The organism is Terriglobus tenax (assembly GCF_025685395.1).
GTDB classification, from domain to species: Bacteria; Acidobacteriota; Terriglobia; order Terriglobales; family Acidobacteriaceae; genus Terriglobus; species Terriglobus tenax.
In genome coordinates this window covers 1,319,303-1,376,973 of the sequence record NZ_JAGSYA010000004.1, presented here as the reverse complement: position 1 = coordinate 1,376,973, position 57,671 = coordinate 1,319,303, and the positions used below count along the sequence as shown (strand labels likewise).

The window sequence follows — 57,671 nt, the reverse complement described above, 5'->3', positions numbered from 1 at the left end:
CCAGCAGGCGCGCGGCTGTCCGCACGCCCGGTTCCGCCGGGCCGAAGAGAACCCAGGCGGTCATCAGCGAGGGCAGCGACATCATGGCGGAGATAACCGCAACGCGCACCGGGATATTCGGGTACAGCGCGGAAAAATACACCACCCCAACCAGGCCCAGCAGGCACACACCGAGCACGGCCATCCACATCTGCTGCATGCGGCCCAGAAAGCTGGTGACGGCGCGGTTCAGGCAGACAAGTTCGACGACAAACAACAGGTTGGACAGCACGATGCCGACGGCTACCGGCAGGTGCTCCCGCGAACCCTGCAGCGCCAGGGCGGTGCCCCCGGCAAAGTTGGACGCGACAAACCAATACGCCCCGCGCAGGCCCGGATTCGCCATCGAATTGATCAGCATGGTGAAGCCGAACAGGAACAACAGGCTCGACTGCACGAAAAACAGGGTATTGATATCCATGGCGGCATGTCCGCTGGGGAACGGACGGAACAGTAATAAGGATTTGTTGGGGTTAGTGTTGCAGGCGCCACTCCGCGGCGCAACAGAAATCCTCGGGGCCGGGACGGAAGCCGTTCCTGGAGGCGAGAGGCAGGTGCAGACGGCTTGCACTGCTAAACTTTAAGTACCTTATGCAATACCGTTCCGGAAGCCAGATTCGCGAGGATTTTCTTCGCTTTTTCGAGACCAAACAGCACCGCCGCGTTCATTCGTCGTCGCTGGTGCCTGCCAACGACCCGACCCTGCTGTTTACCAACGCGGGCATGAACCAGTTCAAGGACGTCTTCCTTGGCGCGGAAAAGCGCGACTACTCGCGCGCCACCACCAGCCAGAAGTGCGTCCGCGCGGGCGGCAAGCATAACGACCTGGAGAACGTTGGCTTTACCCGCCGCCACCACACCTTCTTTGAGATGCTGGGCAACTTCAGCTTTGGCGACTACTTCAAGAAGGACGCCATCGCCTACGCGTGGGAGCTTCTGACCAGCCCGGAGTGGTACGCCATCCCCAAGGACAAGCTGTATGTCACCATCTTCGCGGGCGAAGGCTCCGTCCCCCGCGATAACGAGGCGGAAGAGTTCTGGATCGCCACCGGCGTTCCCAAGGACCGCATCTTCGAGATGGGCGCCAAGGACAACTTCTGGCAAATGGGCGAGACCGGCCCCTGCGGCCCCTGCAGCGAGATCTTCTACGACCTCGGCCTCGAAGCCAGCGAATCCGGCGAGGACAAGCCCTTCCCTCAGGATGACCAGCGCTACGTCGAAATCTGGAACCTGGTTTTCATGCAGTTCGACCGCGCCAGCGACGGTACGCTGACTCCGCTGCCGAAGCCGTCCATCGACACCGGCATGGGCCTCGAACGCATCTCGGCTGTCCTACAGGGAAAGCTCTCCAACTACGAGACCGACCTCTTCACGCCGCTGATTGCAAAGGCCGCAGAATTAACGAATTTTCAATACACTTACGAGCCTCGCTTTTCTGCAAACGTTGCTCTTGATCCCGATCCTGCATTCGAAGATAGACAGCGCATTGAACAACGTCTTTCCAGTGCTTCCCTGCGCATCATCGCTGACCACTCGCGTGCTGCGACCTTCCTGATCAACGACGGCGTGCTGCCCGCGAATGAAGGCCGCGGCTATGTGCTGCGCAAGATCATGCGCCGCGGCATCCGCCACGGTCGCCTGCTCGGACAGGAACAACCCTTCATGCACCAGATGGTCTTCGCGGTGCGGGATGAGATGGGAGTCGCTTATCCCGAACTGCATGAAGCAGCGGATCGCATCGCGAAGGTCGTCTTGCAGGAAGAGCAGCAGTTCGCGCGAACCATCCAGATTGGAAGCCGGGAACTCGATCAGATCCTGCATAACGCAATGGCGAAGGCAGTCGCAGATGTTCGCTTTGATCAGGAGAACTTGCTCAAGTACCAAAAGGCTTATGAAGCTACTTACGGGAACAGCGGAAGCCTCGACGATGATTGGAAAACATACGATTCGAATCCTTCCGCTGTGATTCCGAAGCTCTACAAGCCAATCGGTGAATATCTCAAGGATTCAACTCATGTAGGCAAGCTGGATGGCAAGGACGCCTTTTTCCTCTACGAAACTTTCGGCATGCCCCTCGATTTCATGGAAGATGCCGCGAGGGATATGGGCCTGTTATTTGATACAGGTAGCTTCGAGCGCTCTAAAGAAGAAGAGCAAGCCCGCGCCCGCGCCTCCTGGAAAGGCGGCTCCCAGAAGACCGCATCGCCCGTCTATCGCGAACTGCCGAAGACCGACTTCCTCGGCTACCGCGATACCCGCGCAGACGGCGCAGAAGTGCTCGCCCTGATCAAAGACGGCGTCGGCGTTCCCGAACTCCTTCCCGGCGATGAAGGCGAGGTCGTGCTCGACAAGACCAGCTTCTACGCCGACTCCGGCGGACAGGTGGGCGATACCGGCTGGCTCTTCCCGACGGACCACACCTCCGCTCTGGCTGAGGTACGCGGATGCACCAAGCCGGTACAGGGCATCTTCGCGCACAAGGTGCTGGTGAAGCGGCCTATCGCCGTGGGCGACCGTCTCGATGCCGTGGTGGACGACGTGAACCGCGCTGCCATCGTCCGCAACCACACCGGAACGCACCTGCTGCAAGCCGCTCTTAGAGAAGTCCTGGGAACGCATGTGAAGCAGGCCGGCTCGCTGAACAACGCCCAGCGGCTGCGCTTTGACTTCTCCCACTTCTCGCAGGTGGCCGACGAAGAGTTGGAGCAGGTCGAGTCCATCGTCAACGAGCAGGTGCTGAAAAACACGAAGGTGCAGGTCTTCGAAGACGTGCCCATCGACGAGGCGATCAACGACCTGAAAGCGATGGCGCTGTTTGGGGAGAAGTACGGTGACCTGGTGCGCGTCATCAAGATCGGCGACTTCTCCACCGAGCTCTGCGGCGGCATTCACACCGGCGCCACCGGTGAGATTGGCCTGCTGAAGCTGGTGGGCGAAGGCTCTGTGTCGTCAGGTGTTCGGCGGGTTGAAGCTGTCTCCGGCACCGGATCGCTGGCCGAGTTCCGCAAAGACTTCGATGTGGCCAAGGTCGCCTTGCAGATCGTGGGCGCGTCGACCGCAGCGGACCCCGCCGTTGCGCTCCGCGACAAGATTGCCGCGCAGGAAGAGGAACTGAAGAAGCTGAAGCGCGAGCTGGACCAGGTGCGCATGAAGTCGGCTGCATCCGCCGTAACCGGCGACAATGCGGTCGACGTCAACGGCATCAAGCTGATCGCCCAGCGCGTTCCGGGTCTGGACCGGAACCAGATGCGCGAACTGGTGGACAACCTGCGCAACCAGATCGGCACCGGTGTCGTTGTTCTTGGCACTGCGACTGAAGATGGCAAGGTCGCGCTGATCGCCGGAGCGACCAAGGACATCGCCGGAAGCAAGGTGCACGCGGGCAAGCTGGTCGGCGCGCTGGCGGCGAAGGTCGGCGGCAAGGGCGGCGGACGTCCTGACCTGGCAGAGGCCGGCGGCACAGACGCCTCAGCGCTCGACGCGGCGATTGCTTCGTCTGCGGAGACGTTGAAGTCGTTGATGGCATAGGAGTTCAGGTGCCCTACCCACACGACGTCTGGGTGGGTGGGGCACCACGGATTTGTTGCAATCAAACCCGCCCTCGCTCAGCGAGGGTGGGGCATCCGGCTCAGTAAAAACCTCACCCCCATTTACCACACGAGTACGCTCTGGCATTTGCCCCGTTTTGAGGGTTAACTGCTCGGTAAACTGAAGGCGTTTCGGCAATTGGCCGATGCTGCCGCATGGGTGTCTCTGCTTCAATCCGCTCCGGAGTTGTGATCGCTCTTTGTGCTTCGTCACTGGCGCTGGCGGCGGTGCGGAAGAAACCGGTCATCGTGTCGCCGTGGCAGAAGGCGGAGCAGCTTCGTCAACAGCTTGAGGCCACGCCGGAGCAGCAGCGTTCACGTGCTGTGTATACCCGTGCGCTCGAAGCCTACCGTGCCATTTATCACGACAATCCCGGCGATATGCACGCACCGGCGGCCATCTTCACGGTGGGAGAGCTGCTGGCCGAGCAGGGCCGCAGCCTGAACGACGCCCGGTCGTCCGAGGCGGCGCTGGGGCAGTTTGAGTTCCTGCGCAAGCAGTATCCCGGCTCGTCGTTGCGCATTCCGGCGCTGCTGGCCGAAGGCATCATCGCGCAGAACGACCTGCAGGACACGAAGCTGGCCAAGCAGAAGTATGACGAGGTGGTGCACCGCTATCCGCGTTCCAGTGAGGCAAAGGACGCGCAGGCGGGTCTGGCCGCGCTGAAGAGCGGAGGCCGTACCGCCACAAAGCAGACGCTGGTGGCCAGTGCGGCACCGGCTCCGGTAGAGACTCCAGCGCCTGCACCCCGGCAGGCACAGGCGGAGTCGTCACGGCTGCCGGCCATGCCACTGACCTCTGGTGCAGCCTCAGGATCGCCTATCCGCCCGCTGCCTTCTACCGCGGCGGTGGATGCGGTCTCGCAGAAGCTGCAGCCGGTTTCCACAACTCCCATGCCCCGCAGGAAGGGCGCGCTGGCACAGGTCAGCGGCATTCGCCACTGGTCAACGCCGGACTACACGCGTGTGGCCATCGACCTGGGCGACGAGGTGCAGTATGAAGCTGCCCGCGTGCCGAGCCCCGAGCGCATCTTCTTTGACCTGCACGGCACACGGCTGGCGCAGGAGTTGGTGGGGAAGAACTTTACCGTCACCGACGATGGATTCCTGAAGAAGATCCGCATCGCGCAGTTTTCCAACGACGTCACCCGCGTGGTGCTCGACGTGAACAACGTCACCGAATACTCGGCGTTTCTGTTGCCGAACCCGTACCGTCTGATCATCGATATCCATGGCGCCAAGGGGAAGGCTCCGGCGGCGGAAACCGTTGCGGCGCAGCAGTCGCCTGTGGTCAGCAAGCCTGTGGCAGAGGAGCGGCAGGGTGTCTCCCGGCCGTCGAACGATCAGCCACTGATCGATGATGATCTGCCACCGCCCGCTCCGGAGAAGAGCGTTGCTCCCGTAGCCGCGGTGCCCAGCACCATTGCCACGCAGCAGAACAACACGCACGATGTTGCTTCGGTCAGCGCGCAGCCAGGCAAGGTAAAGGCCACCTCCGCGCCGACCTCGCAGCCGATTGCCGCCAATACCCGCTCAAAGGAGGTTGCCGCGGTCGATCTGCCCGCTCCTCCGACGGATAAGAAGACACGCAAAGGGAAGAAGATTGCTGTCGCGGACGAGTCGCTGGGGCACATGGCAACGCCGACCGCCGCCGGGGAGACCTCGCTGGTGCGTGCTCTCGGCCTGAAGATTGGCCGCATTGTGATTGACGCAGGCCACGGCGGACACGACTCCGGCACCATCGGCGTCGATGGGCTGATGGAAAAGGATGTCGTGCTCGACGTCGCCCTGCGGCTTGGCAAACTGCTGCATGAGCGGCTTGGCGCGGAGATCGTCTACACGCGTTCCGACGATACGTTTATTCCGCTGGAGACGCGCACGGCCATCGCCAACAAGGCGCAGGCGGACCTGTTCCTGTCCATCCATGCCAACAGCTCGCGCGATGAGACAGCGCGCGGCGTGGAGACCTACTACCTGAATTTCACCTCGCAGCCTGACGCCCTGGAAGTGGCCGCGCGCGAGAATGCCGTCTCCAACCAGTCGGTCTCGCAGTTGAGCGACCTGGTGAAGAAGATCACGCTGAAGGACAAGATCGAGGAGTCGCGCGAGTTCGCCTTCGATGTGGAGCAGTCGCTGTACGGAGGCCTGCAGAAGGGCAATGACGGTCTGAAGAACCGCGGCATCAAGAAGGCTCCGTTCGTCGTACTGATTGGTGCGAACATGCCGTCGATCCTGACTGAGATCTCGTTTGTGACCAATCCGAAGGATGCTGCACAGCTTCGCCAGGGCGACTACCGCGAGCGTATCGCCGAGTCCATCTACAAGGGTGTGGCCCGCTATACCAGTGGCCTCAGCGGCATGAAGCTGGCGCAGGGCAACAGCGCGGAATCAAAGCCGACCGGGAATTAGGCTTGTTTGTTGCCCGTTCTTAGCGCCTGCGCGGAGGGTGGGTATCGCGCAGGCGACCCTTCTTTTTACTGCCAATGCAGATTTGGCTTGAGAAGCAGATTTCTCCGCTCCGCTGCGAAATGACAAGACAAAAAAGCACAGCGTGCAGAGTGCAAAAAATAGGGTGCACTGCCGGGAGGGAAGGCAGTACACCCAATCAGCCTTGTCAGGGGCTGTGAGAAATCGTTAGAAGTTCCAGGACATGGTGCCGCGGATGACGCGCGGCTCGCCCGGCTTCACATACAGGTCGCTATAGGATCCGGCATAGTAACGCTTGTTGCCCAGGTTGTTGACGTTGAGCTGCCACTTGGCCGGTCCGCGCTGGTAGGTCACGGACGCGTCCGCGATGCCGTACTGGGGCAGGCGGAAACTGTTGGCTGTGTCGCCTGCCTGGTCAGTGTAGTGGCGTCCACCAATGCCGAAGCGCAGGCCGCGCACCGTGCCACGCGGAATCTCATACGTCGTCCAGAGGTTGAAGATGTGCTTCGGCGCGTTCAGCGTCGGCGTGCCTTCCGGAATCGTGACTCCGTAGACCAGCGCATCCTTGCTGTAGACGGCGTTCACATAGGAATAGGCCGAGGTAATGTTCCATCCCGCCATCGGATGCACGGTGGCTTCCAGCTCTACGCCGCGGCTGCGCTGCTCACCCGCAACCACCATGAAGTTCGGATGGGCAACGTCCGTGGTGGCCACGTTGGTGCGGTTCAACTGGAAGACGGCCAGTGTCGTCAGCAGGCGACCGTTGAAGTACGAGGACTTCAATCCGCCTTCCCACTGCTTGCCGCGCTCCGGGGGAATGTTGCCGGTCTGCGTGGCGCTGACGTAGGTCTGGCCGGACTGTGGCAGGAACGAGCGGCTGAAGCTGGCGTAGACCGTCGTGGACGGAATGAACTGCCAGGTCACGCCCAGGCGCGGCGTCTGGCCTACGCTGTTCTGGTTGGGCGAACCCTTGGTCTGGTTCTTGGCAAACTCCAGGCGTCCGCCGCCAGTGATGGTTACGTTGTGCGGCAAACGGATATGGTCCTGCAGGTAGATGCCCGCGTACTGCGTGACGGTCGCCGAGCTGGTGTACTGCACCAGCGGCTGGTACGGGTTCGCGTTGTAGACCGGGTTGTACAGGTCCAGCGGTTCGTCGCCGCCAATCCAGCCAACGGAGGTTCCCGGCTGGCGGAAGAAGTCAAAGCCCAGCAGGGCGCTGTGCTCCATGCCCAGCAGGCGGCCATGCGCTTCCATGTTGGTGTCTACCTCATGCGTCTGCCACGGACCGTCCCAGCTCAGCGCATAGCGGTACAGGGTGCGGTTGTCCGCGGCAAGATAGCTGGGGTAGTAGATGCGGTTCCAGTGCTGCTGATACCACGCGAAGCGCGCGTTCTGCCGCAGGGTAAAGTGTTCGCCCAGCGACTGGCGGAACTGGTAGCCGAACTGCTGGTTGGCCTGCGCAAGCTGGTTCGCATGCGAGTTCAGTTCGCCGATGTAGCGGCTGATGGGAATCAGGGTTCCGGTGGGCCCCGGAGTCACCGTTCCGATGGCCGGCAGCGGCATGCCCTGTACGCCGTTGTCGCGCTGCGCACGGCCGATCAGCGTCAGAGAGGTGGCAGGTGTGGGACGCCACGTCAGCGACGGAGCCAGGTAGTAACGATGGCGATAGGTGTGGTCCACGAAGGTGTTGGCCGAGTGATACAGGCCCGCCATGCGTCCGAAGAGCGTGCGCGAGGAGTTCAACGATCCGCCCACGTCCACCGCCGGGTCCAGGAACTTGAAGGTGCCGCCCGTCATCTGGATGTGCGCGAAGTTGTCCGGCACCGGCTTACGGGTGACGATGTTCACCAGGCCGCCCAGAACGCTTTGCCCATACAGGGCGGAGGAGGGTCCCTTCAGCACTTCCACGGATTCCAGGCCCCAGGTCTCTTCCATCATGCCGTTGCCGCCGCGCAGGCCGTCAATGTAGGTGTTGAATGAGGCATCAAAGCCCCGGATGCGGTAGTAATCCCAGCCGTCGTAGTAGCCGCCGGGCATCACGCCGGCTACGTTCTTCAGCGCGTCATCCAGCTTCACCACGTCCTGCGCGTCCATCAGCTGGCGGTTGACTGCCGTGATGGCCTGAGGAACCTCGTTGAGCGGAAGCTCAGTCTTGGTGCCGCTCAGGGTCTCGGTGGTGGCGTATTCATTGGCGGCGGAGACAGTCACGCTGCTGCCCACCTGCCCAATGCGCAGCGTCAGGTTTACCTCGGTTCCGGAGGTGGTGTTCTCCACGGAAACCAGCTGCTGGGTGCTGTTGAAGTTGGGCGCTTCCACCTGCAACAGGTAGTTGCCCGAGGGCACGGTCAGGGCGTAGGCGCCTGCTGCGTCCGTGCTCACCGTCGTGCGGAAGTCGCCGCAGCTCAGGGTGATCTGCGCCTGGGGAATGCGCGCGGCGGTCTGATCTGCCACGACGCCGGAGAGCCTCCGGGCCGGACCATGGGGAGCGTCGCTGCAGATCAGCGGTCCCGCACCGTCCGCCGGAGTTTCCAACGCTGGTCGCGTTGAGCCTGGGTTCTTCGCCCAGCTGCGGCCATGGGCCGTGGTGATCAAAAGTGCCAGAGAGGCAAAGCGCAAAACGCGCGCGGATGGGCTGCTCCAGAATCCGTGTGACTGCATGAGATACCTTTCCTTGCGCGCCGCCCTCTCACCGGCCGTGTTCCCGGTAAAAAGACAAACGCGATGATCTCTGCAATGGCGCACACGGTTGCCGTGCAGAAAAAGACCGTCCAGATATAGGACTTATCCAGTCCCTTTTATATAGGACTAGATTGGTCGCAGTCAAGTTGACGGACTGCATCTTCGGATTTCCGAAAAGGAAAGAAAGAGGGGGGCGGCCGGAGTGGCGCGCCCCTGGGAGGGATGCTTAGATGTGGGTCGCCACCAGAAGAAAGACTGCGGCCAGGAAGAGGACAGAGCCAAAGAGAAGGCCCGTAATGAAGCGCGCCGCAAAGCGCTCAGTCCCCGGTTTCGGGCGCGTTACGCCAACGCCCCAGATGAACGATTCACTGACCCACTCGCTGAACTTACCCATGACCAGCCTCCTGATCTACACACGTTAAGGATGGCAAGCCATGGGCTGCCGGATATGCAATTCTTGCGGTAATCCGGCGGAGCGTTCCAAGAGCAGGGGTAATCTAATCCACAGTATGCCGTTGGACGGACGCATCTCGGTCGTAGGGAAAGAAGGTTTGGTGCCGCTGTTGCCCGGTCCTGCCCGGAAGACCCCGCAGCCGTGGACCGGCCTTCTGCTGGAGCGGCACTCCGTGCGGTCGATGGAGATCCCGGAGCACGAGCACCGCGACCTGTGCCTGCACCTGCAGGTGACCGGCAACTCCGACTATGAGTGGTGGAACGAAGGGAAGAACCGCGTCGAGAAGAGCTCTCCCGGATCGCTGATCGTTCTGCCGGCAGGTACGCGCGATCGCCTGGTATGGACCGGCCCCTCGGACCGCTACCTCCTTTCCCTGAAGGCAGAAGAGCTAGCCAAACTGGCCGAGCAGACCACCGGATCGCCCGAGGTGGAGTTCACCCCGCGATGGGCCGCGCATGACATGGCACTGCGCAACCTGGTGATGGAGATGGGCCAGCAGGCAGAGAACGGCTGGCCCCTGGGAAGCCTCTACGCGGGCCTGCTCTCGCTGGACCTGCAGCACCACCTGCTGCGCACCTACGCAGGGCGGCCGTACAAGGCTCCGGAATTCAAAGGCGGCCTGACAAGGCCCCGTCTGCGTCATGCGCTGGAGTTCATGAACGAGCATCTCGGCGAGGATGTGAGCCTGGAAAAGATCGCGGACGAGCTCCAACTCAGCCCCTTTCACTTCGCCCGCGCTTTCCGCATCAGCGCCGGGAAGACGGCGCACCAGTATCTGCTGGACCGCCGCATGGAAGAAGCTCGCCACCTGTTGCGGAGCACCCGCGACGACATCGCGGAGATCGCCCTGCACTGTGGCTTTCAGTCCCCGGTGAACTTTACACGCACCTTCCGCGAGCGCGTCGGTGCGACTCCGTCGCAGTGGAGAGCCGCGGCGGGCTAGGACGGATCAACATAGATTCAAGAGAGCATTTTGCTTTGTCATTCCGCAGCCGCAGGCGGAGGAGTTTGCTTCTCTGCCGCGCGCAACGCGATACCCAACCTTCGCAAAACCGCGAAGAATGGGCAAGCAAGCCTATCGTCCTGTAGCCCGGTATCCCTGCCACAGATACTCCAGCGCCTCGGGCAGCGTCTGCTGTTTCACTCCACGGTCCGTGTGGCCTGCGTTCTGCGCGAAGACGAACTGGTAGTGGTAACCCTTCGCCTTCAACACGCGGGCCATGTTCTCGTTGGCCAGCACCCAGTCATGCATGTTGTCACGCATCACGTTGGGGTTCAGCAGATCACGGTCGCCGACCTCCATCCAGATGCGGAGGGGCTTGCGTGGAGATGCGGGAATCAGGTGCTCATGGAACTCCCATGCGCCATGTGGAGTCTTCGCGTCGCTGGGCCACTGCTGGTTGATGTAGGTGCCGGAGTAGGTAAGCACGCGGTGGTACCACTCCGGGTGATACCAGGCCATGATCAGCGCACACGACCCGCCGGAGCTTCCGCCCATGGTGGCACGGCCTTCGGGATCCTGCGTGAGTTTCACATGAAAACGCGACTCTACCTGCGGCAGAACTTCGTGTTCCACGAACTCGGCATAGCGAGCGGACATGGTGTCATACTCCAGACCGCGTTCGCTGCCCTGCGCGTCGCCTCCGCCGTTGGAGATGGAGATGACAATCATCGCTGGAACGCGATGTTCCGCGATCAGTGAGTCGAGCGTGGTGAACAGCACCGCATCCGGACCATCCGCTCCGATGATGAAGGGTGCGGATGTACCCGGAACATACTGTTTCGGTACATAGACCGTGACGCGGCGCGTGTATGGTGCAGGATGACTGGTGGTGACCACCAGCTTTGCAGGATCGTTCGGATCAGGCGTGCCGAAGGTGCCGGCTTCCCGCGCGATGCCGGGATAGAACCTGCTGTCGGCCGAGTCAAGAACGAACGCGGAGACATCGCCGTGTGGCACGTCTGTGCGGGGAAGCGTTTCCGGAGCGGGCGTATGCGTCGGCCCCAGGATGAAGTTGCCGTCCTCATTCGCAGGAGGCAGCTCAGCATCTGATAGTTCTTTCGCCGCAACGTAGCCCGGCGTATGCGGATCACGCGTAGGCGGAACCGGCCGGGCCGCTGCTGGTGGCGGAAGCGGCATTTGCGAAGAGACAAGAGACGACGCGAAGAGCAGAATGACAGCACACGGCAGGCGATAGAGAGACATAGGAATAACGCATTGGCCTCGCCGCGGAAGTATAGCCCGATTCAGCGCTACGGCGCGTGCTGGCGTGTACTCCTCATCGCTTCCCCGAAGTCGATGACCTCGTTATCGAGAGGGAGATCGTGCGTATGCTCTTCCTGGGTTCCCTTGCTGCTGGAGCGATAGCGAGCGATCAGGTAAGGAACGCCTTCTCCGCGAATCAGCCTGGGCGAGGTTGTGACCTCGAAGTGCAGATGCGGCTCGCGTGCGTCTCCGGAAGCGCCGACACGGGCCAGAAGCTGGCCGCGCCGCACGTGGTCACCGGCTTTTACGCGCAGGCTACCGGGCTGCAGGTGCATGTAATAGGCGAACTGGCCCCCACCAAGATCAAGGGTGATGGTGTTTCCCGCAACCGTCTCCAGCGTGATGGGGACCGCGGGATGAAATGCCTCTCCATGGCCGGGGATATTGTCCGGAAGGCCATCCTTCGAGGTGATCACACGGCCATCGGCAACGGCCAATACGGCGTTGCCGTACGAGTAGTAAGAATGCACATCCCGTGCATCGCCGCTAAACGATGCTCCATTCTGCATTTGTTTCCAATCGATGGCATAACGCCGCGAATCCACCGGGCTGCCGTCCATCACGAGAACGCCGCGCCGGTGATGATTGTCCTCGTCGTTGCTGGGGCCATCGGCGGCCAGCCAGTTCGCTCCTTCCAGCGGAGGCCCGAACAGGTGCAGGGTGGTATGGTGCGTTGCGATCCCGGCTCCTTCCAGCGCTGTATCGCCCATACGGATGCGGTGTACAACGCGCCGGGGGAAGTGCGCTTTACGGCCGGTGGCAATGGAGACAAAGACGATCGCACTTTGCCCGCCGCCAAGCGTCAGCTTGTTTTTGCCGGAGATATCGCCGATGGGCTGCACCATGGCGGCAAGCTGTTCAGCATCAAACGATGCAATCGGCGCGGCTTCCCCGGCATCCGCATCCAGCACCTCAAGACGGCTGAAGGTATGAGCGGACGATCCGTAGTTGGTCAGGTAAAGCTCATACATCAGATATGACTTCTCTCCGGAGGGGAACGCCGTGGGCTCAAAAGGTACGCGCATCTCAAGCTGCGTTGGCCACGCAAACGATTTGTCTGCAGGTTTCTTATCGCTGGAGCTGATCCTGGGCGGAGCATTGCGTACCGGACGTCCGCTTTGTGCCATCGCTGGATAGGCGTACAGGAGAACAATTGCTGGAAGCAGTAGAGAGCGCATGTTACTGCTACGCGGCAATCCGATGCGGAGTTCCGTTGTGCGGCATGAATGTTCGCCTGGAAGATGACCGGCATAGGTTGCGCTGGCTAAGATGGCTGTCGCCGGAAGTCGCACCCTATGCAAATCCCCGGCACGGAGGAATAACAGGATGAAACTGGATATCTGGAGAATTGCCGCAGCCCTCCTGCTGGCTGCGCCCTCTGTATTTGCTCAGAACCCCGCCACACCTGCCGCGAACAGTGCAACTGTGCTCGGCCCAACCGTCTTCCATTACGGCCAGCTCGCCGTGACGAAAAACGCAACCGGAGAGGTACGTTCTGTCGTGAAGCAGCCCACGGCCACGGTGGATGAACTGGAGATGCACATCACCACCCTGAACCCAGGGCAAACCTCGCATCCGGCGCACAAGCATGTGAACGAAGAGCTGATCCTGATCGACAGCGGCGAGTGCGAGACGCTCTCCAATGGCAAGTGGATTAAGGCGACGAAGGGCGACATCATCTTCAACGCATCGAACAGCCTGCACCAGATACGCAACGTGGGTACGACGCCAGCGCAGTATCACGTCATTAACTGGTCGCCGAATAAGAAGTAGCAGGAGCATCTGTTCGGCCAGCGAAACAGGCGGTGCGGAACAGAGCGTTGCCGCTTACTGCACCATCAGGCTGGCCAGTGTCACCATGCCTTCAAACAGATTTCCCAGCCGCAGATTTTCGTTGTCGGTGTGCTGGTTGTCATCGTAGTTGGCAATGGAGATGCCGATGGTCGGCACGCGGAAGGCATCAATAAACGGCGATGCCGGAACGCTGCCGCCGAGGGTGCGGATGCGCACGATTCCGTCTCCCCAGGCCGACTTCAGCGCATTGGTCGCGAAGACCGCCTGCGGGTCCTTCGGGTCCGTGCGCCAGGCTCCGCCGCTGGTGGCTGCCAGCGAGCGTGAGGTGACCTTGGCGATCTTCGGGTGTGCGGCCAGGGTGGCCACATCCGGGTCTTTGTCCACAAGAAAGTAGCCCTGCGCGCGGATGAAATCGATGACGCGCTGCGCCATCACGCGCGGCTCGTTATCCTTTACCAGGCGCATGGCAATCTCCGCCGTGGCGCTGGCGGCAATCACGCCACCCACCTCACCACCCTTCATGGTGTGAATGCTGAATGACGGCATATTCAGGCCTTCCTGTAATGAGCTTGCCGCGCCATCCAGTGAGCCCACGCCGAAGTCCTTCTGCATTTGCGCGCTCTGGTCCGGTACAGCGTCCATCATCGCGCGAGCCTCAGCGGAGAAGGGGAGCACGTCGCTGTAGAAGCCGGGAATGACCACCTTCCCTTTGACATCCACCATGGAGGAGATCAATTGCGCCAGGCGCACGTTGGCGTCCGGCATCCAGTTGCCGTAGTTGCCGCTGTGCATGCCCTGTTTGGCGGTGTAGACGGTCACATTCACACTGGCTCCACCACGCGCGCCGTAATAGATGGTGGGGCGCCCGCTGGGGTGCTGCGGACCGTCGAGAATGATGAGCAGGTCCGAGTGCAGCTTGTCAGGGTACTGCTGGATCACTTCGGAGAGCCCTTTGCCGCCGCCCTCTTCCTCGCCGTCGAGAATGATCTTCACGTTCTCCTTCGGCGCGGAGTGCAGCGCGTCCAGCGCGCAGAGGATCGCCTCAATCGGCACGCGGTCATCGCCTGCGGCACGGGCGTAGATACGCCACGCATCAGGATAGGTGGCGTTGGTCAGGTCGGTAACCACCTTGCCCCCGGCCTCGATGCTGTCGGTGCGGATGACCGGGACAAACGGGTCAGGCTGTGCCCATCGCTTCGCATCCACCGGCTGGCCGTCGTAGTGAATATAGAAGAGCAGCGTGCGTTTTGCGCCGGGAACCAGCTTCTGGCCAAAGACCACAGGCACACCACCGCTGGTCGGCCATATTTCCGTGTCGACACCGCGCTTCTTCATCATGGCGGAGAGCAGGCTGGCGTTTGCCTGCAACGCCTTCGCATCGCCATGCACGTTGGGCAACGACAGCAGCTTCAGGTACTCATCGACGATCTCGCGGCGATGGCTGTCAGCATAGGTGCGGACGGCGGCGACATCGGCACTCTGTGCCGCGAGAGGAGAGATCGCGCCACAGGCAAGCGCGCACAGAAACAGCAAGGTACGGGTACGGATCACAGCACACTCCTTCAAACCAGAGTTGAACGGCTGGGAACGACACGGCGGCGAAGCGGGGCCAGAGCGCCCGTCTTCGCAACGGAGAGGAACGGATATCTGTTTTATACACACGCGGACCGGCAGGTGGGGTGGGAACTAAATTGATCTGTCCGTTGTCTATCTCCGCATGGGTACGGCGATGTGCTTCCGTTGGCGGTCGGGTGGTAGTCTCACTGTTGTGATCAGGCGTTGGATTTCCGCGGCCCTGCTGGGGGTTGTTGTCGTAACCGGTGCGTTTGCGCAGCAGGAGCAGAAGCCTGCGGCAACGCTGCAACTTCCTGCCGCGCCGCTGCTGCCGCAGTCTCTGGGCGCATGGACGCTGAGCAGTGAAAAGCCCGCGGTCACCACGGCTAGCGATGACGCCATCCAGAAAGAGCTTGGCGTCAAGCGCACCCAGTCGGGTGTCTACCTCTCCGGCAAAAATCAGCTTGCCATCAGCGCTACGCAGTACATTGATGCCACCGGCGCGTTCGCTGCCTTTGCCGCAATGCGCGATCCCGGCACGCAGCCGGCTCCGGGCAAACTGGGCAATGACTCGGCGGTGAAGGGAAACACGGTGCTCTTCTGGAGCGGTCCGACGCTGGTCTCCGCCACCTTCCAGGCGCAGCCGGACTACAAAGCTCTGGATACATTGAACGCCGGCCTCCCGAAGCGGAGCGGTGCCGCCGGAAAGGCGCCCGGTCTGCTGAGCTACCTGCCGAAGCACGGCCTGCGCCCTGAAAGCATCCGGTATGCGCTTGGCCCCGCCACCTATCAGCGAGACGGCGGACAACTGAATCCATCGGTCGTGGACTTTTCCAAATCGCCGGAGATTGCGACCGGCCAGTATCCGCACGGAACCATCGTTGCCCTCTACTACCCCACGCCGGCCATCGCCGGTGACCGCTCCCGTGCGCTGCTGAAGGATCTGCTTGAGCATCTGCCCGCGGGGGCAAAGGCCGAGTCGATTACCGTGAAGCGCGCCGGCCCGATCGTCGCCCTGACCTACGGGCAGTTCTCGGCAGAAGAAGCCAAGACGCTGCTGGACCAGGTGCACTACGAAACCAACATCAGCTGGAACAAGCCTGAAGGCTACGTCAGCGAGGCCAGCAAGGCGGCAAAGCTGCTGGTGAATATCATCCTGGGCGTGGGTGTCATGTGCCTGGTGGCGCTGGTTCTGGGGGTCTTCTTCGGCGGCGGACGCGCTCTAATCCGCGTACTGCGCGGCAAGCCCGCCTCCAGCATGCACGATGCCGAATTTATCCATCTGGATCTGCGACAGGATCTTCCGCCGGCCGCCAACGAAAAGTGACCTGTTTCTGGTGCAGCGGAAACGCTAACGACCTGAATTCACGATGCTTCGAAAGGTCATGTTACTCTGTTGATGGCGAATATATGGCGAATAGATTCGTCGCCGGGTTACTGTTTTGTCACTCTTTATCTCACTGATAATAGGTGGCTTGCGGCCACCCAGAAATTGCCTTGACACCCTGTTTAGGCGAACCATAGTATTTCGCCAGAAAGTTCTGATGGCTTTGCCTCCGTTGGAACTATTCTCCCTACGAAGAGGCCGCCCTGTTGCCGGGCGGCCTCTTTTCTTTCCACCGAAGGGGTGCTTTGCGCGCAAACAGAATCCCCTATAGAATCGATGAGGAGCTCGCCGACGTAGCTCAGTTGGTAGAGCAGCTGATTCGTAATCAGCAGGTCGCCGGTTCGAGTCCGGCCGTCGGCTCCATTCTTTTCAATGTCTTAGCCCTGGCCGCGGGTACCTGCATAGGTTTCAGTGGAGTTTCTTGACGCATGGGAGCCCGCAGTTGATGCGGTTGAGCAGGCTTTCGTTCTAATTCCAGCCGCGTTGGACCCTTGCCGGCACATGATTGGCAAAATTTGACGATGCGCGGAAAGGGCTTTCGCCCTGGCAAGGGAGAGAGTGCTGTAGCGGCAGTAGAATTTGCAGACGCGCCTGGCGCGCTCACTGCAGTCATCGCCCGAATGCGCCGAGTTGTGATTGAGCTTTCTTGCCTTTAGTTAAGTCTGGCGGCGGGTGATCCTATTCAAATTTATGCCAGAATGGCGGGGCATCCAAAGCCCCAGCAGGGCTATTTTTTCAGCAGTTCGGGGTTGTTATTGCGAACAGAGCTCACCGCTGGATTCGCCTCGTGCATCTCCATCCCCTCCGCCTCGTAAGGACTCAGTAGGTCTATGGGAAGCCGTTCAGTTTCCCCCCGATCCAGCCACCGGTCGTAGTCTCTCCGGTGCAAGATAACCGGCATACGCGAGTGGATCTTCGCCATCAGCTCATTAGCGCCAGTTGTCACGATGGTGAATTGCTGAGCATCTCCAAAATCTGCTTGCACTTGGCCGTGGAGGAGAGCAACCTTACAGCTTCAGACTTGGAGTAGGTGGCTCCTGGGTCATTCCTGCGCATTTGATGGTCAATCCGCTGTCACATTGAGGACGTTTTATGCGGTTGGATGAGACTTCGATTATTGTTGGCCAGATCATCCTTACAGCTCTCCTTGCTGGGTTCTTTTATTTCTTCTACAGAACAAGTGCGCCCCACTCCGGAATCGGTCTTCTGTGTTCCGTGTACGTTCTGGCGACAGTCTCCCGTTCTGCATTTCTCTTCGACACTTTTCTCCCTATACGGTTCGGCGATATTTTCACTCTCGTCACAACCATCCTGATCTATCTCGCCATCAAGAGATATTGTTCCGGGGCACCTTTGTTCGAGCGGAAAGACTACTGTTTGGTGGTCGCTCTGATCGTTGCAGCTATTTATGGCATGGAGGCCATCCTCACACAGGGGACTCTATTCAAAACGAAGGTGTTGTTTTTCACTATTGTCGTCTTGAGATTCGCTGCCGGCTACCGACTGCTCTCGCTCAAGGCAAAACGGCTGCCCATGTATATTGTCGGAACATTCCTGATTCTGTATGGCTTCTATGGAATGGTGGTCATTCTACGGCACACGGGAATTCCTTGGATTGATCCTTATCTGGCGGCCATGCTGTCCAACTCGATTTTTCTTGGAAATGTTGCGTTATCCACGGCATTGGCACTCCTCTTGCTCTATCTCTTCGGAGAGCGAAGCTTCCACCAAGTCGAACAGTTGTCGTTTGTAGACCACCTGACGGGCAAACTCAATCGGCGTGGAATCGAGTTCTATCTCGATCAGGAGCTCGCCCGGTGCTCGCGTAACTATGATCAGTTTTCTATCGTGCTTCTAGACCTGGACCATTTCAAGATAATCAACGACACCTATGGTCACCCTGCTGGCGACGAGGCACTCCGTAAGGTCGTTTCCATTATCGAATCTGAGGTGCGCTCAGAGGATTTGATTGGCCGTCTGGGTGGAGATGAAATCGTCATCATCCTGCCCTCCATCCCAGGATCCGGTGCATTCACATCTGCCAATCGTATCTGCGAAGCCGTGGCCTCCTCCGGTCATTCCCCTTTTAAGCTTTCGCTCAGCATTGGGGTGACGGAATATCATTGCGGCGACTCCGCCAGGACCCTTCTTCAACGCGTGGATACAGCCCTATATGATGCCAAGCGCTCCGGGCGGTCCTGTGCGCGGTTCGCTCTAGCTACGGAAGACCTTCATGCCGACAATTCCATTCCACTGGCCGAATTCAGGCGCGGTTAACCGACTACTCATGTCGCAGGTGAAATCAGCCAGATTTTTGCAAAAATCATCGAACTTTGCTCGGCAGAGATCCGTACCTCTGTACAACGAAGGCAGCCGGCAGCCAATGCAGCTCCCGGGCGCAAAGTTTTTGAAGCTGTTATCTCCCTTACTGCCGGAGTCACCATGCACGATCTGCTGATTGGTTTTGCGTTTCTAGCCATCCTTCTTGTGCCCTGTCTTGTAACGTTGCGCCGCAGGGACGACACGGGCGAGCTCTAGTACCAGATTTAGGACACGAATTCCACTGGTTTCTTTCTCTACCCCCGCTAATCCTCTTGATTCCAGCCGGGTTGCGCCGCATACTCGGCACAAGAGGAGCCGGTGCCCATCGAGATTACCCCAAGGGATAGTTATAGCCGCCAGGATGTACTGCGAATCCTGAGGCTGCACCCACGGCAACTTGCCGGCTGGGAGCGGGCTGGTCTCTCCGTCTTGAAAGATACCTACACCTTTGAAGACCTGGTACGTTTGCGCCGTCTGCGGGACCTGAGCGCTTCGCGGATCTCTTCCCGTTCCATCCGTGCTGGGCTCGATGCTATGCAGCGGGTTTCGGGTATGGCGAACCCCCTGGTGGAGGCAGCTGCGGTTGCCCGCCGCGGCTCGCGGCTGGTTTTCCGTCACTCCGGCGCCCTGGTTGACCCGGTTACGCAGCAGTTGCTCTTTGACTTCGATCCGCAGACCGCGCGGCCGCTCTCGGTGGTGCGCGCGCACGAGGTGCAGCTCGACAAGGCGACGCAGGTACAGGAGATGTTTCTGCAGGCGGTTCAGCTTGAAGAGCATGCGGCCACGGTTGCCCAGGCTCAGCAGGTCTATGTGGACCTGCTGGAGATGGAGCCGAACCACGCGCCCAGCTGCATCAATCTGGGAACCATCTACTACAACCAGAAGCAGTATGGCCGCGCCGAGCAGTTGTATCGCCGCGCGACGATCGCCGACCCCACCTATGCCCTGGCCTTCTTTGACCTGGGCAACGTGCTGGACGAGCTGCAGAGGCTGCCTGAGGCTATTGAGGCATACAAGTGCGCCATTGCGCTGGTGCCCGGCTACGCGGATGCTCACTACAACATGGCGCTGGCCTATGAGCGCCTGGGAGAGCGCCGCCGCGCCCTGCCGCACTGGCTGGCCTATGTCCGCCTGGACCCCATCGGTCCCTGGTCGACCCATGCCCGCAGCCAGGCCCGCCGCATCCTGGCGGGAGAAAAGCTCTCCCTTGTGAAACGCCACGCAAGCAAATAAACGGTAGAAGGCCTACAATCGGTGGTAGGACCACTATGAGTAAGGCCCAAAAACATACTCCGCTCGCGTTTCTTGGCCTTGCCTGTGCCGTCGGCGTCTCCAGCATCTACTACAACCAGCCTCTCCTGGTGGAGATGGGCCATACCTTTGGCGCCACCGGCGGCCACACCGGTTACGTAGCCGTAGCCACACAGGTGGGCTATGCCCTTGGCCTGCTTGCCTTTGTGCCGATGGGCGACCTGAAAGAGCGTCGCAGTCTGATGGTGCGCATGTATGCCGCCGTCTCGGTGGCTCTGCTGCTCACGGCCGTGGCGCAGTCACTGACGTGGCTGATTATCTCCAGTGCCATTGTGGGCGTCCTGGCTTCGGTCACGCATATCGTTCTTCCCATTGCACCGGATCTCGCCAACGACGAGGAACGGGGCCGCGCCATTGGCACGGTCATGACGGGTCTCCTTCTGGGCGTTTTGCTGGCGCGCACCTTCGCCGGCTGGGTCAGCCGCATTCACATTGGCGGGGCCGCTGGCTGGCGTACGGTCTTCGTGGTGGCCGCCATCATCAACCTTGCATTCGTGCCGTTGCTGCGCCGCTCCATGCCGCTGCTGCCGCCCAGGCATAAGCTGACCTACGGCGACGCCATGCGCTCGCTGTGGACCCTATGGCGGAGCCAGAGGCTGCTGCGGGAGTCGGCCGCCATGGGCGCTCTGGTCTTCGCGTCCTTCTCCTGCTTCTGGACGACGCTGGCCTTCTTCCTGGGCAGCCGCTACGGCCTGGGAGCGGGGGTGGCTGGCACCTTCGGTGTTGTGGGAGCAGCGGGAGCAGTGATCGCTCCGGTTGCCGGACGCATGGCCGACCGCCGAGGACCGCGCTATGTGCTGAGCTGGGCCCTGATTACGCTGGCGGCTAGCTTCGTGTGGCTGTGGCTTCAGGACCGCCTTCACATGTCCATGGCGCTGCACCTGGCGGCGATGGTGGTAGGCGTCATCGTGCTCGACATGGGCGCGCAGATGTCGCAGATCGCCAACCAGACACGCATCTTCGGCCTGGACGCTTCGGCGCGCAGCCGCCTGAATACGGTCTACATGACGGTGTACTTCACCGGAGCGGCGCTTGGCTCGGCCATGGTGACCTTCGCATGGGTTCACTGGCAGTGGACCGGAGTCTGTACGCTGGCGCTGCTTCTGCTGGGGGTTGCCACGATCGTGCATGCCACCGGGCAGAAGGGGCCATGCCCGCAGGAAGAGATCTCCGTTCCGGAAGAGCGTGTTCTCGAGGTTTAGATCAGAGATTTCAGAAGGTCGTCAGGGTACGACTGAAGACAAATCAGCTTGTTCTGATCTGTACCAGTTGCTGCGGACGGAGCTGTGCGGCTAGCTGCTCGCGGGCCTCGTCTGTCAGGCGGTCGGCTGTCCAGCCTTCGGCCATTTCCACCTCGACCGTTCCGGTCTCAGGAAATCCATAGAGACGGTTCCGCACCAGCTCTGCCAGCATGGAGTTCGCTGTCTCGTCCTCTGATGGCTGCAGCAGCCGCAGGGCGACGATGTGCTTCTGCGGAACGCCCGGGATGCCTGCTCCTGGCGCGTCCTTATCCACGGTGATGGTGATTTGGTCCACCATGCCCAGGGCTTCCACACTCAGCTTCAGGGCCGGGTGGAAGCAGTCACGAAGGGCACGGCGAACGTCAGCTTCCGTCATGAATCAGTGCTTCCGTTCTACAAGGAAACGGGCAATGGTCTTCAGCGGCTCAGCAGTCTCTCCCCAGGGCGCGATGGCATCGTAGGCCTCCTGGATCATGGCGTCGGCGTCGGCGATGGACTTTTCAATGCCGTAGATCGCGGGCCAGGTGGCCTTGTCCGTGGCGGCGTCCTTGCCGGCTGTCTTGCCCAGTTGGGCGGAGTCCTGCGTCAGGTCCAGCACGTCATCGACGATCTGGAAGGCCAGGCCGAGCTTCTCGCCGAAGGTACGCAGGCGTGCGACGTCCGCTGCTGAAGCGCCGGCATACAGGCCACCGGCGACGATGGAGACGGTGATCAGGGCGCCGGTCTTGGAACGGTGAATGGCTTCCACCAGTTCGGCGGTGGGCTTTTTCCCCTCGCTCTCAATGTCCACTACCTGGCCGCCGATCATGCCGGGGGCAAGTCCGTCCGTGCCGACGCCGGTATTGACGGCGATGGCGACCTCGCGCAGAATCTGCACGGTGGCGGGCGCGGGGCACTTCAAAAAGCCGAGCGACTGGAAGGCGGTGGTCTGCAGGGCATCGCCCGCGAGAATTGCGATGGCCTCACCAAAGACGACGTGGCAGGTGGGCTTGCCGCGGCGCAGGTCGTCGTTGTCCAGCGCCGGCAGGTCGTCGTGGATCAGCGAGTAGGTGTGCAGCATCTCGATGGCTGCACCGCAGTCTTCAATGCCTTCGGGAAGCGAGCCAGCGATCATGCGGGCGGCTTCCAGCACCAGCGCGGGGCGCAGGCGCTTGCCGCCGGCAAAGGTGGAGTGGCGCATGGCGCGGTGGATGGAATGCGGCTGAGCATCAGGACCAGGCAGCAGTCGCTCCAGCGCGGCATCCGTCAGCGTAACGGCTTCGGTAAGGATCGTATCGACAGACATTGCTAGCTTCAAGGATAAACGGTGTTAGGCCATCACACCCAGCAGTCCAACCGGTTTGCCTCTGCCCACAGGACGGCAGCCAGCACCAGCCCCAGCAGCGTGAGCGCCGCGCCCAGGTACTGGTCCCACGTACGGTGCAGGCTCAGTTCCACGGTGTTCGGTCCGGCGGGCACGGGAATAGCCATCAGTCCGTCGGCGCGCTGAGTGATGGGCAAAGGAGATCCGTCGGCGCTGGCCTCCCACGCGGGCCACGCGCGGCGGTTCACAATCAGCCACTGCGAGCGCGGCCACAGCTCGGTCAGCCGCGTGTGTTCGGTGTTCCAGGTCTTGTCTTCCGCGAGGGGCGGCATGCCGGGAATGTGGACGCGCAGTTCGTTGCCGGGTCCGATGACCGGCGGAGCAGCGTCAGGAAGGGCCGCGATCCACCATGCGGGATTGTCCTGCTGCAGCAGGTCGTTGTCGGCGTCCACCACGGTGTACTCGTCGGTGGGTATAACTCCGCCGCCCCGCTCAAATAAGGTGATATGCGCTCCCGGAGCGTCCTCCTCGTCGCAGCCCTGACGGTAGAAGTGGTTGGCCACCGAGACGGTTACCGCCAGCAGTGCGAGCGAGGCTGCTGACGCCGTCCATCGGAAGCTGGCTAACCGTGGCGCGGCCAGCGCCAGAAGGGCAGCTGCGATGGCCTGCTGCAGCGCGAGGAAGCGCCACGGAAACTGCAGAAAGGCCAGTTGCGGCGCGTGCTGCCACATCCATCCTGAAACCGGAAGAAGCAGCAGCAGGATGACAAGCGTTGCCGCTCCCAGAAGGCGCGCTGTCCGGTCTTTGAACATCACCGCCGCAAGCCCAAGGCTCAGCGTCAGCAACACCACGGCAATGCGGGATGCCTGCCACAGCACGGTATCGTGCGGAGGGTCTGCGGTGTGTGCGAACAGGAAGTTGTCCTGCGGCCGCATCCCTTCAATCACGGCCATGCCTGCCTGTACCCATTTGCGCTGTACTACGGCGGGAACGATGTAGAAGGCGGCGAACAGCAGACCCATCACGGTGCCCAGCGTGAAGTGTTGCAGTGTCTGTCGCCGCTGCTCACGTGGCCACAGCAGCAGCCTCAGAAGGCCGAGGATCAACAGACCATAGCAGCCCAGCACCGCTGCCGGAGCATTGGTGAGCCACAGCAGGGCGACGGGGATGGCGATCCCCAGCCATCGTGGCTGCTCGCGCAGGATGGCGGTGAGCAACAGCGGCATCCATGCAGCTGCCAGCAACTCCGCGTAGGCCGTGCGTTCGTAGGCGGTGAAGAGGATGTAGGGGTTCGCCAGGTAAGCGATGGCGACGGCGAGTTGGAGGGTGTGATGGCTGGAGGGTGTGATGGTGCGCACTAACCGCCAAGCCGTCAGACCGGCAAGGAACAGGCAGAGCCAGGTGTAGACGATGGGAGCGACCGTGTACGGCATCAGGAAGCCGAGCAGGCCGCCGACCATCCATGACAGCGGCGGATAGAAGACAAAGCGCGGCTCGCCTGCTCCCCAGGCGGCGGTGAAAGCCCATTGCGGATGCAGGTTGCCGTGGAGCAGCTGCTGGTGGACCTCAAGCCAGTTCACCAGGTGGAAGTCGAAGTCGTGCCCGCACGAGCAGCCATGGATCACCAGCGGCAGAACGGCGAGAAACGCCGCGACGGCAATTACCGTCACGGGCATCAGCCGCTGCTTCCTGTGATCTGCGGTCATGGCTCCAGGGTCAGCGTGTGCTGGGCTTTCACCTGGCTCCAGGGCAGCGTGAGCGGCTTGCCTTCATACCAGTTTGTCCACTGGTCGCGGAAGTTCACGCTGCGTGGGTTGCCGGACTGGCCAACGGGCAGGTTCAGGTTGGAGTTGTCCCAGTCGGCCAGGTCGGCGGTAAATCGCTCGCTGGGGCCGAAGGTCGCCGACCCTGCGCGCACGGTAACGCCGTTGCCGGGCAAGGGGAAGTTGCCCGGTCCGGTGGGCGCCGGGAACAGCTTGCGGAAGAAGCGGTTGGTGCCAAACAGCGGATGCCGCAGGTCAATGCGGTGCGTTGCGCCGTAGTTCCATTTGGCCAGGTCGCCGGGAGCATGGGCTTCTTTCAGACCTTGATCTACGGCGGCGGTCAGCAGCTCGCTCCAGTTGGCGTACTGTTTGGGCAGCCAGCGCGCGGGAGTGTGCGTAACCAGCTCCTCCTCGACGAACATGCGGGAGTTCCAGCGGTACAGTCTCCACTCATTGCCCAGCAGCGGCTTCAACAGCATGGGCCACAGAGCGGTGCGTGTCGCGGTGACGATGGCGGCCGCGGAGGAGTTTGCCTCCATGTTGCCGTTCCACACGCGCAGCAGGTCGGCGGCCTGATGCAGCCGCTTGTCCTTGGTGTTGGAGTGGTCAATGGCATACGCCAGCCGCTGTGCGATGACGTGATCGCCGTCCGAGTAGATGTCCATCTGCAGCTTCATCATGTCGACTGCCTTCAGGTTCTTGCCGGGCAGAAGCTGCTTCCAGATGCGTTCATTGCGGTAAGGGTTCTCCCAGTCCAGCGAGAGCATATAGGGCGAGCTGTCCGTCGTAATGCGGGCGTTGGCCGTAGCCAGGACGCCGGTATCGGGGTCCAGCGCCTGCGGCATCAGCTCATAGCTCACATAGCCGCTCCATTCATAAGAGCCGTCGGTGACCGGTACCGGCGAAAGCCCGGAGGAGTGCTGCGCGTCGCCGCGAATCGGCACCTTGCCGATGGCGTGGTAGCCGATATGTCCCTGGTCGTCGGCATAGACCGCGGACAACCCCGGCCCTCCGAAGCCGCGGAAGGCCGTCACGAACTGCTCGTAATTCGTGGCCTGGTTGACCGCCTGGAAGGGCAGGCTGGCGGTGATAACCGGGTCGTAGACCGTCCAGGCCAGCGAGATGGGCCGCTTCTCCTTCGGGAGAATGGGCGTGATGACGGGCGTGGCCATGCCGGCGTGCGTGGTCAGGCTGATCTCAAGCGGAAGGTCCTTGCTGCCACGGACGCGGATCACCTCATGCCGTGTCGCGACAGGCAGCCAGTTGCCTTCGCGGGTCTGGTACTCGTTTTTCTTCGGGTCGGCGGCAGAGGTGCGCAGCTTTTCAACGTAGAGGTCCTGCACGTCTGCCAGGGAAGCCGTAAAGCCCCAGGCGATGTGCTGGTTATGGCCCACGATGATGAACGGCAGGCCGGGCAGCGTTACGCCGGTCGCGTGCAGCTCCGGAGACTCCAGCGAAGCCTGGTACCAGATGCCTGGGATGTCGAGGCCCAGGTGCATGTCATTGGACAGAAGCGGCTTGCCGGTGGCCGTATGGGCTCCGCTGACCACCCAGTTGTTGGATCCGGAGACGCAGTCCTCGCAGCGGAACGGGTGCAGGGCGTGCTGCAGGCTTTCAAGCCCCGTGGCTGAAAGTGCCAGGACACTCTGCGATTCGTCGAGCGGAATATCGGGAATCTCCTGGTTCGGAGCGGATAGGTCCGGATGAGGCGCGGCAGGCGGGTAGTCTCGCCATGACCCTACGGGGTAAAGATCGGCCAGGAGCTCCGGCGCAAGCTTCGCCGTCAGGATCTCGCGGGCAAGCTTGGTGGGGAAGCTGGTGCCCAGCTCCTGCATCATGGACAGGCCCACCAGCAGGGAATCGCGCGGAGCCCATTTGGACGGCTCGTAGCGCAACAGCCGGAACTCCAGCGGCAGATTGCCGTCGTGCGATGCGAGGTAAGCGTTCACGCCGTCGGCGTAGGCATTCAGAAGCTGCAGTTGTTCCGGAGCGACGTGGGCCAGGGCGGCATCGGCGGCTGCGCCCAGTTGCAGATAATGTTGGGCCTGGTCATGCTCCACGGTCATGGTGCCCAGCACCTCGGACAGGCGCCCTTCGGCGTAGCGGCGCAGCATGTCCATCTGCCACAGTCGGTCCTGCGCGGTGACGTAGCCCTGTGCGAAGGCAAGGTCGTGCAGGTTGGCGGCGTGGATCACTGGAAGCCCCGTGGACGTGCGCTCCACCTTGGCCGAGCTGTTCAGGCCGCGCACATGCAGCGTGCCGTCGGTCTGGGGCAGGCTGGCGTTCAGCGCATGCGACATCCACAGCCGCAAACCAGCGGTTGCGAGCAACAGCAGAAGCACAACGACGCCTGCGGCAAGGCCTACGTACTTCACAATTCGACGTGCCCGCTCCGTGGAGAGAGCCCTGGCCTGGAGATCCGGTGCGTCCATGGTCAGCTTGAGTCTAAACGAGTCGGGTATGCTGCAGAGATGGGCGGAAACCTGCACTCTCTCGAACTCGTGCTGATGCTTCTGCTGGCCTTCGTGGCCTCCATCGCGGGCGTGGCCCGGCGGTGGCAGAAGCCGTATCCTATTGTGCTGGTCATCGGCGGCCTGTTGCTCAGCTTTATCCCGCACCTTCCGGCCATCCCACTCAATCCTGAGATCGTTTTCCTGGTCTTTCTGCCGCCGCTGCTGTACTCCTCGGCGTGGCAGACCTCGTGGCGCGACTTCCGCTACAACCTGACCAGCATCGCGATGCTGGCGGTTGGCCTGGTGGGCTTTACGGTGGTGGGCGTGGCCTTTGTGGCTGCCCGCTGGCTTCCGGCGGAGTTTGACTGGCGCGCCGGCATCCTTCTGGGAGCAGTGGTTTCGCCCACGGATGCGATTGCAGCCAGCGCCATCGCCAAGAAGCTCGGTCTGCCACGCCGCATTGTTGACGTTCTGGAAGGCGAAAGCCTGTTGAACGACGCTACCGGCCTCCTGGCGCTGGAGTTTGGCCTGGATCTGATGCTGAGCGGCTCCGTGCCCACCGTGTCGGAGGGCCTTCTGCGCCTGCTTTGGCTTGTCGTCGGCGGCGTGGGTGTTGGCCTGCTCTTCGGCTACCTGTTCACCAAGCTGGAGCACTGGATCGAGGACGGCCCGGTCGAGATTGCGCTCGGCCTGGTGGTTCCGTATGGAGCCTATCTTGCAGCCGAAGAGGTCAAGGCCTCGGGCGTTCTGGCGGTGGTGGCCTGCGGCCTGTACCTGGGCCAGCAGGCGGCTCGCATCTTCTCACCGCAGGTACGCATGCAGGCCTATGCCGTGTGGGACACGCTGGAGTTCACTCTCAACGGCCTGGTCTTTGTGCTGATCGGTCTGCAACTGCCCACCGTGATGGCAGGCATCAAGGGCTACGGCGTGCTGGAACTGGTGCGGAACGGCGTCATCCTCTCCGTCGCGCTGATCCTGCTGCGGCTGATCTGGGTTGCCCCAGGAACCAAGGTTGCGTACTTTGTGCGACGCGTTGTCCTGAAGCAGCAGGTTCCTCCCCCTTCGCTCAAGTCCTCGTTCGTGGTGGGCTGGACAGGTATGCGCGGTGTTGTGGCGCTGGCCGCGGCGCTGTCTTTGCCTGCGGAGATTCCCCAGAAGAACCTGATCGTCTTCCTGACCTTCTCCGTCATCTTCGTCACGCTGGTGCTGCAGGGGCTCACCCTGCCAAAGCTCATCCAGGTGCTGGGATTGAGCAACAGCAGTGGCCCGGACTGCGAAGAAAGCGAAGCCCGCAAACTGGTGCTGGAGGAAGCGATCGCTTTCCTGGAAGAAGAGAAGACGCGGTCACACCAGGAGATGGTTCACGTCTACGACGATGTGTTGCACCAGTACGAGCATCGCCTGGAAGCCATTCTGGAGTGCGGCAGCGATGATCCCGAACACGCTCACTCGGCGCACTTCCGCGAGGTCTCGCTCGGTGCTATCCAGGTCGAGCGGCAGGCGCTGATCCGGCTGCGCGACGATGGCCGCATCGGCGACGAGGTGCTGCGCAGGATCGAACGCGAACTGGACCTGAGCGAGGCGCGGAGGTCGACGACCCTGTGAGCCATCCGGACTTTACCAACCCCTTCTGGAGCGGACTGGCGACGGAGAACGCTCCGCTCGCCATCGGTGGAAAGCTGGCAAGCCGCTACCCGGCAGCTGTGATTCCTTTTGGAGGGATGCCGGAGGTGCGCGATCCGGCCTGCATGGCGGCCTTCCGCGACCTGTTGTCCCCCGGAGAGATTGTCTATATCACCGGCGACGAGGTGGCCACGGTCGATGGGCTGGTGGAGCAGGTCTACCTGCCCGGCGTGCAGATGCACTTCGCCGGTGATCCGGCGGAAGCTGTGTGGAGTCAGGAGGCCGTTCCGCTGGGTGAGGCTGAGGCGCAGGAGATGGTGGCGCTGACCGATGTTGCCTTCCCCGGCTACTTCCGGCCCCAGACCTGGCGGCTGGGCAGCTACTACGGCATCCGTGTCGAGGGACAACTGATCGCCATGGCGGGTGAGCGCGTCTCGTTGCCAGGATGGAAAGAGATCAGTGCTGTGTGTACGCATCCTGACCATACCGGCAAAGGCTACGCGGCCACACTGGTTCGCCATGTCATGGCGGAGCACCGGAAAGCCGGCATCCAGAGCTATCTGCACGCCTCGGCCGCCAACAGCCGGGCAATCGCGATTTATGAGCGGCTGGGCTTTACGCACACCCGCGGAATCATCTTCCGCGGCATGCAGCTTGCTTGACAGCCCCGGCACGATCACTATGCTTAGAATTTCGCAGTAAAAACGGCTCCCCCACGAGGTCATCGCAGTATTTTGAATTGCCGCGTTTTTTATCACGACAGATGTTTCGACGGAGCGTGCTCGGCTTCGCTGTTCACACGCTTCCATCGCGAGTGCATTGGCACGGCGACGGAGTACAGCTACCAGGGACTGGTGCATCGCGCCGGTGCGCTGTTTGACGGTGACGAGTTCACCGGCGACGAGAACGCCATCGTCGATTTCAAATATTCGCCTTCGCCCAAGCTGACCTGGTGGTTCGATCATCACCAGTCGGCCTTCCTGACGAAGGATGACCAGGCTGCGTTTGAGGCTGGACAGAAGGACGGCTCGCAGTCAATGCGACAGTTCTTTGACCCAGCGTACACCTCCTGCACCAGCTTCATCGCGCACATCGCCAGCACGAAGTTCGGCATGGATGTCAGCGGCCTGAAGGACCTGATCTATTGGGCAAACATCGTGGATGGCGCCAAGTACGAGAGCGCGGAGTCTGCTGTCGGCATGAAGGAAGCCGCCATGCGGCTGACCATGGTGATTGAGTCCACGACGGACGACACGCTGATCCCGCGTCTGATTCCCATGCTGACGGAGATGCCGCTGGACCAGATCCTGGAGCAGCCCTTTATTGCCGAACTGCTGGAGCCGCTGCTGGCCAAGCACCGTGCGGCCATTGAGCTGATCCACTCGCGCGCGACCTGCGAGAAGGGCGTCATCACCTTCGACATCACCGACCAGCCCACCGAGGGCTACAACAAGTTCATCCCGTATTACCTGTTCCCGCAGGGCGTGTACAACATTGGCCTGAGCAAGTCGAGCTTCCGCACCAAGGTGGCCGTGGGGACCAATCCGTGGACGAAGGTGCCGGTGGACAAGCTGGTGAATCTGGCGGCGATCTGTGAGCGTTACGGAGGCGGCGGACACGCCCGCGTCGGCGCCATCAGCTTCCCCCCGGACCAGGAAGACCAGGCCCGCGAAGCCGCCCGCGTTATTGTGGACGAGCTGCGCGCCACCTACGAGAGTTAGGCGTTGCGACGTGTGAGTTAAAAGGAAAGCCCCGGAGCGATCCGGGGCTTTTGTCTTTACTATCGCAGCATCCAACTACGGCTTCAGCTTCGCGAACCAGCCCAGCTTGGAGATGTCATTGAAGATGACCATGGCGGCGAAGAGCAGCAGGCAGACGAACGCGACCTGGTAGACACGTTCTTTCAACTGCTGGTTCAGGTCGCGGCGAATGAGCGACTCTACGAGCAGCATCAGGATCATGCCACCGTCGAGGATCGGGATGGGCAGCAGGTTGAAGATGCCCAGGTTGATGGAGATCATCGCCATCAGGCGGTAGACGGTCCACAGCGAATCGCGGGCGGCGGCGCCAATCTGCTGGCCGATGCCGATGGGGCCGGAAAGGCTCTTGACCGAGACCTGGTGGGTGAACATCCGCTTCAGTACCTCGACAATCATCGTCGAGTTCTTCCAGTTCTCCTGCGCGGACTGAACGATAGCCTCGCCCCAGGGGAGCTGCGAGATCTTCAGCGGCGGCTGGGCGTAGCGGAAGCCGAGGCGGTACTTCTTGATGCCGTTGCCAATGTCGCCAATCTCCGGCGTTACCTGCGTCGTAATGGTCTGGCCGTTGCGCAGGATCTGCAGCGTGGAGGTCTTGCCGGACTGGTCATTCAGATACGCCAGAAGCGCGGGAACGGAGAGCAGCTGCTGGCCGTCGATCGACAGGATCTTGTCGCCGGCCTGCAGACCGGCGCGCTGGGCCGGGGTATCAGCGTCCACCTCGTTGACCTCGATCGGCGAGTCCTGCATGGTCGGAATCATGCCCAGGCTCTGCATGGCTTCGCCGTTGAACTCGGTGGCCTTGCCCACGTTTACGTTGAACCGTGTATTCACGCGCTGGCCGTCGCGCAGGTAGCTCAGGGCGACGTTCTGGTTCATGTTCAGCGCGGAACGGCGCAGAACGCTCTCCCAGTCAGGGTTCTCGGAGTTGTCAAAGTGGACGATGGTGTCGCCGCCACGCAGGCCGGCAGCCTCAGCCGGGGAGCCCTTGGCAACGTAGTTCACACGCGCCGGGCCGGAGATGTACTCGTCCACCTCGTTGTGGAAGTGGAAGACGAAGACCATGATGGCAAAAGCGAGGATGAAGTTCGCTACCGGGCCGGCCAGGGCGATGATGACGCGCTGCCAGCGGGGATGGGCATTGAACTCGCCGGGATCGCCCGAGGGCTCTTCGCCGGGGTTGTCGCCCGCCATCTTCACATAGCCGCCAAAGGGCAGCACCGAGACGCGGTAGTCCGTATCGCCGCGGCGGAAACCGAACAAGCGCTTGCCGAAGCCGATGGAGAAGGTCTCAACGCGGACACCGCACCACTTGGCGGCGAGAAAGTGACCCAGTTCGTGGATCAGCACCATAACGCCGAGCACGATGGCTAAATAAATAAGAGTTGTCATCGGGAATCTATGAGGGTCCTCAGTGGGTCGCAGCCTGGCCAAGGGCTACTTCGCGTGCAAGCTGCCGGGCCTCATTATCTGCCGAAAGCACCGCTTGAATGGACGCGGGATGGCTGGGCTTGGTGAGCTGGAGCACGGATTCAATTGTACGGGGAATTCCCAGGAAGGGAATACGTCCTTCAAGGAAGGCTGCAACAGCGATCTCGTCGGCTGCGTTCAACGCAATGCAGTGCGCCGGGCTGGCTTCGGCAGCCTCATAGGCTAACCGCAGGCAGGGGAAGCGGGCGAAGTCGGGCTGCTGGAAGTCCAACTGGCTCAACAGCTTCATGTCAAAGGTCAGGTCTGACGGAATACGTTCCGGGTAGGCCATGGCATACAGAATCGGCAACCGCATGTCGGTGACCGAGATCTGCGCCAGGATGCTGCCGTCCACGTACTCCACCAGCGAATGCACGGTCGACTGCGGGTGAATTGTCACCTGCACCTTGCTGGGCGGCAGATCGAAGAGACGGCAGGCCTCGATAATCTCCAATCCCTTGTTCAGCATGGTGGCGGAGTCGATGGTGATGCGCTGTCCCATCACCCAGGTGGGGTGCTTCAGAGCCTGTGCCGGGGTAATGGAGGCGAACTGGTCCAGCGGGGTGTTGCGGAAAGGGCCACCGGAGGCGGTGAGCCAGATCTGCTTCACCTCGGCCGGTGTGCCGCCGCGCATGCACTGGTGAATGGCGTTGTGCTCGGAGTCGATGGGCAGCAGGGCGACGTTGTTTCTGCGGGCCTCGGCGATAATCAGCTCGCCGGCGGCGACCAGGGCTTCCTTGTTGGCCAGGCCGATGTCTTTCCCTGCACGGACGGCCTCATAGGTGGCCTCCAGGCCGGAGACGCCGACGATGGCGGAGACGACAAAGTCGACCTCGGGCAGCGTGGCTACGGCAATGGTTCCGGCGGTGCCATGCAGCACGTCGATGCCGGTGATGCCCTCGGCGCGGAGCTGTTGCGTAAGCTGGTCGGCCAGCTCCTCGGTGGCCATGGAGACCAGCCGCGGGCGCCACTGCCGGCACTGGGCAAGCGCGACGTCCAGGTTGCGTCCGGCAGCCAGCGAGACCGGGCGAAAACGCTCCGGAAAGCTCTCGCAGATGGACAGGGTGCTGGTTCCGATAGAGCCGGTAGAGCCGAGGATGGCAATGTTCTTCATGCTGAGTAGTCGTTCTATTTTACCGTTTGGCTGTGCGCAAGACTGTTTCTCACCCGGGTGCCCCACCCTCACGCAGTTAGGGTGGGTTCGGTCCGTGCAAAATCTGCGCTCCAGAACCCATCCAAGCGTTGCGTGGGTGGACACTATGGGAAGGCGAATGCTCCCTCCTCTTTTTCCTCGCGCATTTCCAGAACTGCACCACCTGCTGTGCAGACAGCGTCAATCGCGGGAAAAACAACGTTCTTCTTTGGATTCGTCCCCGGATTTCCACCGGCATTAACACCTCCCGGCCATTGAGAATCAAGGGAATGGCAGGTTTGCGCAGCTTTCAGTCGGTTGACCGGTTCCAGGCGGAGATTGCTTCGCCGGATCCGAAGCCCGGCTATGTCCTCGTCGGCGACGAGCTTTTTCTGCTGGAGCGCGCCCGCAAGGCCGTGTTGCAGCAGTTTGTCCCGGGTGACCTGCGCGACTTCTGCCTGCACGATCTGGACCTGGCCGAGACGACGATCTTTGACGCGCTGGATATTGCGCGAACGCCGTCGCTGATGGCTCCCTTCCAGGTGATCTTCATCCGCAACCTGAAGAACCTGTACACGCGCGGCGCCAAAAAGGACGAGTTTGCGGCGATTGATGCCTATTTCAAGTCACCCAACCCGCAGGCACTGATCCTGTTTGTGGCGGATCACCTGCGTATTCCCGCCGACCTGCGCAAGATGGATTACCAGGACAAGGAGCGGTTTGACCGCATCCGCGAGACGCTGGGCGACTGGTGCGGCGTGGTGGAACTGGCCCGCGTGGAAGAGGGCGACGCCGCCCGCTGGGTGATGGAGCATGCCACGCAGCAGCAGACGAACTTTGAGCAGGACGCCGCCCGTGAGCTGGTGGACGCGCTTGGAGCGGACATGATGCTGATCGCGTCCGAGGTGGAGAAGTTGCTGCTCTATACCCTTGGCAAGGGCCGCGTGACGCTGGGGGACGTGGAGACGCAGGTGCTGGCTGCCAAGCAGCGGTCGCTGTACGAATTGACTGACGCCATCTCGCGGCATGACCGCGCGCAGGCACTGCTTCTGCTGCACGGGCTGCTGAATGCGTCGGACGGCGGCGAGGATTCGGCCATTGGCCACCTGTATATGCTGGCGCGTACCTTCCGCCAGATGCTGATTATCCTGGAGAAGAATGTGCGCGACTCACGCGCCATCTGGCAGGCGCTGTGGCAGGGCTTCCGCATGCCGCCGTTTGCCGCCGATGACCTGATCCGGCAGGCGCGCCGTTACAAGACGCGTCGCGAACTGACGCGGGCCCTGCGACTGATCGCCCGCGCCGACCTTGAGCTGCGTTCCAGCCCGCCGGACAAGCGGCTGGTGCTGGAACGGCTGATCCTGGATCTGGCGGCGGAGCCGAAGGCGCTTACGCCGGGCTATGTCTCCAGCCAGTACGCCATGGAGATCTGACCGGATTCTTTTTCCGTCTGATACCAAAGGTAACGAGTATCCCCCTGAAGAGTCATAGGAACCAGTAAGTTACACGTCTACCGTAAAAGTGACGTGAGAACGGCTGCTTCCAATTCGTTCAGCAATCTTCTGCAGCAGCAGATCGTTTCTCTCAGATCGCACCGATTTGTCGGGTTGCAATTTCCGGCAGAGCTGGAAAAGCAGTTTGAGGCGGATGTCTCGCCCGCTCGTTCCAAACGTCTGTCTCAGGCGATGCTGCTGATGGCGGTGCTGAATGCCATGTTCATCTTCAGCGACTATCACAGCATTCACAACCGCTTTATGGCTTCGCTTGTCCTGCGGATCGTCATCTTTCCCGTGCTGGCATTCTTTACCGCGCGCATAGTGCGTGCGAATCCGCCGCGTATTGTCCGGGGAGCAACCATCATTATGCTGGCGGGTGCCGCGGCCGGCACCATGTTTTATCTCTATCGCGATGCCGATGATGTTGTAACGGCGAATCTGCAGGTAGGGTTGCTGCTTATTTTATTGGGCACCAATGTTGTCATGCGGCTGCGGTGGCTCTATTCGCTGTTTTGCACGCTGGCATGTATCGCCACATCCGTGGCCTTCCTGCGATTCAATGCCTCCCTTGACCTGGTCGACAAGATCCATCTGGGTACGGTAACGGCCTGCTCCGCGGCGCTGGTGCTGGTGGCCACCTACAGCCTGGAGCGCGAAGAGCGGCTTGCGTATCTGCTGCAGCAGAGCAATGAGCTCAAGACGACTGAACTGGCCGAGGCAAACCGTGAGCTGGAAATGCTGTCGCACCAGGACGGCCTGACCCGGCTGGCGAACCGTGCTGCATTCGACAGGCATTTTGAGGAACTGTGGCGGCAATCCACGGCGGAAGGTACGCCGCTCTCTGTCGTCATGATCGATATCGACCACTTCAAAATCGTGAATGACACGCAAGGGCATCTGTACGGAGATGAAGTGATCAAGCGCGTGGCCACACTGGTACAGCAGTCGCTGCGCGGACGCGATGACTTTGCCGCTCGCTATGGCGGAGAAGAGTTTGTGTTGTTGCTTCCGGCGACAAATCTGGACACCGCCATCAAGGTCGCCGAGCGCGTGCGCCTGCTGATCAAGATGGCCGGATCACCCGCACCCAATCAGCCCGTGCCGCAACCGGAAGTTGGTTTGTGGACGACGGTGAGTTGTGGTGTGGCAACGGCGACGGGGATAGAAAGCATGGACCGCAGCAAGCTGCTGGCTGCGGCGGACATGGCGCTCTACGCGGCTAAGGCCGAGGGCCGTAACCGCGTATGCGCCGCGCCGCTGCTCGGTGTGACGGAAAAACAACCTCAAGCCTAAACGGCGAAGGGCTCTTCGATGGACTTGCTGGTGGGGGTAAACATGACGCCGCCGTTTTCGGTCATGACCCAGTCGTCTTCCAAACGGACGCCGAACTCACCCTTGATGTAGACACCGGGCTCGTCGGAGAAGGTATTGCCCACGGCCAGAAGCTGCTTGTTGCCGCGTACAAGGTACGGCCACTCGTGGCCGTCCATGCCGATGCCGTGTCCCAGGCGGTGGGTGAAGTACTTGTAGTCCGGGCCGAAGCCGGCATCGCTGATTACCTTGCGGGCGGCAATGTCGACAGCCTCGCAGGCTGCGCCTGGCTTGGCGGCGGCCAAAGCGGCGGCCTGTGCCTGGCGCACAATCTCAAAGACCTTCTTCTGCTTGTCCGTGGCCTTGCCGCCCAGCACAAAGGTGCGGGTGATGTCGGATTGGTAGCCTTCGACCGTGCATCCGTCGTCGATCATGACGACCGAGCCTTCCTTCAGCGTCTGCGGCTTAACGGAGCCGTGCGGCAGGGCGGAAAACTCATCTGTCTCCACCGACGCAAAGCCGTTGACGCCACACTTCTGGTAGGCAGCGGAGATCAGTGCTGACGCATCGCGGGTGGTCATACCAGGCGTCAGCGACTTCCATGCGGCTTCATACACATGCCAGGTAATGTCGTTGGCCAGCTTCATCAGCTCCAGCTCATGGGCGGTCTTCACGCCGCGCACGCCGGCTGTTACCGGGGTCGCATTGACGATCTTTGCGGTCGGCAGTGCCTTGGCAAAGCCATCCACGTAGGCGAACTTCATCTGTTCTTCAATGCCGACGCTTCCGGTGGAGAGACCCAGGTCCTTCAGGCCCTTGGCCAGCAGTTCGTAGGGGTTCTCGTGCTCGTTCCAGACATAGAAGCGGATCTTGTCGCCGCCGGGAACGTCGGTAATCAGCTCGCGCATGCGGTCCTCTTCAAAGACCGGGCAGATGATGAAGCTGGGGCCTTTGATCGGCAGTACCCAGGAGAAGATGCGCTCGGAGTTGCCACCGCGAATGCCGGTGAAGTAGGTCATCGTGGTTCCGCCGGTGATGGCGATGGCGTCCATCCTGTTTTTCACCATCAGCGCCTGGGCGCGTGTCACGCGCTCTTCCCGCTCGGCCAGCGTGATTGGCTTTACATCGGTAACGCGGTTGGTAAGGGCAGCAATCGCAGGCGGCAGGGGACCCTTCAGCGGCGCACCACCGCGTGCCTGTGCGAATAACGGAGCTTCGACGAGACCTGTGGCCGCAACTCCAGCCGTGGAGAGAAGAAAGTGTCTGCGATTCATATTGACTGAGATTGTAGCGGCACGTTGGAATCAAGCAAGCGATAGCATGGGAAGAAAGGGAACGAATAAAACATGACGCAGAAGCAGCAGTCGATGATCACCACGGTCCAGCAGCACATTCTGCAACAGCAGGCCAACTTCCCAGACGCAACGGGTACTTTCTCCTGGCTGCTCTCCGGCATCACGCTTGCGGGCAAGATGATCGAAGCGAAGATCCGCTCGGCCGGGTTGACGGATATTCTGGGCGCGTACGGCAACACCAACGTGCAGGGCGAGCAGCAGCAGAAGCTGGATGTGTACGCCAACCGCGCCATGGAGCACTGCCTTGGCCTGCGCGACAGCGTGGCCGCGCTGGTCAGCGAAGAAGACGACGAGCCGGTGGTCTACAACCGCGACGGTGAGACGGGCAAGTACATCATTGTCTTCGACCCGCTGGATGGTTCCTCGAACATTGACGTGAATGTGAACGTCGGCACCATCTTTTCGGTCTTCAAGCGGCCGCAGTGGGGCGACGTCAATAGCTCCGTGCTACAGCCGGGTTCTAAACAGGTAGCGGCGGGCTATGTGCTGTACGGGCCTTCGACCATCCTGGTGTACACCACCGGCAGCGGCGTGCACGGCTTTACGCTGGACCCCACCATCGGCGCCTTTGTGCTGAGCTGGGAGAACATGAAGATGCCCGAGGCCGGACCCTACTACTCGGTCAACGAGGCGTACCTGGAAGAGTCGGCGCCGGTGTATACCCAGTTTGTGCATGACATGCGGTCGGGCAAAATCGGTCCAAAGCATGGCTCGCGCTATATCGGCTCGCTGGTGGCGGACTTCCACCGCACGCTGTTGAAGGGCGGCATCTTCTTCTATCCGCCGACGGAAAAGACTCCGCTGGGCAAACTGCGCCTGATGTACGAGGCCAATCCGCTGGCCTTTATCGCCGAACAGGCAGGCGGAGCGGCGACCAACGGCACCGACCGCATTCTCGATATCCAGCCCGAGGGCATTCACCAGCGCACGGCGCTGGCCATCGGCAGCAAAACGGAAGTAGAAGCACTCAGGAGCATGTTGAAGGGCTGATGTTCGACGCAGAGATTACAGAGATCCGCGAAGCATCGCGGCAGGGAAGGCAGTCCGTCTGGCAGATTGCGCTGAGCCAGACGGAGTTCGCGCCGGGGGCAACCGGTGTTCTGGAAGCAACGGCACGCAGCGGGGCAAAGCTGGAGGTGCCGGTGCTGGAAGTGCTGAAGGACGACGCCGGAGTCATCTGGCACGTCACCCTGAAGCCGCTGCTGGAGGGAACTCCGGTGGTGGGACGAGTAGCGTAGCAAAACCTGACAGGTCTCCTGATTCGTTTACGAATCAGGAGACTTTATCGGCTGGTCTGCTGTACCTGTGTTGATGCGAGAGGGGTACTCGCCATCTGCGGGCTTACCTCAAACACCGTGATCGGCATTTCCTGTGATCCGGGAATAAGTTCCAGACCGAGAGTTTCTTTGAGGGTGGCATTCAGGCTGTCTACATCGTCTGCAGCGACTTTGAAGCGTGCGTCAAAGGTGCCGTTGATGCCAGTCTCATTCAGAACTGGGGTCTCGAGCCCGGTAGCCAGTACATAGGCCAGGTCGTTCATCGTTCCGTTCATCAGAATGAAGTTGCGGTGCCAGTAGCCTCGTTTCATGGCGTGGGTCGATGCCGACGGGCTAAGCAGTCGTTTGCTGGCATTCGTGGTGCGGAGGATATACGCTGGCTTCGTCATGGTCCGGGGTTCGATCCGTAGATGCAGCGCTGCAAGAACGGCCTGCTGTATCGCCGAAGTGCTGACGGCATCGGGCACGTCGACGAAGTTTACGTGGAGATCGTAACGCCCATCCGCCAGTGGGCTCTTCAGAACATATCGGTTTTCGAATACGTTGAAGGCGGTAGCGAGCAGGCCGTCGGCATCATTGCCAAGGAAGTCGGTTCCCGTAGGCGGGTGATTGACCTGGGAGTACCTTGCGTCGGGAGCAGCCTGATTGACCGAGACCGCAAACAAAGGCCGCACCGCGGAGCCTGCGACGGAGGCGCTGCTTGATTCGATAATCTCCACCGCAGGCTTGAAGGCTACATGCTTGCCTTCGGCCACGGCTTGCAGATCGGCCGTACTGACGGATTCGATCTGTGTGACGGCAGCAACTTTCCCGTTCCCATCCACGATGATGGTTGTCGGTCTTGCATTGACGCCATACTGCTCGAACACCTTGCCGGAAGAGTCGACGCCTACCCATCCGGACATCTTCTTCTTGGATAGAAATGTCTGAATGGGTTTCAGCTCTTCATCATCAATGGAGAGAAACTGAAACTTCTTCGGATCGAGCGATGCCACAAGCTGGTTGAAATGCGGAAGGCTTGCCACACATGGGGAACACCATGTGGCCCAGAACTCCAGCACCACGACCTTCCCCTTAAGGCTTTTCCAGCCGGCCGTCGCTCCTTTTGGCGCTTGCAACAGCTTCAGAGATTCCAACGGAGGGGCCGGATTCCCGGGCGCGGGGTGCGCCCAGAGCGAGGCTGCCCCCGCCAGAAAGAGGAGAACAAGGAGCAGACGATTTCGCAGAAAACCAGTGTGGAGCCGTTCAGGAAAGATTCGCGCCATCGTTTCCCCTCACGGAGGAGTCGCACCGATCATACTCGCAGAGCAGCGGAAATTTTCGTCGTTCCACGCTCCGGTCGGGATGACAGATGTTTCTTTAGAACTTCGTCTCCGGCGTGTATTCCACTACCGAATCCGCACCGGCAACCAGCGCCAGGTCCGCCATATCCAGGAACAGGCCGTGCTCCACCACGCCGACCATGCCATCCAGTTCGGCGGCCAGCACCTCGGGGTCTGCGACCTGCATCGGGTCGCAGTCCAGAATCAGGTTGCCCTCGTCGGTGATGTAGTTGCCGCTGCCGCCCTTTGCCTGGCGGATGCTGCTGGGATAGCCAAGCGCGCGCAGGCGCTCCGTGACCAGCGGCTCGGCCATGGGAATGACCTCGACCGGCAGCTTGAACTTGCCCAGCTTCTGGACGATCTTGCTGGCGTCGGCGACGATGATGAACTTCTTCGAGGCTGAGGCGACGATCTTTTCCCGTAGCAGTTTGCCGCCGCCACCCTTGATCAGCGCCAGACCGGGAGCAACTTCGTCAGCACCGTCGACGGTCACATCGGTCTCGGTGGCCTTGTCAAAGCCGATGATCGGGATGCCCAACTCCGCGCCCAGTTTGGCGGAGTCTTCGGAAGAGGCAATCCCGCGAATCTTGAGACCTTGTTTGACCTTCTCGCCCAACAGCTTAATGAACAGAGTCGCCGTGGAGCCGGAACCGAGTCCGACCACCATTCCGGGTTCGATGAAGTCGAGTGCGCGCTGCGCGGCCTGAAGTTTGAGCTCGTCCTGGGTTGGCATGCAGATAGTTTCAGGGGTGTAAGGCATGGGGTGCAAGGTGGAGGAGGTAGAGATTCTGCAAAAACAGCAGATCCTTCGCTTCGCTCAAGATGACAAATTGCTCTTTACTCCAGGCTCAAATCCTTCGCTTCCAGCTTGCCGTTCTGCTGCTTCATCAACACCTGCAGCTTGCCTTCGGCGGCTTCCAGGTCCTGCTTGCAGGCGGCGGAGAGCGACATGCCCTGCTCGAAGAGCTTGACCGAGTCTTCCAGCGGCAGGTCGCCGCGCTCCAGTTGCTCGACGACCGATTCCAGCGATTTCAGATTTTCTTCAAATGTCGGCATGATTCTTCCCATCAGGGCATGGCTTCAACCATGCCGTTGCTGCTCCGTGAGGAGACGGCTTTAGCCGCTGAGGTATCCAAAGCAAACCGTCAGGGGCTAAAGCCTAATTGTATCGACCGCCCAAGGGCGCGGCTGAAGCCCAGCCCTGGCGAATTACAGCAGGGACTCCAGCACCTTGGCGGCTGCGGCGTATTTCCCAAAGGGCGCGGAGACCTGCACTCCCTCAACCTGCGGTCGGGCGTGGGCCAGCATCTCCTGCGCGATTTTGATGCCTTCGGCGCGGGCGTGGTCGGCGCTCACCTCTCCGGCCTTGTGCATGCGAAGCATGATCTCGTCCGGTACGGCGACCTTCAGGTCGTTTTTCATAAACTCAGCGTTGCGCTGCGAGGTTAGCGGCCAGATACCGGCAATCACCGGGATGCGGAACTGCTCCACGCGGCGCAGGAAGGTCTCCAGCAGGCGCAGGTCAAAGACCGGCTGCGTGATGGCGTACTCGGCGCCGGCGGCGACCTTCAGTTCAAAACGGCGGATTTCATTGTCCACGTCCGCGACGCCGGGGTTGGCGGCGACGCCGATGGCAAAGCCGGTCGATTCGCCGATAGGGTTCTTGCCCAGGTCCAGCCCATGGTTCAGGTTGCGGACGATGTTCACCAGGCCGATCGCGTCGACGTCGAAGACCGCCGTTGCGTCCGGATAATTGCCCAGCTTCGGTGGATCTCCGGTCAGGCAGAGGACATTCTTCAGGCCGATGGACGATGCGCCCAGCATGTCCGACTGCAGGGCCAGCAGGTTGCGGTCGCGGCAGGTGACATGGATCAGCGTTTCAATGCCGATCTTCGTCTGGATCTGCACGCAGAGCGACTGCGCGGACATGCGGGCCGAAGCGCGCGGCGAGTCCGGCACGTTGATGACGTGAACGCCCAGGTTCGCAAGCGTCTGTGCGCCATCCAGCTCTTTTTTGCAGTTGATGCCAAGCGGTGGAACGATCTCCACCATATTGACGAACTGTTTTTCGGCAATCAGACGGGCCAGTTTCGAACGTTCGGCAAAGGCGGGCGGCTGCACGGGAACCAGTGCGGCGTCGGTGACCCCGGCTTTTGCCGTCAGCTGGGCGTCAATCGCACGCAGGGCAGAGCGCATGGCCTTGATATGGATGGGCGTGGTGCCGCAGCAGCCGCCGATGAAGACAGCTCCAGCCTTTGCGAACTTGCGGGCAAAGCTCGCCATGTACTCGGGTGAGGTCAGGTAGATATTGCGGCCATCCACGGCGCGGGGAAGCCCGGCGTTGGGCATGGCGGCCAGCGGCAGGTGGGTCACGGCGCGCATGCGCTCGATGACGTCCAGTACGGCGTGGGGTCCGGAGCTGCAGTTGCAGCCTACGGCGCTGGCGCCGGCAATGGTCAGACGGGTGGCGGTCTCTTCGGCTGTGGTGCCATCCAGCGTGTTGCCGTTGTCGTCCACGGTCACCATGACGATCAGCGGCAGGTGCGGTGCAAGGTCCTTGGCGGCGCGGATGACGATTTCGGCCTCGGCGACCGAGGGAAAGGTCTCGGCGATCAGCAGATCGGCTCCCGCGGCGGCCAGGGCTGCAATTTGTTCCGCAAATGCGTCGTGGGCCTGCTGCGCGGTTACGGTGCCGTTGGGGGCAAGGCGTGCTCCGAGGGGGCCAATGGCTCCGGCAACATAGGCGCGGGTGGCGGTTTTTTCCTCGGACTGCAGGGCGGCCTTGCGGGCCAGGCTGACGCCGGCGTGGTTGATCTCCGACACCTTGTCAGCCAGTCCGTAGCGCGCCAGGCGGATGGCGTTGGCTCCAAAGGTATTGGTTTCAATCATCTCCGCGCCCGCCTGGAGGTACTCCTCGTGGATGGAGCGGATCAGTTCCGGCTGGGAGATGTTCAGTTCGTCGTAGCAGCGGTTGATAAACACGCCGCGGGCGTACAACATCGTGCCCATGGCTCCGTCACATAGAACAGTGCGGCCCGGGGCGAGCAGAGTTTCGAGCAGGGATTCCGACGATTCGACCATGACAGATAGGCAAGTACCAGTGTAGCGGGAATAGGGCAAGGGGGTAGGCGCTTGCTTTATACTTAGGGGAAAAGTTCAGGCGGTTTTTCACCGCAGTTTGCTACCGCCGGGCGGTGGGCTGGAGTCCGTTACTTTGATGAAGCGTAAGTTGTATGTATTTGCAGCCCTGACCGCTGTGGCCCTGGTGCTGAGCGCCTGTGGTGTTCGCTACTACAAGTTCCCGCAGTACACCTACGCCGGACGTCCGATTCCGCCGAGCAAGTTTGCGTATCGCGTTCTGGCGTCCTATTCCAGCACGATCAGCGGCGGCCTGCAGATTCTGGACGCGCAGCGTGATCTTCGCAACAATATTTTCGATGCGAACTCCACGTACAGCATTCAGGGGTACTCCGGCACCTCGCCGAGCCCGATCCTGAATCTGCCGGAGCAGGTTACCGGTTTTGTCTACTCACAGGGCGACGGTTCCCTGGCGGCCATCAACTATGGCACGGAGCAGAGCAGCGGCGCGGCCGCAACACTCTCGAACCTGTCCTCGGTGCCCGATGGCATCAAGGTTTCTACCGATCTGTCGACGGTTTACTCCGCGCAGGAGGCAGCAGGTCAGCTGCAGATGGTCATCCGCGGCTCCACGCAGACCAGCTACTCCTTCAACCTGCCGAACGTGAACCGTGTCTTCGTCAATCAGGGCAATACGGTGGTGCTGGCTACACGCCGCAACAGCGACTCGATCTACCGCCTGGTGAAGCTGAACAGCAACCAGGCGGCGCCTCCGGGCGCGGTGGACTGCCAGCCCTACCAGCTGCCGGCCTACTGCATCGTGCAGGTCTCCGGATCGTTTGACCGCCCCACGGGGGTGTACTTCTCCAATGACGGCAGCCAGGGTTATGTGCTGAACTGCGGTGCGGAGTGCGGCGGAACCACCGCCAGCGTCAGCTTCCTGAACCTCTCGAACCTGACCATCTACAACATTCCCACGGTTACTCCGGAGCCGAACTACGTGGCCCAGACGGTGCCGGTGCCCGGAGGCGTGACCGCTGCCCTGGTGGGGGGCTCTACGCTCTACCTCAGCGGGCAGCAGCTGCTCTCAGACGGTTACTGGACAGGAAACCTGTCCACCATCGACCTGACGACGAAGACGGTGACGGGCAAATACTCCATCTCGGACGGTTCGCACACCAAGATGCTCTTTGGCGACGACAATACGCTGTGGATCGGTTCGCAGAAGTGCGCTACCGGCGAGCGTGCGTACCAGTCCTCGCTCGGCAATGCGACCCAGGCTGCCAATTACAACTGCCTGACGCGCTTTGACCGCTCCGCCAACACGGTGCAGATTGTGCCCTCGGTGAATAAGAACGCCGGAACGACGGTGAAGTATCCCAACCAGGATTACAACCAGTACTACTACGGCGACCTGACCGGCTTGTGCTGGGTGCAGAGCCTGCACAAGATGTATACCGCGTATGGCGGCCAGATTCACGCCTTCAACACCGCCGATGGTTCCGAGATCAACAACAGCCAGATCACCATCCAGGGAACAGTTCTGGATGTTGCGTTCATGGACGCTCTGACCAACTTCGACAACTAGAGCAGACTGAGTCTTTGTCCGGAAGCGCTGCCCTCGGGCGGCGCTTCTGTGTTTAACCGCGAAGCCAGCCATGCCAGCAGCTCCGCGGAGTATGGCTCGCCCGCCGTGTAGGCAAAGTGTGGCTTGCTGAGCACCAGCCTCTGCGAGATGCCCTGCCAAGCCGGCTCCTGCAGAGGCTCTGTCAGCAGAAAGGCATCGGCGCGATCCAGAACATATTGCGCCGAGGGCTTGAAGTCAACGACCCCGGGTGACAGCACGGCAAGATAGAGGTCCGGGCGGAGCAGGCGGATCACGGAGTTCGATTCCAGGACATTGTTGGCGGCCTTTGCCAGCTCCATACGCAGGCGGGGCATGGCCTCGGCCAACTGGCCCTGCCGTGTGCGCAGCCAGAGCGACCGTGCTGCTCCTGCTGCCAGGTAGCGGCTGGTGTCGGTGCCGGTCTCTGCGTTCCGTTCTTCGCTCAGGGCAAGCGTGTGGTCCGCGGTCTGGCAGTCGCAGGGCTCGCCGTTGGCGGAGCAAACGCTATGCCCGTACTGCGTGATCTTGACCGCTGTCCAGTCCTGGGCGGGGAAGCTGCGGATCAGCTCGCAGACGGCGGAGGTCTTGCCGATGTTGCGCGTGTGTCCGCCGACGACCACCAGCATGGCTAATCCTTGCGCAGCTTCGCCAGGTCGCGAAGATACTGCTTCAATGGCTGCGCAGGCCGTCCCCAGAAGACCTGGCCGGGCCCATGCAGCTTCTTGTTGGAGAGCACGCCGGCTCCTCCGCCAAGAATGACGTTGGGTCCGACGGTAGCCTTCTCGCCAATGCCGACCTGTCCACCGAGAATGGCACCGTCCTCGATCACGGAGCTGCCTGAGATGCCGGTCTGCGCCGCAATGACGACGTTCTTTCCGATGCGGCAGTTGTGGCCAATGTGGACCAGGTTGTCGATCTTCGTGCCGCTGCCGATGCGTGTTTCTTCCAGAGCTCCGCGGTCGATGGTGGTGTTGGCGCCGACCTCGACATCGTCCTCCAGCGTGAGCGTGCCCTGTTGCGGAAACAGCGTATAGCTCCCGGAGGAAGAGCGCGCATAGCCGAAGCCCAGCGAGCCGAGCACGGCGCCGCTCTGGATCATGCAGCGCGCGCCCAGTGTTGTGTCCGCATGGATGGTGACACGGGGTGCGATCACGCAGTCGTCCCCCAGGGTGACGCGGGCCTCCAGGATCGCATAGGCGCCGATGCTGACCCGTGCGCCAAGGATGACCGACTCGTGGACGATCGCCGTGGGATGAATCCCGGCCTGCACTGGTGCGGAGAGATGCCGTGCCGCGTAGGCAAACGCCAACCGGGGGTCTTTCGTCAGCAGAATGCGGGGGTCTGTAATGTTGTTGGCCAGCGTGGGCCGGGTAAGAATGGCTCCCGCTGCGGAGCGCAGGGCGGTGTCCAGCGTCTTTTCATCGCTGGCGAAGACCACGGCATTGGGGGTGGCGCTGAAGATCGCGGAGACACGCCGGATCTCTCCCGGACCCTCCTCCGCCGAGGCAAATGTGGGGCAGCCGGAGGCCGTAATCTTTTCCGCAAGTTGTGACAGGTCAAACATGTCGACTTCCTCTGTCCACCAACTTACTTTGTCTTGGTGCCTTTGTAGAGTCCCTCAGTGGAGCCTTTTCTGGTCCAGTTCCACTTCCTGGATCGTCGGGCGATCCAGGCCTAAGGAGAGGCGTTGACGGGAGGGGGCTAGTAGAGCTTGGCTTCACCCTCAGGGCGGGTCTTCCAGCGGCGGTGGACCCATAGCCACTGGTCAGGATACTCACGCACATAGCGCTCAATCTCGGCGGTAAAACGGGCGGTGTTGGCGATGGCGTCCAGCTCATCATCGCCGGTGCGTACCAGCTCGACCTCCGGGCCGAAGTGCAGCACGTATTTCTTCTCGGCATCGTTCCAGAGCAGGAAGCCCGGCACCACGGCGGCGTTGGTCTTCAGAGCCACGCGCGCCAGGCCGGCGCCGGTGCAGGCCAGTGTGCCGAAGTAGGGAACAAAGACGCCCTGCGGCGGCGTCATGTTGGTGTCCATCAGGATGCCGACCGTCTGGCCCTGATGCATGGCCCGCAGCAGGCCGCGCGCGGAGTCGTCCTTATGGACGACGCGGTTGCCGTGCAGGCAGCGAATGCCGTTCACAAAGCTGTCGACCAGCGGGTTATCCAGCCGCCGGATGACCATGGCCATGGGGAAGCCCCGCAGCGAGTGGAAGTAACTGGAAAGCTCCCACGCGCCCAGGTGGCCGGTAATGACCAGCACGCCCCGGCCCTTGTCGCGGGCGTCCAGGTAGTTGTTCAGGCCCTCGTAACGGATAAAGGTGCTGGCATACTCGGACGTGTAGCCGGGCATCTGGCAGAACTCAGCCATCTGCCAGCCGAGGTGGCGGTACAACGACCGCAGGATGCCATCACGCTCGGCTGAGGGCATGGCCGGGAAGGCTATTTCAAGGTTTCGCATGCCGGTCTTGCGCAGCCGGCCCAGCAGGTGGAAAGCTATAGCGCCGATGCCGGCTCCGACCATGCGCGCCAGGGAGCGCGGAAGAATGCGCAGGCTGGAGACCATCACCCAGAGCAGGGCGAACTCCAGCCGGTGACGGAAGGTAACGGGTTTGAGCGTGTCTGCTGCCAAAGCAACAGTTTAGATGGGGAAGACGGGGCGCGCTACCGGCCTATGCCTCAGACGGAGGGCTGAGTGGCAGAAAGACCTCGAAGCATGTTCCGTGGGCGTCCTTGTCCGTGCTGCTGGTCACGCTGATCCGGCCCCCGTGGCCTTCCACAAACTGCCGGGAGATGAACAGGCCGATGCCGGTGCCAATGGTGCTGCGCGTGGTGAAAAATGCCTCGAAGATGCGCTCCAGGTTCTCCGGAGCAATGCCGGTCCCGGTGTCCTCAATGCTGAAAATCACGCCATCGCCGGGCTCCGGGGTGTCCTTGACGGAGACGCGCAGGGTACCGCCGTTTGGCATGGCGTAGATCGAGTTGGTGATCAGGTTTGAGATGACCTGCAGCATCTCGCCCTGCCGCAAAACCGGCTTCCGCTCGGACGTAATGTGCTGCTCAACCTTGATCCAGAATGCCTGGCAGCGGGGCTCGTAGACGCGCAGGGCATGTTGCATCAGTTCCGCCACGGAGACCGGCTTCGCCGAGGCGTGCTCGCGGTAAAAGCCCAGGGTCTGCTTGGCGATATGGGAGACGCGCGCCAGCTCCAACTCGGCCGTATCCAGATATCCGATGCCGTCCGGGTCCACGATCATGGGCCGCAGCAGGTACAGCAGGTTGATGACCGACTCCAGGGGGTTGTTGATCTCATGCGCGATGGTGGCTGCCATGCGCCCGGTGGCGGCGATTTTTTCAGCCTGAAGCAGGGACTGTTCCATCCGCTTACGTGCCGTGATGTCGCGCAGAATCTTGGAGGCGCCGACGATTCTTCCCGTCTCGTCCTTGAGAGGAGAGACCGAGAGCGAAACATCGATACGATCTCCATTCTTCGTCAAGCGGACCGTCTCGAAGTGCTCCAGCCGCTCCCCGTTCCGGATCTTGCTCTGGATGATGGCCTCGTCGGTATGCAGTTCCGGAGGGATGAGCTGCAGGATGGACTGGCCGACGATCTCCTCCGCGGTGTAGCCCAGGACGCGGCTTGCTGCAGCATTCCAACTGGTGATGACGCCATCCAGGCTTTTGCTGAGGATCGGGTCCTCGGAGCTGGCTACAATTGCCGCCAGTTCGCTCAGGTGCCTGGCATGGGCATTTTCCTCGCTCTCCCGTCCCTGGAGTTGCCGGCGGAGCCGTGCCATCTCCAGTGCGCTTGCCGTTTGCGCGGCAAGCGAGACCAGGCAGGTCTCCATCTGGTCAGAGAATGCCTCATTCTGTTCGCTGCCATAAAAAAAGACGCCCGCTCCCGCCTCGGGCGAGGACCGGAAGGGAACCGCCAGATAGCTGCGGAAGTTTTTTGAGAGGAGCTGTGGCGGGATCCAGGATGGCTCTGAGAGAAATGCTCCGCCGTCCAGACGGAGAACCTGTTGGGGAATCTGGAAGGCTGGCAAAGCCTCTACGGCAGGAGCTGTGCCGGAGGTGACGCAGAGCGGGGCACCTCCCGAAGGCGGGGAATAGAAAAGCAGCCCCGTCTGCGCTCCGCTGAGAGCACATCCCGCATCGACCGCCGTCTGCAGAAGCGCCTCGACCTCGTTGACGGTCGACAGCCGTTGCCCTGCTTCCAGCAGTAGCTGGAGTTTCTCGTCGATCTCAGAGGAAGACAGAGGCAGGCTCATGGGTGAGGATGTTCCATCATAGTCATGCTGTTTTGTTTCGCAAAAAGAAAAGGCCGCCGAAAGGGCGGCCTTTTTCCTGAAAGAGGACGGGTTACTGAGCGGCCTTTGAGGTTACGAAGTACTTGGCTACGGTGCGTACAAAGGGCTGAGCCGCCGACGGGGCCGGGGTGTTGCCCTTCAGGATGGTCTCGAACGGAATGGCCGAACCGTAGAAGTCGCGGGTGTCGGTATCGTTCTGCTCAAACCATGCACCCTCCAGATCGATGCCCGCGAACAGGCCCTTCGAACGGGAGTAGGTCAGCAGTTCGGCGTTCAGCTTCCAGTCCGTACCGGCCTGTGCATTGCGGCCCACCGGACCGGCGGAAGCGGCAGCGTCGCCACCAATCTTGAACTTATTCTTCAGCATGTCCTGCATGCCCTTCTGGTTCATGGCGATGATGACCAGGTCCGTGGCCTGTCCGCCGATCTGGAAGCCAAAGCTTCCGCCAGTCAGTTTGACGAAGACCGGAGCCGACCAGCCATGGCCGGTGCGGCAGGTGGTAACGCCCTGGCCATACTGTCCGCCTACAACAAAGGCAGCCTTCTTGTACGAAGGAATCACCGTCACGCAGTACGCGCTGGCAAGAATGCTCTGCGGAATCGACTTATCCGGCGTCGCCATGATCTCTGTCAGCACGCCCTCGGCCGACTGCAAACGCTCAACTTCCTTTGAGGTGTCCGCGGCGTGTGCCAGCGGCGCCAGAGTCATGACCGTCCCACACAGTGCTGCTGCAAGCTTTTTCATTGGTTCGTCCTTTCGGGCGCGAATGCGCCTCGTCTAATTGAATGGATGGACGGGGGAAATCAGAAGTTGTACGGGGAAATGAAGGGACAAAAAAATGGGGGCTGCGTACCCGGTTTGTGCCGTATCCGTCAGCCCCGCTTCTCCCAGGTCTGTGTTGCTTGGATTACTGTGCGTGGTTACGCATGTGTGCGCAACAGTACGGAGGTCTGTCGACGTAAGTGCTAAAAAAGTTTACTGATAAGTAAATAGGAAAAAGTTACCTATTTCTTCCGTCCAGAGATGGGAAAGAGATGCTGCATCGCATACATAGTCAAGGAGATACGGTTCGCAACCCCTACCTTCCTCATCAGCCGTCCGACGTGCGCTTTGACGGTTGACTCGTCAATCTGCAAAGAGAGGCCAATCTCGCGGTTGGACCGGCCTGCGGTCAGCAACTCGAGAACCTGAACCTCTCGCGGAGTGAATTCCGGCGGATCTGAGGACGGCCGGCCGCCCGAGGGATGGCTGATCAGGTTTGCGAGCACCTTGCGCGGCGCCCATACGGAACCGTCGCGGACGGCATCGATCGCCATCTGGAAGTCACGTTCGGAGGCAGAATAGGCCAGGTAGCCGCGAGCCCCGGCTCCGATGACCTTCTGGATATATTCCGGGTCGTTATGCTGGCCCAGGACAACGATCCGAATCCCCGGGTGGGTGCGTGTCAGCGATGCCAGCAGCACCAGCAGGTGCTCGGTCGCCTGCGAATCGATGATGAGGATGGAGAGATCGCTTTCCCGGAAGCTTCCCGGAACGGTGATCGGTACCACCTCGATATTCGATTGCTCGAAGATTGCTTCAAGCCCGGCCAGGCGCACCGGGTCCGTCGCCATCAGCCCCAGACGGAAAGGGTGGTTCGTGGACTCTTTTGCCATATTTTCCGCAGATTTTTACTCAACAGGTGCTGCGGGCGCGGCACGAAAGGGGCTGTGCTGCGCCTGGGATGGACAACAGGGACGCTTGGGCTAAAGTTACGCAGGAGCTTGCTCAGCGAATTACTGCGGGCACGACCGGATATACCGTGCAATGCCTGGGATAAAGAAAAAGAACGTTGATTTAGAGCTTCGGCAGGACGATGCCCTGCTGGTTCTGGTATTTCCCTCCACGGTCGGCATAACTGACTTCGCAGATTTCGTCCGACTGGAAGAAAAGGATCTGGCAAAGGCCCTCGTTGGCGTAGACACGCGCCGGCAGAGGGGTTGTATTCGAGATTTCGAGGGTCACAAAACCCTCCCATTCCGGCTCAAAGGGCGTCACATTGACGATGATGCCGCAACGAGCATAGGTGGACTTTCCAACGCAGATAGTGAGCACATCCCGAGGAATCTTGAAGTACTCGATTGAACGTGCCAGAGCGAAGGAGTTTGGCGGAACGATGACGGAGTCCGCCTGAACGGTGACAAAGGAGCGCTCATCGAAGTTCTTCGGGTCGATGATGGCCGAATTGACATTGGTGAAGATCTTGAATTCGTCGGAGACCCGCAGATCGTAGCCGTAAGACGACAGTCCATAGGAGATGACACCCTCGCGGACCTGCTTTTCGCTGAAGGGGCGGATCATTCCGTGTTCGATGGCCTGCTGCCGAATCCAGCGGTCGCTCTTGATGGACATGTCTGGGGTGAATCTCCTTGGGACAGATACCAGGCAGCGCATTAAATGGTGCCGGAAAAGGCAATCTTACGGGACTGTATGCGCGTTGACAATCTTTTCAACGCTTTCTACCATCAGCACAGGAAAGAAGGCGTTGTCACAAAGGCCTTTTTCTGAATTTCTTTGTTGCGAGGGCAATCCCAGGTGATCAAGCAGGATCTTATTCAGCGGATTGTGGATCGCACAGGTCTTCCCCGAACCAAGGCCGAAGCTGCGGTGGACACGATCTTCGAAGCAATGAAACAGGCGCTTGCCACGGGAGACCGCATTGAACTGCGCGGTTTTGGCGTCTTCAACGTGCGTCCCCGCAAGACCGGAATCGGACGCAATCCGCGCACCGGCGCCGAGGTCAGCATCACTCCAGGAAAAGCCGTACGCTTCAAACCCGGCAAAGACCTGCAGGTCATCGGCTAGCCTACTCCTTTACATCAGGTGAACGGCATCCACATCGGCGATGATGGCCGCGCGTGGAATCTGCTGTGTCTCTGCGTGCGCAAGCATGGCGCGCAGCGCCTCCGCCAGTGCGGCACGGCTCTCTGACTTCAGCACAAAGTGGAAGCGGTAGATCTTCTTGATGCGCGACAGCGGCGCCGTGGCCGGGCCGATGATGCGGACCTTCGGCAGCGGTGTCTTCTCCACGAATCTGCCGAGCTCAGCCGCCCATCCGGCGGCCTGTGCCAGCTCATCGCTCTGGATCACCAGGTTGGCCAGTGCGGTGAAGGGCGGGTAGTGCATCCAGCGTCGGTACTGCAGCTCCTTCTGCACAAAGGAGTGGTAGTCATGCTGCTGGGCGAACTTCATGGCGTAGTGGTCGGGGTGGTAGCTCTGCACCACGACGCGTCCTGGCTTGTCGCCGCGACCGGCGCGTCCGCTCACCTGCGTCAGCAACTGGAAGACGCGCTCGGCGGCGCGGAAGTCCGGCAGCCCCAGAGCGAAGTCCGCACCCACGACGCCCACCAGCGTGACGCCGTGAATGTCGTGTCCCTTGGCGATCATCTGCGTGCCGACCAGAAGGTTGATCTCGCCCGAGTGCAGCCGCGTGAGCAGGCGTTCCATGTCGGCGCGGCCTCGTACGGTATCGCGGTCCATGCGGCCGATACGGGCGTTGGGGAAGAGCTCGATGAGCTTCTCCTCGCCCTGCTGCGAGCCCGCACCCAGGTAATACAGGTGCTCAGACTGGCACTTGGGGCAGACCGAGGGCACGGTGCGCCGGAAGCCGCAGTAGTGGCACTCCAGCCGCTGGCCTGCCTTGGCGTGGTCGTCAAAGTCATCGGCGCGGCCATGTTTGTGGTACGTCATGGCGATGGCACAGTTCTGGCACTCGATCTTCTCGCCGCAACTGCGGCACATGACTACGAAGCTGTAGCCGCGGCGATTGAGAAGGATGATGGCCTGCTCCCCACGGTCTAGCGCTGTGCGTGTTTCCTCCAGCAGCGTGCGCGAGAAGAGAGCGTCCTGCCCGGTGTGCTGGAACTCGGCGCGCATGTCGATCAGCTCAACCTCCGGCAGCGGACGGTTGGAGACGCGGTCCGGCATCTGCAGCAGCGTGTACTTGCCGCGCTGGCCATTGTGCCAGCTCTCCAGCGAGGGCGTGGCCGAACCGATGGCGATGGCCGCTCCATTCAGCCGAGCACGGACAATGGCTGTGTCGCGGGCGTGATAGCGCGGCGTCTCTTCCTGCTTGTAGCTGCCATCGTGTTCTTCGTCGACGAGGATCAACCCCAGCTTGGGCGCAGGCGCGAAGATGGCCGAGCGTGTGCCGACCACAACCGGAGCCTCGCCGCGGCGGATGCGGTGCCACTGCTCCGCGCGCTCGTCCGGGGAAAGCTGTGAGTGCAACAGCGCCACCTGCGAGCCGAAGGCAGCGTGAAGCTGCGCGGCCATGGCGGGCGTAAGGCCAATCTCCGGCACAAGCAGAATTGCGGCCTTGCCGCGGTCCAGCGCAGCCTGCATGGCGGCGAAGTAGACGGCGGTCTTGCCGCTGCCGGTCACGCCATAGAGCAGCGTCGGTTTGAACTCGGCTGGAGGCGCATCCAGCGAGGCGATGATGGCGTCTGCAGCGGCCTTCTGCTGCGGATTCAGCGTGTGCTCGTGCGCGTGCTTCTTGCCAGGTACATGCACTCCGCTCAGGTGGAAGCTCTCGGGCACCTCTTCGATACTGACCAGCCCGCGGCGGACCAGGGTTCCGAGGGTCGTCTGCGGAAGCTGCAGCCCGCGGGTGTCGGCCACCTTCATGCGTCCGCCCACGGCGGCAAGTTCGGCCAGCAGGCGCATCTGGTTATCGTTCAGCTTGGGCAGGCGAGCGTCAGGGACGAGAACGGCGACCTTCTCCAGCCGCCGGGCGTCGCGCTGCTCGGCGACGGTCTCGCGGACCAGCCACTTCTTGCGCACCATTCCTTCCAGCAGCGCCTTGTTTGCCCCGGTGGCCGAGCGGATCTTCCCCGGCCGCGCGGCTTCGCCCGCCTCCAGCAGGTTCAGCACGGCGTACTCGCGGTTCTGGTCCTCGGGCGAAAGTTTGCTGCGGCGCGAGGAGCCAAGCTCCGCACCCTGGTAAAGAATCTTCTGGCCCACCTCGGTAATGCGGTAGGTGACGTCGCGCTTGACCTCGGCCATCAGCGGCAGCATGCCGCGCAACACCTCGCCCAGCGGAGCCAGGTAGTAGGCGGCGATCCAGTTGGCCAGTTCCATCAATTCGGCGGAGAGCACAGCCTCGGTGTCCAGCACCTGCTGGATGGGTTTGGTGTCGATCTCCGGCGGCGGAGCGTCGTCGTGCACTTTCACCACCACGCCCATCAGCTTCTGCCCGGAGAAGGGCACCAGCACCCGCGCGCCCACGGCAGGGACTACGCCGTCCACCGCATAAGTAAACGGGCGGTCCAGCGGGACAGGCAGGGCGATGTCAGCGTAGCGAGGCACTTCTCTTAGGGTATCGGGGAATGCGGTGTGGAAGCGTGGGTCAGTGGCTTGCGCAGCACCCACGTGGTCATGCAGCGGTAATCCTGCACGATGGTGGTTTTCAGGGGATCGACCAGGACGGCTTCCATGGTCGCGGTATAGTCCAGCAGCATGGACTCATCGACCAGGAACCACTCCTGCCCATCGCCCACGATATAGCGGTTTTCGCCGACCTCTTCAAAGTCCATGCCGATGCGCGAACCCAGCCGGCAGAACAGCATGCCGCCCGGCCTGACCGCACGCCACAGCCCGGCCAGCATGGCGTGGAAGTGGTCGTCATCGCGGGCAAAGTGCAGCACGGAGTTGCAGATCACGACGTCGGCAAACTCTTCCGGAAAGGGCATCTCCTCAATCGCCGCTACCTGGAAGTTCGTCTCCGGAAGGCCCGTCTCAAGCGCAGCCGAGAGACGGCGCACATGGTCAACGCCCGCGGGGTTGGCGTCGACGGCAAAGACCCTGCAGCCCTCGCGCAGCAGGTGCACCAGGTTGCGTCCAAAGCCGCAGCCGGCGTCCAGCACCGTCATTCCGCCGGTAATGTTGCCACGGAGAATCTGGTCGAAGACGTAGATGTCGATCTGTCCGAACTGTTCCTGGAGGGTAAGCGGCATACCTCCACCTTACGTTGTTTGCCGTGCCGGCATCGGCGATACACTCGGTCGGGTGAGCAGTCAGAATCAGCCGGTTGAATGTGTCTTCGTGGAAACTATTGCGCGCCTGCCCGCGGCCATCCGCGGATCGCGCCCGTTTGTGCTCCTGCTGTTGATGGATGCCGACGAGGTGTACTCCGGCGAGATCGAGCTGGTGGCGGCGCAGCTGCTGAACAAGGGGCTGGCCTACTTCGGTGTGTGGGGGCCGGAGTGTATCCGTGTGCGCGGGGTCTTTGAGCGTTCCATGGAGCGTCTGGAAGATGCTGTGGAGCACGAACTGCCGCAGGTCAGCTGCGTCTCACACGAGGATGACAATGTGCAGGACACGGTCTGGGAGTTCCTCAACATCTACTGGCCGGGCGAGGAGTTTGAGAATCCACGCTGGATCGCCGCCGTGGTGAAAGATAAAAAGCTGGCGGCGCGAGTGCAGGCTTTGCTGGCAGATACAGAGCGGGTGTAAGGCATCCCTGGTTTCTTTTCGATCCCTAATTGCTTTCAGCAAAACACCCTGTCATCTCGACCGGAGCCCCGAAGGGGCGCAGCAGAGAGACCTGTATTTGAGTGAGGTGAGAGGGAAATGCGGGTCACTCCACTGCGCAGGACACACTGCGGTTTCCTGCTGCGGCCGGGGTGACATATCCGCAAGAAACACAAAGAATGCGCCTTCTGGCTCCATCAGCAATTCTGATCTCTTCCATCGGCCACGCTGATACACTCCTCCTCACGACAAGGATTGACCGCCGATGGCCCTAGAGAACTTCCGCCCCTTTGTTCCCGCCAATGAAACCCGACCCGAACTCACCTTCCGCGCGCTGATCATTGGCGCGCTTTTTGGTGTGCTGTTTGGCGCGGTCACCGTGTATGTCGGTCTGAAGGCCGGTCTGACCGTTGCGGCGTCGATCCCGATTTCGGTTCTTTCCATCTCGATTCTGCGGGCGTTTGGACGCTCGTCGATTCTTGAGAACAACATCGTGCAGGCTACCGGGAATGCCGGGCAGTCCATCGCCTCGGGCGTGATCTTTACGCTGCCCGCGCTCATCTTCCTGGGCTTCGACCTGGAGGCCTCGCGCATCTTCGCGCTGGCGTTGTTCGGCGGATGGATCGGTGTGCTCTTCATGATTCCGCTGCGTCGGCAGTTGATTGTGGAAGAGCACGGCACGCTCACCTATCCCGAAGGCACGGCCTGCGCCGATGTGCTGATTGCGGGCGAGAAGGGCGGCAGCTTCGCCTCGCGCATCTTCCTCGGGCTCGGGCTCGGTGGCCTCTACACGCTCTTCCAGAACGAGAACCTCTTCGGCCTCTTTCCCGGCACGCCCAACTACCAGCCGGATTACGGCGAACAGCACCTGCTGCGCGGCTCGGCGATTCGTGCCGACGTTACGCCGGAGTATCTCGGCGTCGGCTACATCATCGGCATCCGCGTCGCGGCCATCATGCTCGCCGGCGGCGTCTTCAGCTGGCTGGTGCTGATGCCTGCCATCGTCTTCTTCGGGGGACACCTGCCGGGGCCGCTCTATCCCGGCACGGTGCCGATTATGCAGATGTCGCCTTCAGACCTGTGGCGCACCTATGTACGGCCGATGGGTGCGGGAGCGGTGGCCTGCTCCGGTTTGATTACGCTGCTGCGTACCGCGCCGACGATTGTGAGCGCGCTGACGGCAGGTTTCCGGAAGAAGGGGAGCGCATCGTCTGTCTCGGCGGAGGAGAAGGCCAGTCGCACCGAGCACGATATCCCGATGAAGTGGGTTGGTCTGGGGTCAGTCGCGCTGGTGGTGCTGATGGTTGCATTTCTGCAATTCAAGCCTGTACCAGGAGCGCAGGTAGGCCTCTTCGCCAATATCGCTGCTGCGGTTCTCGTCGTGATCTTCGGCTTCCTCTTCGTCACGGTCTCGGCGCGTATCGTCGGCATTGTCGGTTCGTCGGCCAGCCCGGTCAGCGGCATGACGATTGCCACGCTGATGGCCACAGCCGCGATCTTCCTGGTCAAGGGATGGACGGCCCCGGCCTTCGGTGCGCTGGCCATCACCATCGGCGGCATCGTCTGCATTGCGGCCTCGAATGCGGGCGACACCTCGCAGGACCTGAAGACTGGCTTCCTGATCGGCGCCACGCCGTGGAAGCAGCAGGTGGCGATTATGGTCGGCGTCATCGTCTCGGTCTTCTCGATTGGAGCGACGCTGAATGCGATGAATACCGGTCTGGAGACCTTTCAGAAGATGCCCGCACCACGCGCGTTGAATCTTGCCGCGTTGCCGGAGGGCGTGACCAGCAATGGCAGTTTCACACGCAGTCATATTGAGCTGACCAGCCACGATGAGCAGGGTCACCAATCCAAGCAGGCGCTTGACGGAACGCAGAGCTATATCCTGCTGAATGCCATCGGCTCGTCCACGCTCGAAGACGGCAAGTATCTCTACAACCCGGCCACCGGGCTGGCAGAGGTGCAGTGGGTGCAGGGTATTGGCAGCGAGAAAGCCGCCGCACCGCAGGGCCGCCTGATGGCCACGGTCATCAATGGCATCCTGTCACGCAAGCTGGCCTGGGGATTGGTGCTGCTGGGCGTCGCGCTGGTCATCGTGGTGGAACTGCTCGGCATTCGCTCGCTGACCTTTGCCGTCGGCGCGTACCTGTCGATCGGAACGACGCTGGCTATCTTCGTCGGCGGTGTTGTCCGCTGGATGGTCGATCGCGCTTTGGAGAAGCATCGTGCAGCGAACGCTATCCCGGGTGATGAGCTGGCCTCGGAGGAGATCTCTCCGGGCTCGCTCTATGCTTCAGGTCTGATCGCCGCCGGCGGCATCGTCGGCCTGCTGGGCGTCTGCGTTAAGCTCTATGAGAACCTGCAGGAGACCACCATCTGGCGCTTCCCGGAGACCAACGCCCTCCACAAAGACTGGGTCTCGGTCATCGGTTTTGGCCTGCTGGCGTTTTCGCTCTACTACTTTGCCCGTAAACCGCTGGACCAGAAGAAGGAGCAGTAAATCAATGCGTAGATTATTTCTCGGAGCAGCCGTTCTTCTGCTGGCCATGCCTGGCGTTTCCCGTGCGGACGATGCCACAAAGCGTGCCAAGGTCGAAGAGATCCTGCTGGTGACCAAGTCGGACAAGGTCTTCAACACGATGGTGGAGAACGGCATGAAGCAGGGCGAACAGGCGGCCATGTCGCTGTTTGAAGATTCATCCAAGATGACGCCGAAGGACAGGGAGATTCTTACTCGCTTTGAAGGCAAGATGCTGGCGACCTTCAAAGCTGAGTCCGGCTGGGAGACGATGAAGCCCGAACTGGTGGATCTGTATGCCAGCCTCTATACGGAGGCGCAGG

47 protein-coding genes and 1 tRNA gene (2 of these 48 running past the window's edge) are annotated in these 57,671 nt (G+C 61.3%); 21 read left to right on the top strand and 27 right to left on the bottom strand.

Annotated features, from left to right (window positions below; translation table 11 throughout):
- Nucleotides 1–460, bottom strand: the beginning of a protein-coding gene (locus OHL13_RS11160) for a GGDEF domain-containing protein (RefSeq protein ID WP_263410205.1). 689 nt of this gene lie to the left of the window's left edge; only the first 460 of its 1,149 coding nucleotides appear in the window; the start codon lies at nt 458–460; its stop codon lies off the left edge, out of view.
- 170 nt (nt 461–630) lie between these two features.
- Between OHL13_RS11160 and alaS the strand changes: the two genes are divergently transcribed.
- Nucleotides 631–3,567 (top strand): alanine--tRNA ligase, encoded by a 2,937-nt coding sequence (alaS, locus tag OHL13_RS11155; protein ID WP_263410204.1) that lies wholly within the window; start codon nt 631–633, stop codon nt 3,565–3,567.
- Nucleotides 3,568–3,815: 248 nt separating this feature from the next.
- The gene (locus OHL13_RS11150) at nt 3,816–6,035 is read left to right on the top strand and encodes an N-acetylmuramoyl-L-alanine amidase (RefSeq protein WP_263410203.1); all 2,220 of its coding nucleotides are present in this window, start codon (nt 3,816–3,818) and stop codon (nt 6,033–6,035) included.
- Between the two features lie 225 nt (nt 6,036–6,260).
- Here OHL13_RS11150 and OHL13_RS11145 read toward each other — a convergent pair whose 3' ends face one another.
- Both OHL13_RS11145 and OHL13_RS11140 read right to left on the bottom strand, forming a co-directional pair.
- Nucleotides 6,261–8,711, bottom strand: a complete 2,451-nt coding sequence (locus OHL13_RS11145; protein WP_263410202.1) for a TonB-dependent siderophore receptor — start codon at nt 8,709–8,711, stop codon at nt 6,261–6,263.
- Nucleotides 8,712–8,958: 247 nt separating this feature from the next.
- Nucleotides 8,959–9,126, bottom strand: coding sequence for a hypothetical protein (locus tag OHL13_RS11140; protein WP_263410201.1), 168 nt, complete (start codon nt 9,124–9,126; stop codon nt 8,959–8,961).
- Nucleotides 9,127–9,286: 160 nt separating this feature from the next.
- On the opposite strand from OHL13_RS11140, the gene OHL13_RS11135 reads away from it, so the two are divergent.
- The gene (locus tag OHL13_RS11135; protein WP_263410200.1) at nt 9,287–10,129 is read left to right on the top strand and encodes a helix-turn-helix domain-containing protein; all 843 of its coding nucleotides are present in this window, start codon (nt 9,287–9,289) and stop codon (nt 10,127–10,129) included.
- A 132-nt stretch (nt 10,130–10,261) separates the two neighbouring features.
- Here OHL13_RS11135 and OHL13_RS11130 read toward each other — a convergent pair whose 3' ends face one another.
- Both OHL13_RS11130 and OHL13_RS11125 read right to left on the bottom strand, forming a co-directional pair.
- Nucleotides 10,262–11,392: an alpha/beta hydrolase gene (locus OHL13_RS11130; RefSeq protein ID WP_263410199.1), complete on the bottom strand. Its 1,131-nt coding sequence runs from the start codon at nt 11,390–11,392 to the stop codon at nt 10,262–10,264.
- A gap of 47 nt (nt 11,393–11,439) precedes the next feature.
- Nucleotides 11,440–12,630, bottom strand: coding sequence for a M23 family metallopeptidase (locus tag OHL13_RS11125; protein ID WP_263410198.1), 1,191 nt, complete (start codon nt 12,628–12,630; stop codon nt 11,440–11,442).
- A gap of 148 nt (nt 12,631–12,778) precedes the next feature.
- Between OHL13_RS11125 and OHL13_RS11120 the strand changes: the two genes are divergently transcribed.
- Nucleotides 12,779–13,225 (top strand): cupin domain-containing protein, encoded by a 447-nt coding sequence (locus OHL13_RS11120; RefSeq protein WP_263410197.1) that lies wholly within the window; start codon nt 12,779–12,781, stop codon nt 13,223–13,225.
- Between the two features lie 54 nt (nt 13,226–13,279).
- Here the strand turns inward: OHL13_RS11120 and OHL13_RS11115 are convergent, their stop codons facing one another.
- The gene (locus tag OHL13_RS11115) at nt 13,280–14,797 is read right to left on the bottom strand and encodes a M20/M25/M40 family metallo-hydrolase (protein ID WP_263410196.1); all 1,518 of its coding nucleotides are present in this window, start codon (nt 14,795–14,797) and stop codon (nt 13,280–13,282) included.
- Between the two features lie 217 nt (nt 14,798–15,014).
- On the opposite strand from OHL13_RS11115, the gene OHL13_RS11110 reads away from it, so the two are divergent.
- Both OHL13_RS11110 and OHL13_RS11105 read left to right on the top strand, forming a co-directional pair.
- Nucleotides 15,015–16,127: a DUF6599 family protein gene (locus OHL13_RS11110; RefSeq protein ID WP_263410195.1), complete on the top strand. Its 1,113-nt coding sequence runs from the start codon at nt 15,015–15,017 to the stop codon at nt 16,125–16,127.
- A gap of 347 nt (nt 16,128–16,474) precedes the next feature.
- Nucleotides 16,475–16,550 (top strand) — tRNA-Thr (locus OHL13_RS11105).
- 364 nt (nt 16,551–16,914) lie between these two features.
- Here OHL13_RS11105 and OHL13_RS18720 read toward each other — a convergent pair.
- Complete coding sequence (locus OHL13_RS18720; RefSeq protein ID WP_399255629.1) at nt 16,915–17,172, bottom strand: SOS response-associated peptidase family protein; 258 nt, start codon at nt 17,170–17,172, stop codon at nt 16,915–16,917.
- Between the two features lie 107 nt (nt 17,173–17,279).
- Between OHL13_RS18720 and OHL13_RS11100 the strand changes: the two genes are divergently transcribed.
- The 3 genes from OHL13_RS11100 to OHL13_RS11090 all read left to right on the top strand — a co-directional run bounded on the left by OHL13_RS11100 (nt 17,280) and on the right by OHL13_RS11090 (nt 21,022).
- Nucleotides 17,280–18,464, top strand: coding sequence for a GGDEF domain-containing protein (locus OHL13_RS11100; RefSeq protein ID WP_263410194.1), 1,185 nt, complete (start codon nt 17,280–17,282; stop codon nt 18,462–18,464).
- Nucleotides 18,465–18,827: 363 nt separating this feature from the next.
- Complete coding sequence (locus OHL13_RS11095) at nt 18,828–19,742, top strand: tetratricopeptide repeat protein (RefSeq protein ID WP_263410193.1); 915 nt, start codon at nt 18,828–18,830, stop codon at nt 19,740–19,742.
- A gap of 35 nt (nt 19,743–19,777) precedes the next feature.
- Nucleotides 19,778–21,022: an MFS transporter gene (locus OHL13_RS11090; protein ID WP_263410192.1), complete on the top strand. Its 1,245-nt coding sequence runs from the start codon at nt 19,778–19,780 to the stop codon at nt 21,020–21,022.
- 43 nt (nt 21,023–21,065) lie between these two features.
- Here OHL13_RS11090 and OHL13_RS11085 read toward each other — a convergent pair whose 3' ends face one another.
- The 4 genes from OHL13_RS11085 to OHL13_RS11070 are packed head-to-tail and all read right to left on the bottom strand — an operon-like array spanning nt 21,066 to nt 26,559.
- On the bottom strand, nt 21,066–21,437 hold the full coding sequence (locus tag OHL13_RS11085; protein ID WP_263410191.1) for a DUF59 domain-containing protein: 372 nt from the start codon (nt 21,435–21,437) through the stop codon (nt 21,066–21,068).
- 3 nt (nt 21,438–21,440) lie between these two features.
- Entirely contained in the window at nt 21,441–22,346 is a 906-nt protein-coding gene (locus tag OHL13_RS11080) for a polyprenyl synthetase family protein (RefSeq protein ID WP_263410190.1), read from the bottom strand.
- 32 nt (nt 22,347–22,378) lie between these two features.
- Nucleotides 22,379–24,070, bottom strand: a complete 1,692-nt coding sequence (locus OHL13_RS11075) for a hypothetical protein (RefSeq protein WP_263410189.1) — start codon at nt 24,068–24,070, stop codon at nt 22,379–22,381.
- Nucleotides 24,067–26,559, bottom strand: a complete 2,493-nt coding sequence (locus OHL13_RS11070) for a penicillin acylase family protein (protein ID WP_263410188.1) — start codon at nt 26,557–26,559, stop codon at nt 24,067–24,069. The genes OHL13_RS11075 and OHL13_RS11070 overlap by 4 nt, the downstream gene beginning before the upstream one ends.
- Nucleotides 26,560–26,598: 39 nt before the next feature.
- Between OHL13_RS11070 and OHL13_RS11065 the strand changes: the two genes are divergently transcribed.
- The 3 genes from OHL13_RS11065 (at nt 26,599) to OHL13_RS11055 (ending at nt 29,924) form a co-directional block, all read left to right on the top strand.
- Entirely contained in the window at nt 26,599–28,185 is a 1,587-nt protein-coding gene (locus OHL13_RS11065) for a Na+/H+ antiporter (RefSeq protein ID WP_263410187.1), read from the top strand.
- Entirely contained in the window at nt 28,182–28,865 is a 684-nt protein-coding gene (locus OHL13_RS11060; RefSeq protein ID WP_263410186.1) for a GNAT family N-acetyltransferase, read from the top strand. Before OHL13_RS11065 ends, OHL13_RS11060 begins: the two co-directional genes overlap by 4 nt.
- A 72-nt stretch (nt 28,866–28,937) precedes the next feature.
- Nucleotides 28,938–29,924 carry a DHH family phosphoesterase gene (locus OHL13_RS11055; RefSeq protein ID WP_263410185.1) on the top strand — a complete coding sequence of 329 codons (987 nt, stop codon included), beginning with the start codon at nt 28,938–28,940 and terminating at the stop codon, nt 29,922–29,924.
- A gap of 75 nt (nt 29,925–29,999) precedes the next feature.
- Here the strand turns inward: OHL13_RS11055 and rseP are convergent, their stop codons facing one another.
- Entirely contained in the window at nt 30,000–31,352 is a 1,353-nt protein-coding gene (rseP, locus tag OHL13_RS11050) for an RIP metalloprotease RseP (protein WP_263410184.1), read from the bottom strand.
- A 19-nt stretch (nt 31,353–31,371) separates the two neighbouring features.
- Nucleotides 31,372–32,544 carry a 1-deoxy-D-xylulose-5-phosphate reductoisomerase gene (locus tag OHL13_RS11045; protein WP_263410183.1) on the bottom strand — a complete coding sequence of 391 codons (1,173 nt, stop codon included), beginning with the start codon at nt 32,542–32,544 and terminating at the stop codon, nt 31,372–31,374.
- Nucleotides 32,545–32,852: 308 nt separating this feature from the next.
- Here OHL13_RS11045 and holA point away from each other — a divergent pair, with 308 nt between their 5' ends.
- Together holA and OHL13_RS11035 are read left to right on the top strand one after the other, a co-directional pair.
- Nucleotides 32,853–33,995, top strand: coding sequence for a DNA polymerase III subunit delta (holA, locus tag OHL13_RS11040; protein WP_263410182.1), 1,143 nt, complete (start codon nt 32,853–32,855; stop codon nt 33,993–33,995).
- 174 nt (nt 33,996–34,169) lie between these two features.
- On the top strand, nt 34,170–35,351 hold the full coding sequence (locus tag OHL13_RS11035) for a GGDEF domain-containing protein (protein ID WP_263410181.1): 1,182 nt from the start codon (nt 34,170–34,172) through the stop codon (nt 35,349–35,351).
- Here OHL13_RS11035 and OHL13_RS11030 read toward each other — a convergent pair.
- A complete protein-coding gene (locus OHL13_RS11030) occupies nt 35,348–36,643 on the bottom strand; it encodes a M24 family metallopeptidase (RefSeq protein ID WP_263410180.1) in 1,296 nt (431 codons plus the stop codon). The two genes, OHL13_RS11035 and OHL13_RS11030, sit on opposite strands and share 4 nt — an antisense overlap.
- 72 nt (nt 36,644–36,715) lie before the next feature.
- Between OHL13_RS11030 and fbp the strand changes: the two genes are divergently transcribed.
- Together fbp and OHL13_RS11020 are read left to right on the top strand one after the other, a co-directional pair.
- Nucleotides 36,716–37,714 (top strand): class 1 fructose-bisphosphatase, encoded by a 999-nt coding sequence (gene fbp / locus OHL13_RS11025; RefSeq protein WP_263410179.1) that lies wholly within the window; start codon nt 36,716–36,718, stop codon nt 37,712–37,714.
- Nucleotides 37,714–37,962, top strand: a complete 249-nt coding sequence (locus tag OHL13_RS11020) for a hypothetical protein (RefSeq protein WP_263410178.1) — start codon at nt 37,714–37,716, stop codon at nt 37,960–37,962. The genes fbp and OHL13_RS11020 overlap by 1 nt, the downstream gene beginning before the upstream one ends.
- A gap of 44 nt (nt 37,963–38,006) precedes the next feature.
- On the opposite strand, the gene OHL13_RS11015 is transcribed toward OHL13_RS11020, so the two are convergent.
- From OHL13_RS11015 to OHL13_RS11000, 4 genes are all read right to left on the bottom strand, one after another.
- The gene (locus OHL13_RS11015) at nt 38,007–39,266 is read right to left on the bottom strand and encodes a redoxin domain-containing protein (RefSeq protein ID WP_263410177.1); all 1,260 of its coding nucleotides are present in this window, start codon (nt 39,264–39,266) and stop codon (nt 38,007–38,009) included.
- Nucleotides 39,267–39,360: 94 nt separating this feature from the next.
- Nucleotides 39,361–40,056 (bottom strand): ribose-5-phosphate isomerase RpiA, encoded by a 696-nt coding sequence (rpiA, locus tag OHL13_RS11010; RefSeq protein ID WP_263410176.1) that lies wholly within the window; start codon nt 40,054–40,056, stop codon nt 39,361–39,363.
- 104 nt (nt 40,057–40,160) lie between these two features.
- The gene (xseB, locus tag OHL13_RS11005) at nt 40,161–40,379 is read right to left on the bottom strand and encodes an exodeoxyribonuclease VII small subunit (protein ID WP_263410175.1); all 219 of its coding nucleotides are present in this window, start codon (nt 40,377–40,379) and stop codon (nt 40,161–40,163) included.
- Nucleotides 40,380–40,532: 153 nt separating this feature from the next.
- Nucleotides 40,533–42,332, bottom strand: coding sequence for a bifunctional homocysteine S-methyltransferase/methylenetetrahydrofolate reductase (locus tag OHL13_RS11000; protein ID WP_399255620.1), 1,800 nt, complete (start codon nt 42,330–42,332; stop codon nt 40,533–40,535).
- A 208-nt stretch (nt 42,333–42,540) separates the two neighbouring features.
- Here OHL13_RS11000 and OHL13_RS10995 point away from each other — a divergent pair, with 208 nt between their 5' ends.
- Nucleotides 42,541–43,989 carry a hypothetical protein gene (locus OHL13_RS10995; protein ID WP_263410173.1) on the top strand — a complete coding sequence of 483 codons (1,449 nt, stop codon included), beginning with the start codon at nt 42,541–42,543 and terminating at the stop codon, nt 43,987–43,989.
- Here the strand turns inward: OHL13_RS10995 and OHL13_RS10990 are convergent.
- The 7 genes from OHL13_RS10990 to dcd form a co-directional block, all read right to left on the bottom strand.
- Nucleotides 43,986–44,633, bottom strand: coding sequence for a hypothetical protein (locus tag OHL13_RS10990; protein WP_263410172.1), 648 nt, complete (start codon nt 44,631–44,633; stop codon nt 43,986–43,988). The two genes, OHL13_RS10995 and OHL13_RS10990, sit on opposite strands and share 4 nt — an antisense overlap.
- A 2-nt stretch (nt 44,634–44,635) precedes the next feature.
- Complete coding sequence (locus OHL13_RS10985) at nt 44,636–45,571, bottom strand: UDP-3-O-(3-hydroxymyristoyl)glucosamine N-acyltransferase (RefSeq protein ID WP_263410171.1); 936 nt, start codon at nt 45,569–45,571, stop codon at nt 44,636–44,638.
- 137 nt (nt 45,572–45,708) lie between these two features.
- Nucleotides 45,709–46,572 (bottom strand): lysophospholipid acyltransferase family protein, encoded by an 864-nt coding sequence (locus tag OHL13_RS10980; protein WP_263411647.1) that lies wholly within the window; start codon nt 46,570–46,572, stop codon nt 45,709–45,711.
- 106 nt (nt 46,573–46,678) lie between these two features.
- Complete coding sequence (locus OHL13_RS10975; protein ID WP_263410170.1) at nt 46,679–48,277, bottom strand: ATP-binding protein; 1,599 nt, start codon at nt 48,275–48,277, stop codon at nt 46,679–46,681.
- A gap of 91 nt (nt 48,278–48,368) precedes the next feature.
- Nucleotides 48,369–49,061, bottom strand: coding sequence for a lipid-binding SYLF domain-containing protein (locus OHL13_RS10970; protein WP_263410169.1), 693 nt, complete (start codon nt 49,059–49,061; stop codon nt 48,369–48,371).
- Between the two features lie 260 nt (nt 49,062–49,321).
- On the bottom strand, nt 49,322–49,972 hold the full coding sequence (locus tag OHL13_RS10965; RefSeq protein ID WP_263410168.1) for a response regulator transcription factor: 651 nt from the start codon (nt 49,970–49,972) through the stop codon (nt 49,322–49,324).
- A gap of 181 nt (nt 49,973–50,153) precedes the next feature.
- Nucleotides 50,154–50,708, bottom strand: a complete 555-nt coding sequence (dcd, locus tag OHL13_RS10960; protein ID WP_263410167.1) for a dCTP deaminase — start codon at nt 50,706–50,708, stop codon at nt 50,154–50,156.
- A gap of 183 nt (nt 50,709–50,891) precedes the next feature.
- On the opposite strand from dcd, the gene OHL13_RS10955 reads away from it, so the two are divergent.
- Entirely contained in the window at nt 50,892–51,161 is a 270-nt protein-coding gene (locus tag OHL13_RS10955) for an HU family DNA-binding protein (protein WP_263410166.1), read from the top strand.
- A 9-nt stretch (nt 51,162–51,170) separates the two neighbouring features.
- Here the strand turns inward: OHL13_RS10955 and priA are convergent, their stop codons facing one another.
- Together priA and OHL13_RS10945 are read right to left on the bottom strand one after the other, a co-directional pair.
- Nucleotides 51,171–53,663: a replication restart helicase PriA gene (priA, locus tag OHL13_RS10950; RefSeq protein ID WP_263410165.1), complete on the bottom strand. Its 2,493-nt coding sequence runs from the start codon at nt 53,661–53,663 to the stop codon at nt 51,171–51,173.
- Between the two features lie 5 nt (nt 53,664–53,668).
- Nucleotides 53,669–54,310 (bottom strand): class I SAM-dependent methyltransferase, encoded by a 642-nt coding sequence (locus OHL13_RS10945; protein WP_263410164.1) that lies wholly within the window; start codon nt 54,308–54,310, stop codon nt 53,669–53,671.
- Between the two features lie 88 nt (nt 54,311–54,398).
- On the opposite strand from OHL13_RS10945, the gene OHL13_RS10940 reads away from it, so the two are divergent.
- From OHL13_RS10940 to OHL13_RS10930, 3 genes are all read left to right on the top strand, one after another.
- Entirely contained in the window at nt 54,399–54,809 is a 411-nt protein-coding gene (locus OHL13_RS10940; RefSeq protein WP_263410163.1) for a hypothetical protein, read from the top strand.
- 283 nt (nt 54,810–55,092) lie between these two features.
- Complete coding sequence (locus OHL13_RS10935) at nt 55,093–57,330, top strand: OPT family oligopeptide transporter (RefSeq protein ID WP_263410162.1); 2,238 nt, start codon at nt 55,093–55,095, stop codon at nt 57,328–57,330.
- A 4-nt stretch (nt 57,331–57,334) separates the two neighbouring features.
- Nucleotides 57,335–57,671, top strand: the 5' portion of a protein-coding gene (locus OHL13_RS10930; protein ID WP_263410161.1) for a DUF2059 domain-containing protein. The gene runs 200 nt beyond the window's last position; 337 of the gene's 537 nt are visible here — the first part of the coding sequence; its start codon is at nt 57,335–57,337; the stop codon falls past the right edge of the window.

Coding starts and splice junctions, on each gene's coding strand:
- OHL13_RS10970 (WP_263410169.1), bottom strand. CDS start 49,061: ATGAAAAAGCTTGCAGCAGCACTGTGTGGGACGGTCATGACTCTGGCG.
- OHL13_RS11140 (WP_263410201.1), bottom strand. CDS start 9,126: ATGGGTAAGTTCAGCGAGTGGGTCAGTGAATCGTTCATCTGGGGCGTT.
- OHL13_RS10980 (WP_263411647.1), bottom strand. CDS start 46,572: ATGGTCTCCAGCCTGCGCATTCTTCCGCGCTCCCTGGCGCGCATGGTC.
- xseB (WP_263410175.1), bottom strand. CDS start 40,379: ATGCCGACATTTGAAGAAAATCTGAAATCGCTGGAATCGGTCGTCGAG.
- OHL13_RS11075 (WP_263410189.1), bottom strand. CDS start 24,070: ATGACCGCAGATCACAGGAAGCAGCGGCTGATGCCCGTGACGGTAATT.
- holA (WP_263410182.1), top strand. CDS start 32,853: ATGGCAGGTTTGCGCAGCTTTCAGTCGGTTGACCGGTTCCAGGCGGAG.
- dcd (WP_263410167.1), bottom strand. CDS start 50,708: ATGTCCATCAAGAGCGACCGCTGGATTCGGCAGCAGGCCATCGAACAC.
- alaS (WP_263410204.1), top strand. CDS start 631: ATGCAATACCGTTCCGGAAGCCAGATTCGCGAGGATTTTCTTCGCTTT.
- OHL13_RS11085 (WP_263410191.1), bottom strand. CDS start 21,437: ATGACGGAAGCTGACGTTCGCCGTGCCCTTCGTGACTGCTTCCACCCG.
- OHL13_RS11125 (WP_263410198.1), bottom strand. CDS start 12,630: ATGCGCTCTCTACTGCTTCCAGCAATTGTTCTCCTGTACGCCTATCCA.
- fbp (WP_263410179.1), top strand. CDS start 36,716: ATGACGCAGAAGCAGCAGTCGATGATCACCACGGTCCAGCAGCACATT.
- OHL13_RS11020 (WP_263410178.1), top strand. CDS start 37,714: ATGTTCGACGCAGAGATTACAGAGATCCGCGAAGCATCGCGGCAGGGA.
- OHL13_RS10965 (WP_263410168.1), bottom strand. CDS start 49,972: ATGGCAAAAGAGTCCACGAACCACCCTTTCCGTCTGGGGCTGATGGCG.
- OHL13_RS11045 (WP_263410183.1), bottom strand. CDS start 32,544: ATGAAGAACATTGCCATCCTCGGCTCTACCGGCTCTATCGGAACCAGC.
- OHL13_RS11100 (WP_263410194.1), top strand. CDS start 17,280: ATGCGGTTGGATGAGACTTCGATTATTGTTGGCCAGATCATCCTTACA.
- OHL13_RS10995 (WP_263410173.1), top strand. CDS start 42,541: ATGAAGCGTAAGTTGTATGTATTTGCAGCCCTGACCGCTGTGGCCCTG.
- OHL13_RS11030 (WP_263410180.1), bottom strand. CDS start 36,643: ATGAATCGCAGACACTTTCTTCTCTCCACGGCTGGAGTTGCGGCCACA.
- OHL13_RS11145 (WP_263410202.1), bottom strand. CDS start 8,711: ATGCAGTCACACGGATTCTGGAGCAGCCCATCCGCGCGCGTTTTGCGC.
- OHL13_RS11090 (WP_263410192.1), top strand. CDS start 19,778: ATGAGTAAGGCCCAAAAACATACTCCGCTCGCGTTTCTTGGCCTTGCC.
- OHL13_RS11070 (WP_263410188.1), bottom strand. CDS start 26,559: ATGGACGCACCGGATCTCCAGGCCAGGGCTCTCTCCACGGAGCGGGCA.
- OHL13_RS11120 (WP_263410197.1), top strand. CDS start 12,779: ATGAAACTGGATATCTGGAGAATTGCCGCAGCCCTCCTGCTGGCTGCG.
- OHL13_RS10985 (WP_263410171.1), bottom strand. CDS start 45,571: ATGTTTGACCTGTCACAACTTGCGGAAAAGATTACGGCCTCCGGCTGC.
- OHL13_RS11015 (WP_263410177.1), bottom strand. CDS start 39,266: ATGGCGCGAATCTTTCCTGAACGGCTCCACACTGGTTTTCTGCGAAAT.
- OHL13_RS11065 (WP_263410187.1), top strand. CDS start 26,599: ATGGGCGGAAACCTGCACTCTCTCGAACTCGTGCTGATGCTTCTGCTG.
- OHL13_RS11000 (WP_399255620.1), bottom strand. CDS start 42,332: ATGGGCACGATGTTGTACGCCCGCGGCGTGTTTATCAACCGCTGCTAC.
- OHL13_RS10935 (WP_263410162.1), top strand. CDS start 55,093: ATGGCCCTAGAGAACTTCCGCCCCTTTGTTCCCGCCAATGAAACCCGA.
- OHL13_RS10975 (WP_263410170.1), bottom strand. CDS start 48,277: ATGAGCCTGCCTCTGTCTTCCTCTGAGATCGACGAGAAACTCCAGCTA.
- OHL13_RS10990 (WP_263410172.1), bottom strand. CDS start 44,633: ATGCTGGTGGTCGTCGGCGGACACACGCGCAACATCGGCAAGACCTCC.
- OHL13_RS10945 (WP_263410164.1), bottom strand. CDS start 54,310: ATGCCGCTTACCCTCCAGGAACAGTTCGGACAGATCGACATCTACGTC.
- rseP (WP_263410184.1), bottom strand. CDS start 31,352: ATGACAACTCTTATTTATTTAGCCATCGTGCTCGGCGTTATGGTGCTG.
- OHL13_RS11130 (WP_263410199.1), bottom strand. CDS start 11,392: ATGTCTCTCTATCGCCTGCCGTGTGCTGTCATTCTGCTCTTCGCGTCG.
- OHL13_RS11080 (WP_263410190.1), bottom strand. CDS start 22,346: ATGTCTGTCGATACGATCCTTACCGAAGCCGTTACGCTGACGGATGCC.
- rpiA (WP_263410176.1), bottom strand. CDS start 40,056: ATGCCAACCCAGGACGAGCTCAAACTTCAGGCCGCGCAGCGCGCACTC.